This window comes from Mucilaginibacter gossypii, assembly GCF_900100945.1.
Lineage (GTDB): Bacteria > Bacteroidota > Bacteroidia > Sphingobacteriales > Sphingobacteriaceae > Mucilaginibacter > Mucilaginibacter gossypii.
Genome location: NZ_FNCG01000012.1, coordinates 57,672 through 115,342 on the forward strand (window position 1 = coordinate 57,672; position 57,671 = coordinate 115,342).

Sequence of the window (57,671 nt, forward strand, 5' to 3'; positions counted from 1 at the left end):
ATTTATAGTTACGCTTCCATACGAAAATTAAGATATGAACAAAGAAATTAAAATTGCGCTGGTTGAAGATGACGAGAACCTGCGTTTCCTGGTTTCAGAGCGTTTGCAATCAGAGGGGTACAAGGTACTGGAAGCCGGTAATGGCAATGAAGCCGAAACCATGATATTGGCTGAGCAGCCTGATATTGTACTGTTAGACTGGATGCTGCCCGGCAAACCGGGCTCGGAGGTTTGCGGTAATATCCGCGAAAAAGGGTTCGATAAACTCATCATCATGATGACCGCTAAAGCCCAGGATGTTGACAAGATAGAAGCCTATAACTTTGGGGTATCTGACTATATCACCAAACCATATAACATGGACGTATTGGTGGCGCTGATTGAGAACAAAATCAAGTTTTCTCTTAACAGCGAAAAACCCGAATCGTACCGTTTTGCCAACATGGAACACCTGCCTAACACGCACCTCCTCATCCGCGATGGCCGTAAGATAGAGCTAACTATCCTCGAAAACAGGATCCTGCTTTATTTCCTCAAAAACAAAAACAAGGTTATCAACCGCGAAGAATTAATGATGGAAGTTTGGGGCTACAACGCCGATGTAAATACCCGCACCCTTGATATGCACATCGTTCGCCTGCGTAAAAAGATTGAAACCAATGCCGATTCGCCGCAATACTTACAAACTGTAAGGGGGATAGGGTATAAGTTTGTTTATAATCAGTAGTTTCAATTAAAATATGTCATTGCGAGCGAAGCGTGGCAATCTCGTAGCTATACAGGTCGAACATGCATTGGCCACGGGATTGCCGCGTCGCCCCCGGCACTTTAGCCCATGCCGCTCCTCGCAATGACATGTTTAAGATAATTTTCTATACACCCTCGCCACAATAAAATCTCCAAAAAAGGTTTTATTATCAATTACGCTATACCCGGCAGTGCTAAAACGCTTTTCAATAGCCGGGAGCTTGCTGGCTTCTATCCCGCAAAGCAACCTGAAAAAAATGAACATGCTTCTGAGCATTACATTCTGCCACCATTGGCCGGTTAGTTGAAAGTCGACGTTAAGCCACAATCCTTCTGGTTTGAGCAGGTTATGTAAATGGTTAAAAACGTTGTCTACCGTTTTATCCACAAAGTTATCGAACAGGAAGGGCGTGATAACCACATCAAAGCCGGCAGTAAGTTCAACGTTTTCAACAGCATCGTTAACAAAGGCAACTGTGTTTTGGCCGGTTTGCCTTTTTTGCGAGAGCTCAGTCATATTAGCCGAAATTTCCACATAGGTAATATCTAAACCCGAAGGATGTATTTTGGTGAGTTCTTCCAATATCCAGCCTGTTCCGCCACCTGCGATGAGGATTTTACTTTTTGGTGGAATAAAGCCTAATAAATAAACCTGCGCGTTTATCAAAGCTTTGCCGTAAACTATTCTTGAAAGCCGATCATAAAACCATGCCGAGTTGTTATAATTGGCCGCCATGCTTTAACGAAAAAAGTATTTGAGGGCGTTAAAGGCTACTACAATAACATACTGTAAAATCAGCACCCCATCCATATAAAAAAAGTAATAGTACTCGTTTTTTTCCCAGGCCGATCTGAAGATGAGCCATCCGGTGAGGAACATGGTAAGTGTGAGTGCAAAGAAATCAAGGCTAAAGCCATTTTGCCTGAACAGGAACATAAGTACAATGTAGCCAGTGAGCAATACCTGGCAAAACAGATAAGCACTTTTTTCACCCCAAACTACCGGGATGGTCTTAAGGCCCACTTTACGGTCGTCGAAAAGGTCCCTGATATCGAAAGGTATTGTAAGCGCACCTATAAATAAAAAGCGTTTGGCTATGAGTATAGTAGTATCGCGCATGCTGATATCGGTTAGGTGATTATGCATTGATTCCAATACCGGGAACAGTACACAGCTCATTGTCCATACTAGGGTTATTAAAAACGGTTTTAAACCGGGGATATTTCTTAAACCAAATTTATGATCGCCTACACTAAACAAGGGTAAACCGTAGCCAAATGATAAAACACTGAGAAATATGAGCAGGATCTTTGATTCGGTAGTGATGATAAAGAAAAGCGGGACCAACGATAGTAGCGACACGATGGTAAATGTTACCATAAGCCGATAATGTGCAAAAAACCAGCGTACCCTTTTATAAGGCGACCGTTGTGGTTTAGTTGGACGGGTGATGAGGATACAAAAATTGTAAATGCCCAGGGTTGATGTAAATAACAGGCCTAACACAGGGAATACAGGTTTTGATCCTATTAAATGAAATGTAAGTAAAGCCTGTGCTACAGCACAAAGCGACATGAAAATATTACTGAAGAGCAGAAAATCTAATACAGATTGTAGTAATTTCTTCATCGGTAAAAGGATAGCAGCTTCTGCCTGGATCTTTTAGGAAATTGGTAATGAGGGATCGCGGCCTGCTTTTAATGTAAATATCGTAATCTCCGGCAATATTCCAACCCTGCCGGTTAAACCAACAAAACCAAAACCTACATTTACATATAATTGTTGTTTGTTTTCCTGGTAATGACCAGCCCATTCATTATAAACATATTTTATAGGGCTATATTGAAAATGCGGGGTACGTACGCCAAATTGCATGCCATGGGTATGCCCGGCAAACATAGCATCAATTTGTGGGTATTTAGGTAATACCTCGGCCCGCCAATGCGATGGATCATGCGAGAGCAGGAGCTTTACCGGCAGGTCATCGGTGTTTTTTACGGCCAGGTCCATGCGCCCGTATTTGGGGAAGCGGCTGTATTCGCTCCAGTTTTCAATACCTAAGATCCCTATTTCTTCTCCGTTGATTTTTAGACGACGATTTTCGTTCCTGAGCAGGTTCCAGCCCATGTTTTTATGGGTGGTTATCAGGTCATCATGATTTTTCTTTTTATCTGCCGGGGAGTTCCAGTCGCCATAGTCACCATAATCATGGTTACCCAGGGTTGAAAAAACACCAAGGGGGGCTTTTACTTTAGTGAAAATGTCCTGGTAGCTGGTCATTTCCGATGCTTCATCGTTAACCAGATCGCCGGTAAAAAATATCAGGTCAGGTTTTTCTTTCAGAAGCATTTCAACACCCCCGCGCACCGCTTTTTTATTATAAAAGCTGCCTGAATGAATATCCGAGATCTGCCCGATCCTTAAGCCATCAAAGGCCTTTGGCAGATTAGGCAGATACATAGTTTGATACAGTACATGATAATCATATGAACCTTTGGGCATGGCCTTTTTTATAGCGGCCAGGGGAACGGTTGCGGCAAGCAAGCCTGCTTTTAAAAGAAACTCGGAACGGGGAATGGCATCATTAATATTAGTAGCAGCGGCAGGCGCAGTTGGGAGAGTAATTGAGGTATCAGTTTTTTTCCTTTTCAACGCAATTTTTCGCCTGATATCATCGGCAAAAATGAATGGTATAAAGGTAAATTTACAGATGAGCAGGATAAATGTTACCAGCAAACAGGCTGCGCGTACACCCGTACCTGCTATGGTAATATAACCGGCAGTTAAAAGCGCGGCCACACACAAGGCCGAAAAGCCCCAATAAAAAATGGCGAATGCTTTTGATTGAAGCAATCGCCATTTTTTGAACGCGCCACGGATGCCATATAAAACATACCGGTCGGCCAGCAGCTCAATTATGATCCAGAACAATATGCTTAGCGCTTTAAAAATCATATAGCGCCATATATTTTAGTATCGGTCGTCGTCAATATCAAGGTCATCGTCATCGGGCTGCAAGTTAAATAAACTGTTAAACATATCCGAAAACGCGAAGCCATTATCCAGGAAACCTTTGTTCAATTGTGAAAATTCCGACAGGCCGTGAAGTACAAATTCCATCAGCAGCAATTGCTGGCTCTCGCCCAAACGCGGGTGGATCTTTTTTACAAGGTCTTTCAATCCGGCAACCTCTTCCAATGCTTTTTTGTATTCCTGCATGGGCATATCATCAACCAAAGCTACATTGTTGCCATCGCCAAACCAGTTAATGATAGCTGCATATGGGTTAGGGGCTTTGGCTTTCTTAGCCTTTTCCGGGTCAGGGAAAAACGATAGCAGTAAGCTTCTGATGGCTTTGCCTATCAGGATATTGGCCACTTTGCCTGGTCCCTCCAGTTCACCCTCATAAACCAGCTCAATTTTACCGGTGATGGCAGGGATCACACCTAAAAAGTCGGTAATACGTACAAAGGTAGTTTTTTCGTGGTTGATGATCATCCGGCGTTCGGCATTACTGATCAGGTTTTCATAGGCCGAAATGGTTAAACGCGCCGATACACCCGATTTTTTGTCGATATACTCAGAGTTACGGGCTTCAAAAGCAATCTGTTCCACCAGGTTTTTAACCAAACCATCAGCCTCAATAGCGATACGCTGATCATCGGTGAGGGACGCTTCCTGTTGCGTGATCTTGCGTGAAATCTCAACCGAACGCGGGTAATGTGTTAAAATCTGGCTCTCAATGCGGTCTTTAAGCGGTGTTACTATCGAACCACGGTTGGTATAATCTTCAGGGTTGGCGGTAAACACAAACTGGATATCCAGTGGCAAGCGTAATTTAAAACCACGGATCTGGATATCTTTTTCCTGCAGTATGTTGAACAGCGATACCTGGATCCGGGCCTGCAGGTCGGGCAGCTCATTGATCACGAAAATGCCGCGGTGTGCACGTGGGATCAAGCCGAAGTGGATTACACGCTCGTCCGAATAGGTTAATTTTAAGGTGGCAGCTTTGATTGGATCAACATCACCAATTAAATCGGCTACGGTAACGTCAGGGGTGGCCAACTTTTCGGTATAACGCTCAGAGCGGTGGATCCAGCCGATGGGGGTATCATCTCCTTTTTCGGTTATGATGCTATGACCAAACCACGATATGGGGTTGTAAGGGTCATCAAATAATTCTGACCCTTCAATATATGGTATATACTCATCAAGCAGGTTAACCAACAACCGGGCAATACGGGTTTTTGCCTGGCCGCGTAAGCCTAACAGTAAAATATTGTGACGTGACAGGATAGCAGTTTGCAGATCGGGGATAACAGTATCTTCAAATCCGATGATGCCCTCAAAGCCGCCTTCGCGCTTTTTAAGCTGTTCAATAAGGTTAGCACGTAATTCGTCTTTAACCGAACGGCTTTTGTAGCCTGTTTGCTTTAACTGGCCGAGGGTTTTTATATCTAATAATTTACTCATTCGTTTGTTATGATTTCACCGATGAAGATTGATTTCACCGATTTTTTGTTTTGGGGATTCCACAGATTATTTGTGATTTCACCGATTTAACTAACCTCTAATCTCCAACCACTAATCTCTACCTAACAGTCCTTCTTCTGTTTCTGATATAATCCTCAAAAATGTACTCACCAAGACCGTTCAGGGAACTGTAAAAGGCTTTGCCTCCGTTTGTTTCTGTGAATTTACGAACAAACTGCTGCAAATAAGGGTCTTTAGCTATCATAAATGTGGTAATAGGTATTTTTAAGCGCTTACATTGGGCAGCCATGTTAAGGGTTTTGTTAACCACTTTCCTGTCCAAACCAATGCTGTTTTTATAATACCTGGTGCCTTCCTTTAAGCAGGTTGGCTTACCATCCGTAATCATGAAAATCTGCTTATTGTGCGTTTTACGGCGTCGGAGCAGATCGGTAGCCAGTTCTAAACCTGCATAGGTATTGGTATGATATGGGCCAACCTGCAAGTAAGGTAAATCCTGCAAGGTTATTGGCCATGCATCGTTCCCAAAAACAACAATATCCAACGTGTCCTTAGGATATTTGGTGCGGATCAGTTCGGCAAGGGCCATAGCTACTTTTTTGGCCGGAGTGATCCTGTCTTCGCCATAAAGGATCATGGAGTGCGAAATATCGATCATGAGCACAGTTGAAGTAAGGGTTTTGTAGTCCATTTCCTCTACTTCAAGATCGCGTTCGGTCATCATGAAATCGCCTATACCGTGATTAACCTGGGCGTTGTGGATAGACTGGGTCATGTCTATCTGATCAAGGCTGTCGCCAAACTCAAACTCGCGGCGTTCGGCATTTTTTTCATCGCCCTGGCCTGATTGCGGCGAGCGGTGGTTGCCTTTGCCTGATTTTTTTAGCTTGCCGAAGATCTCTTCCAGAGCAGATTGCCTGATGCTTTGCTCAGTTTTTGCCGTAATTCGGAACTCGCCATTCTCATTATTTTCGTCGAGATAACCCTTTTGCTTTAGTTCATCGATGAAATCGCCCATGCCATAATCATCGTTGGTAAGGTTATATTGTTTATCGAGTTCGTTAAGCCAGGCTAAAGCTTCGCCTGCATCGCCCGATGTATAGTTGAGCAACTCGAGGAATAATTTTAACAATTCGTCAAATCCGCCTTTAGGGATTTGGTTGGGCTTAAATTTGGAAAATCCAAAACCGCGCATATTTTGTCCTTTCTGTACATAAAGGAACGGAATATTTTTAGGAAAAGTTTCGCTGCGGAAGTGATAAAATAAATTGTTAGTTAAGTATGACAATTAGATTTTTGATTTCGGAATTGGGATTTCGGATTAAAAAGTCATTTTCTATCTCCAAAAATAAATCCAAAATCGAACATTCGAAATCCGAATTCCTAAATGTAAGCCAAACTATTCAGGAGCTCAGGCGGGTATACCGGGTTAGCGCCTCGCTGGCTGGCTACGTATGAGCCAACGGAGCACGCTTTATCTACCACCTGCTGCATGGGTTTTCCCGAAAGGAGGCCGGATACAAATGTTGCCAGGAAGGCATCGCCGGCGCCTACCGTGTCGGCAACTTTTACAGGGCAGCCGGGACTATCATAAAATTCATGGTCGTGCCATACCAGTGCACCATGCTCACCGCGGGTTACGCAAATGGTTTGGCTATGATATTTGGAACGGAACTCGCCAATTTGATCGTGCAGGGAAGCACTACTTCCACCGATGAGCAGGTTGGCTTCTTCCTCGTTCATTTTTACTACGTCGGCCCGGGCTACCAATGTTTCAATAGTTGACAGGGTGTAATGCGGCGGGCGAAGATTTACATCAAATATTTTTAGCGCCGGGGTTTCATCAAGCAGGTTTAATAAGGTTTCGCGGGTAGTAGCGGTACGGCAAGCCAAACTGCCAAACACAATGGCCCTGGCTGCCTGGGCTGCTTTAGTGAGTGCAGCCGATGGTTGTATGTTATCCCATGAAACGGGTTGGGGAATAATATAAGTAGCGGTGTTGGTTTCATCAAGCTGTACGGTAACTTCACAGGTTGGAAATTCATCGTCCTGCTGAATCAGGTCCGAATACAGGTCATTGCTTTTTAAAAAGCCTATCAGTGCATCGCCCGAGTTATCCATACCCACAGAGCTCGCAAACGCTGTTTTTACACCTTGCTGTACCAGATGCCGGGCTACGTTCATGGGTGCGCCACCAGCCTTTTTTCCGTCGCCAAAAGCATCCCATAAAACTTCGCCGAAGCTTAATACCTGATTTTCCATAGTTAATTTGTTTTTTTGCTGCCGATGAAAACCAAATATACTGTATTAAGTTGGATTTTATTTTTCGTTTGAACCATGATTTTAGTCATTTTTAGGATTAAAGGATTTACTTTGCCGATATAACAACAGGTAATCGATTAATCAGACAAATCGTGAATCAGAAAATTGTATACCTTTATTATATGAAAATAATATTGCTGGGTTTTGTGTTTATGCTTGCTGCCACATGCTGCTTTGCGCAGAACAGGCAAGCTATTTTGAAAGTAATGCACACACAGGAGGAGGCCTGGAACCGGGGCGATATTGAAGCGTTTATGCAAACTTACTGGAAATCAGACTCGTTGGTTTTTGTAGGAAAAACGGCACCCGCTTACGGCTGGCAAACAACACTTGATCATTACAAACAAACCTATCCCGATAAGGCTGCCATGGGGCAGCTTAGCTTTAAGATCATACAGCTAAAGGTATTGGATGCAACCAATGCTTTTGTTTTGGGAGGATGGAAACTAACCCGTGAAAAAGATACACCAGGCGGCTATTTTACGCTATGGTTTAGGAAAATTAAGGGTGAGTGGAAGATAGTTTGTGACCACACCTCGTAAAAGAGATCAGGGTTGGAGATAAAAGGTTAAGTGGATAAATACGGGGATTTGGAAGCGTGGGAATTAGCGATTCCTCTCTTAAGAGCGGAATTTATAAAGATACCGGATCGCAAAAATACTACTGCATGAAAAGAGGTTTAGTAATTGGGAAGTTTTTGCCGCTCCATATTGGGCATATGGCTTTGATTGGTTACGCGCTTCACCATTGTGATGAGCTTGTAGTGGTTATTGGTGCCAGCGATGATGAGCCCATTGATGGAAATATCAGGCTTGACTGGCTCGAAAAAACTTACGCAGGTAATGACAAGGTTAAGCCTGTATTATTAAGCTACGATGAAGCTATGCTGCCGGGTGCGGGCGACTCGATAGAAAATATGTCGAGACTTTGGGCCAGCTATCTTAAAAAGAAGCTGCCGCCTATTAATGTGATATTTGCTTCCGAGGCCTATGGCGCTTATATGGGGCGGTTCCTGGATTGTGAAAGCGTTATTTATGAAGAACCCTGTAAAATTGTACCGGTACCAGCGGCAAACATCAGGGAAGAGCCTGACTTATACCTGCATCTTTTGCCTGATGCGGTTAAGGATTACTATAAAAAATCAGGCTGAATAATTCTGGTGGCAATATTTTACAGGCGTTATTCCCGATCAATCCTTAGCAAACCAGTTCCGCTTAAAATCGGAGGGATTCTTTCCAACTATCTTATTAAAGAGTTTATTAAAATATGATAAGCTTTCAAATCCCACAGCGTAACAGGTTTCAGTAACGTTTTTATCCTGCATGAGCAGGTTTTTGGCTACATCAACACGGTATTGGTTCACGAAATCGGTGAAAGTCATTTTAGTTTGTTTTTTAAAATAGCGGCAAAAAGCCGCTGTAGTAAAGTTCACTTTAGCCGCCACTACATTTACATCGGGTTTAAGATTGTAATTACTGCCGATATATTCATAAATAGCCCCCATCCTGATCTTATCTTTTAAAAAAAACTGCAGGTTCGGCTCGTCGTTGTTTAAAATCGTAAATTCTTTTGAACTAGCCAGTATGTTAAAGATCTCCATTAATCCCATTAATTGCTGAAAAGAATCCATCCCCGGTAAAAGTTTCAGTTTTCGCACTACCGTAGTCCTGGTATCTCCATAAAAAGCAATACCGTTGGCGGCCTTTTTAAAAAGCTGCCCGATGGTCGAAAATTCGGGAGCGGTGCCTATTGCCGTTCCCATGAAATCTTCTTTTAGCTGCACCACTATCTGATGGTATTCGCTCCGCAGCCGGTAATCAAAGTTAAGGTGGGGAAGGTTACTGCCAATAAGCACCAGGTCATGCTGGGTGTAACCGGAAATATGTGAACCGACGTGCCTGATCCCAGCATCGGCCTCAACATAAACCAATTCGTATTCGGGGTGATAATGCCACAGAAAAGTGTTGCGAAGCCGGGGCGAAAAGAGTTTGAACGATTTGCCAGGTTCAAAATTAATCTTCTCTAACTGTATCTTATCCATGCTATATTGAGCATAAGGTTTTAGTAAAGATAAATAAAATGATCAATGTAGAGCAAATTTTGGTCATTGTACAGGATAATCCATCTGTCATGCCAACCTAAATTTGAGTTATAAATCAAAAAGAAAATGAAGACCGAAAACGCAGCCATGACCGTGGCAACCACGCCGGCTAATGCACATAAAGAGATCCCCGGTAATCCGTCAACCGCTAAATCAAGCCAGATCCGCCTGAATGAACGTAAAAACAATGAACCGCTGAAAGTGCTTAGCGAGGCCGATTGGCAATTTTGGATAGAGAACGGTTACGTGATCATCAAAAATGCAGTGCCTAAAGTGCAAGTTGAAAAATTAGCTAATTATCTGTGGCAATATGAAGATAAGGATGCTAATGATATCAGCACCTGGTATAAAAAGCCCAACGCGCAAATGCAAATGAGCGAGCTGAATAATACGGGTATGGTTGAAATTTATAATCAGCAGTTTATGTGGGATAACCGGCAACATCCTAAAGTACATGCCGCTTTTTCAGATATCTGGGGCACCGAAAAGCTATGGGTAACTATTGACCGGGCCAATCTGAATTTTCCGCTAAGGCCGGGCTTTGAATATAAAGGTTTTATTCACTGGGATTATGACCCGGAAACCAAACCTCAAAATGTGCAGGGCGTACTGGCCCTTGCCGATCAGACTGATGAAAACATGGGTGGTTTTCAATGTATCCCGGAACTATACCGTACATACGATACCTGGAAATTAACCCAACCCGAAGATAGGGATCATTATAAACCTGATACCACCGGTTTTGAGACTGTGAAAGTGAAACTGGAAGCAGGTGATCTGCTGATATTTAACAGTTTGCAGCCGCATGGCATAAGACCTAATACCAGTGCAGATAAAGTGCGTATAGCGCAGTATATATCCATGATGCCCGCCCAGGAAGACAATGAAGAGCTAAGACAATGGCGCATTAACAGTTGGCAAAGCCGCGAAGCCATGCAGGGCTACGCTTTTCCGGGCGATCCGCTGGAACGGGAAAAGCAAAATCCGGTAGCTGAGCTTAGCGATCTGGGTAAAAAACTTTTGGGCTTGGAGCGTTGGTAGATTGTATCTCATATACACGTTTTCGGGAGCATTTGATAAACAAGCTGGTTGTGAAGACACGGTCGTGGGTATAAAACAAAATAGCGATGGACAAATCCATCGCTACTCAATATCATGCCTTAAGACTAAAAACGTAAGACTTTCGACTTTAAAAAGGTTTCCCTGCGGCAAGCTCTCTATTAGCCCATTTAACGGCCAGTCCTTCGCGGTATTTAGCATATTTGCCTTTGAACATCATTTTTAGAGCGCTATCAACACCACCTTTAACGGCCAGGTTGTATAGGCTTGCCGCTTTACGGCTTATGCTGGCATCCCATGCGCGAAGGCTGAGTGAGTATGAACCATCCACATATTTCATCCAGTGCCAGTAGCCGGTTGGCATAAACAGGGTATCGCCATGTTCAAGGAAAACTTCAATACCTTCTACACCGTCAAGCGCCGGGAATTTTTTGACATCAGGATTTAGTACATCATAATCCTCCAGTGCATACGTGGCATTGGGGATACAGTACAGGCGGCGCTTCCACTTGTTTTCAAATAGGATCACATGCTTACGCCCTCCAAAATGGGTATGGAAAATATGCGGAAGGTCAATATCGTAATGTAAAAAAGTAACCGAGTTTGAACCGCCGAAAAACATGGCGGGCATGCTTTCCAAAAAGCCCCCCATCAGGTCCTTAGGTAATATGATATCATCCAAAAGTTGTGGCGCTTGCTTAAATATGTTAAAGAAAAAAATCCTTAACTCGGTTGGTTTACTGCGGATAAGGTCGATATATTCATCAAAGGGCATTTCAGTTGCCGACGAATTGATGGGTTTTGAAGGATCGGCCTTTGAATTATCGTACAATGGCACTACTTTATTGCCAACAACCTGCTTTAAATATTCGGGTGTCCATTTTTCGCGGGCAGGCCAGCTTTTGGTAAGCCCTTTGATAACCAGCGGGCGACGAGGGTCTAAATAATTCTTCTTGAAGTCTTCGGGAGAAATATTTTCAACCGTATCGATCGGGTTAAGAATGAAGCACATAATAGTTTATTACTTTAGGGGGATTACGCTTATTTTAAAATAAAGTTACAATATTGTTTCTTACTCGTTTAAAAGCATTCAAAATAACGAAATAAACCCCAAAGTAGTATAAATATATCTTAATATTATGGCCTGCCTGATACAAGGGCATTGTTAGCGCGTTTGATAGCCAGGCTCTCCTTCCAGTCCATATAATCCTTTTTAAAGCGAGCTTTCATCAGGTTGTCAAACTTGCGCTGCACTGTTAAGTTATACAAGCTTTTGGCTTTAATGGCCCATGATTTATCCCAGGCGCGTAACGATATCGAAAATGAACCGGTGAGGTATTTCATCCAGTGCCAGTACCCGGTTGGCATAAACAGGGTATCGCCGTGCTCTAAAATGGCCTCTTGTCCTTCAATGCCGTCAAGTGCCGGAAATTTGGTGAAATCGGGGTTTTCAATATCATAATCTTCCAAAGCATAGGTAGCAAAGGGGATGCAGTACAGACGGTCGGTCCATTTCTGATCAAACAGCATTACATGTTTGCGGCCATTAAAATGTGTATGGAAAATGTGCGCAAGATCGATGTCGTAATGTAAAAATGTTACAGAACCGGCGCCGCCGAAAAACATATTGGGGTATTTATCCAGGAAACCACCCATTAAATCAGATGGCGAACGATAATCTTCCAGCAGTTTTGGGGCATGTTTAATTGGGTCGAAGAGGAAAATTCTTAAATCAGTGGGTTGTTTTTGAATGAGATCGATATAATCGCCAAACTTCATTTCAGTTGCAGATGCATTGATAGCTTTGGAAGGATCGGCCTTTGAGCTGTTATAAAGCGGAACGGTTTTATCTCCAACTACCTCTTTCAAGTATTCAAAAGTCCATTTTTGCAGTGCGGGCCAGCTTTCAGTGGCTTTGCGGATAATAAGCGGTTTACGCGGATTTAAGTAATTGTTAACAAAATCCTCCTTGCTTATATTGTCTACACTATCAATAGGTGTAAGCGTTATACTCATTTTCACAAATTAATTAACGAGCAAAATTAATTCTTTGTAAATAATATGTAAACGATTTGTGCCGATTTTGAAATTGTGTTGACAGTTGCAGTATAAAGTTGCAGTGGCAATACGTAACTGCAGTGGCAGTAGGAAGTTGCCGGTGCAGTTTCATGGAGTGTAATAAAAAGAGTATATTTTGCCTATCTTTCTCTAATCAGTGTACCGCTTGTACAACTGCCGCTGCCAACTGCTTCTGCCATTACAAACTGCAACTAACTTAATTAGGTTTCAAAACTGAATTAACTACCTGGATAACGCCGTTGCTTTGTGCAACATCGGCTATGGTGATGAATGATTTGCCCCCTTTTTCGTCAACAAGGTAAAGTTTTGCACCCTGCGACATCACAGTAAGCGTGCCGCCGCTCAGTGTGTTAAGCTCCAGTTTACCTTTGCCCTCTTTTACTTTGGTTAACAGCTCGGCCGAGGTTAATTTGCCGGGCACCACATGATAAGTAAGCAGTTTAATAAGATTGGCCTTGCTTGCGGGTTTCATCAGGTTGTCAACCGTGCCTGCAGGAAGCTGGGCAAAAGCTTCATTAGTAGGTGCAAAAACAGTATACGGCCCGGCCGCTGATAGGGTAGGCGCCAAACCAGCAGATTTAATGGCGTTTACCAGCGTGGTATGGTCTTTTGAGCCGGATGCGTTTTGTACGATATTTTTAGCGGGCGACATGACGGTACCGCCTACAGTTTTTTGGGCGAAAGCTTTTGGGGCTATGGTAATAGCTATAAACGATAGGGCGATAATGAGTACTTTTTTCATAATTGCAGGCATATAAAACATTGCGATTTGATAAATATAAACAGTTTTTAAAACCATTTTGCTTTGTAACAAAGTACTGACTGTAAAAAACCTCAAAGGTTTAGAAAAATAATCCGACTGCAATATGATCGGCATACAGTTTACCTGTTGCGCTAAGATAAATAACATTATCTTTTTGTATGATCCATTCCCTATCGAAATATTCGGCGGCAGCTTTGAGTAATTCGGCTGATGCGCCTTTGGCTATCTGGTTGAGCTTAACCAGTTCAAGGCCCCAGATTGTGCGTAATGAGGTCATGATATATTCGTTCAGGCGGTTCTCTTCGGTTAGCTCCTCGGTTTCGGCCTGTAGTTTTCCGGTTTCAAGCGCCTGCATATATTTCGCGTTGTTAGCGATGTTCCACTGCCGTGTATCGCCGTTATAAGAATGCGCCGAGGGGCCAATTCCTAAATATTTTACCCCTTTCCAGTAATTTGAATTATGACGGGAGTATTGACCGGGCTTGCAAAAGTTGGAGATTTCGTAATGTTCAAACCCATGTGCCTGCATGGCATCCATCAGCACTATAAATTGCTCTGCGCTTTGTTGCTCATTCATGGGGGGCTGTTTTTTTTTGCTGATAAAGGCTGCAAGTGCAGTTTGAGGTTCAACCGTCATCGAATAAGTAGACACATGCGGAACATTAAGCTCAAATACCTTATCAAGGTTTTGCTTCCATTTGGTATCGCTAAGCATAGGATAACCGTAAATGAGGTCGACCGTAATATTTTCAAATCCGGCGTCCTGGGCGCGTTTTACTGATGATTCTGCTTCCTGGCCGCGGTGTACACGGTTCATCCAAACCAGGTCCTCGTCAAAAAACGACTGGATCCCTATGCTGAAGCGGTTAACCGGTGTTTGTTTAAGGGCTTTGAGTTTGTCGGGTTTCAGATCATCGGGGTTGGCCTCCAGGGTTATTTCGGCCACGGAAGATACGGTGTGGAGTTCGGTTAGCGTGTTAATGATCCTGCTGATTTCGTCGCCATCCAAAACAGAAGGGGTGCCGCCACCGAAATAAATAGTTTCGATGGTTTCACCGTTGAGGTAACCTTTTTGCAGCTTGATCTCACTGATCAAAGCATGCAGCATTTCATCTTTGTACTTTAACGATGTGCTAAAATGGAAATCGCAATAATGGCAAGCCTGCTTGCAAAAAGGGATATGTATGTAAATGCCTGCCATGCTTTTAAGGGTAAATAATCGAGAGTAAAGTAAAATAAGATAAAGTAGTTATATAGTTCATTTTCAATATTTTATATTAATTTATTCTCTTTTACTTTTTTGCAATTGATCTTATTTTATGTTATTTTTGTTACTGAGATGTTACTTTTCGGCTATTGTGAGTAACAAAAGTAACAAATAAATTATGGTAACGGTCAGATATAAAAAGTTAAGCAGCGGCAAATTTAGTGCTTATCTCGATATTTATTCAAATACCGTAGAGGGCAAAGGTAAGCGCAATTATGAGTTCCTTAAGATTTATGTCGGTAAGGACTATTCTGTTCCGGGCACCCGGATCACTGAGTCAGACAAAGATAATCTTAAGATCATAAATGCACTTCGCAATAAAAGAGAGAACGAATTGAATTTTTCAGACCACGGTTATAAGCAGCCTGTCAAAGTAAATTATAACCTGTTAGACTACTTTGATCAATGTTTGGCCAAGAAATTTAATTATAAATTGGAGTGCCTTATTATTCACCTTAAGAGGTATTTCCCCAAAAGAGAGGTTTTAGTTCAGGACGTAGATGAAGATTTGTTAGACAACTTTCAAAGTTACCTGCTTAACCAGGTCAGTAGAAATACCACTAATGCGTATTTATCCGTTTTTCGGCAACATTTTAATAAGCTGGTAGTTAAAGGCGTGATTACAGCCTCGCCGTTCAGTACATTTAAGATCATTGAAGAAGGCGACACCGAACGCACTACCTTGACCATCGAAGAGGTCAGGACTTTAGCCAATTTTATTCCGAAAAGGGGAAATAGCCAAATTCGGCAGGCGTTTTTATTTTCATGCTTCACCGGTCTACGGTTTTCAGACGTAAAAAAATTAGTTTATAGTGAAATTGAAAATGACCAGATCACTTTCCGGCCAGCTAAAACCACAAAAAAAATTGTTATGGTGCCACTTACCGAGGATGCCAAGTCAATCTTAGAAAATCTCTCAAAGCACCCGATAAATAAAAAAGTTTTCTGGGATTTGCCATCAAGCCAGGTAGTTAATGTCTACCTAAAGTTTTGGGCACTCGAAGCGGGGCTAAAGAAAAATCTGCACTTCCACGCTGCACGACATACATTCGCCACCATCGGACTAACGTTCGGCATGGACATCTACACAGTCAAAGAAATACTTGGACACAGCAAAATTGAAATGACACAGATTTATGCCAAAATAGTCGATCAGAAGAAAAAGTTTGAAATGTTAAAATTTCCACCCCTCATACAAACAGATAATATTATAAACTATATTCTGTCAATAGGTTACCAAAAAAAACAACATCCCAATTTTCCCGATTCTTTTAAATTTGTAAAGTCAATTTCTGATGTATTAATAGCTGTAGTTGAGCTGTTCAATGATGGGAGTTTGCAGTTAATTGGACTGCCTATTGATGTTGAAGATAATGAAGTAACATACTGGAATGAAAGTAAGTCCGTTTTTGATACTGATGTAATTAACCCAACTTTGGATGAATTTAAGATCATAGAAAATACGTTTACTAAAAACAGATAATTCAAATTTGCTTAGTTAGATTTCCGGCTTTAAAAACCGAGATGATAAACGTTTATGCTAAAGTTTTTGATCAAAATAAATAAGTAGAAATGTCAAAGTTTCCGAGTTTGTCAGATGAAAAGGATATTCATTGAAATTATAACTGTCATTATATTTTGCATATTTTACAGTTTATTGCCAACGTTTCGCACGACAATAATAATCTGTAGTATTTTACTTGCGCTATGGATTGTGCCTGTACAATTGATTTTATCTGTTAGTTACAGAAATTGGCTCGATGAACTGGGTGACCGTTATGGAGGTCTTAGTTTTGAAGATAGGCTGGCGCAAATAAGAAATAGCTTTAAAGGCTTGACCGAGGCTGAATGCCAAAAGCTGCGATGGTTCTATATACAGGCCCTGGTGTTTCACTATATTCTATTAGTAGTATATTCTTTATCAATAATAGTCTGTATCTCTTATTTACTGTACTATGGAAATAATAAATCCAGTCCAATAATGGTTACGGAATCAGTTTTAGCAGCGCTGGTTGTTGCCATAGGAGGATATTTTTTCGGGAGTAATATGTTTTCTTTGAAACGAAAAAAGGTACGTGACGAGATTTATTTTCTTCTGATCAGCAAAGACTGGAAAAGGAAATTAAAAATGCCAGATCAATCCGAATTTACGAGTTCATTTGATGAAATTAATGGTATTTCTTTTTACAGTTTCTGGCTACAGGGTAGGACTTTAGAAGAAAGGAAGGAAGCCTTTAATCAGTTCCTGATCAGCCTGAACCTAGGCAGTAAAAATGGTGAACTTTTCCAATTTGATAGCGGAAAAGTTAAGATCGTTTCAGCAGTATATGCCAATGCGGCTAATAAGTCCATCGCAGGTTTTCTTCGGTTCTGTATTGAAGAACACAAGGTGCTTTCCTCAAATATTTTGCATCATAAAAATCGTGAACTTCTACGTGATATTTTTATACTTAATCCCGAAAATGATTTAGTGTTTCTGGAAGGTCAGCGCTATATTACCACCTCGGCAGAATACACAGATGTGTATAAACAAGCGCTCAAAAATTAGGTTAAAATACGAACCTTGATAATACTTAAAGACTTAATATAAATACGGTCATTCGATACCGATCAACCGTTCGTATAGGTTTATTTTATGCTATTTATTTGCTTCCGAAATCAATACGGAATGCAAATGAACATAAATGAAAACACCCGTGTAATAGATCTGAAGGTTTCCGATCTCATTACCATTCTAAAAGAGTCCACTCCAATTCCTGCCGCACCGGTACAGACGTCCGAGGATGACGACGAAATTGGTGGCTACGAAGTGGCAGAAAAAACTACCGGATACGCCCGGCAAACTATCTACCAACTAAAGTCGAAAGGCAAAATTCCCTATATCGCCATGCCCTCTGGCGGTGTCCGTTTTTCCAGAAAGGAAATTCTCAAGTGGCTGATGTCCCATAAAAAACTAACCTATGAGGAAATAACTGCAAAGGCGGATGATTTTGTGTTTAAACGGAGGGCGCGACGTAAATGACAGGTGCTCCATTAGTCGACCATCTCCCGTGCGAATTGCGTCCGGTCCGAATGGCGGCAGTAACCGGCCCGGTCTCCGACACAGGTTCGCTCGCGGTGCACCCGTCGTATTGCCGATGAAAAAAAGCTAATCAACAAATTTTTGAACAAATCTTTAATCCTATGCGCAAAATGAATTGCGACGAAGCAAGGCAAATTTCGATAGTCGATTATCTGGCACAATGCGGGTTCCGGCCACAATATATTAAAGGGGTTAACCATTGGTATCTCTCTCCGATCCGGGAGGAAAATACAGCCTCTTTTAAGGTTAATACCCAACTCAATGCATGGTTTGACCACGGCATGGGGGTCGGTGGGAATTTCATAGACTTGGGTATTCGGCTACATCAATGTACAGTAGAACAATTATTAAGCCGGTTAAGTGCCGGAGATCGCTCTCTTTGTTTTCACCAGCGGGTAAAGGAAACGGAGGCTGAACCAGAGCATAAAATAAAGATCATCCAGGCTGGGGAATTGCAAAACCTGACATTGGTAAAATACCTACATGAGCGTGCAATAGATTATTACACGGCTAAAGCATGGTGCAAGGAAGTACTGTTTACATTGAACGAGCAGCGTTACCTGGCTATCGGCTTTAAAAACAACTCGGGTGGCTACGAACTGCGTAATGCACAGCTTAAATTATCCTCGTCCCCCAAAGATCTGACCTACATCGATCAAGGAGCAGACACGGTTCACGTATTTGAAGGCTTTACAGATTTCCTGTCTTTGCTAACACTAAATGGCCGCGATATGCCTGGCGATTTCCTGGTGTTGAATTCACTCAGCTTTGTGGGCAAAAGTTTGGAGATTTTGCAACAACGTCCTGCTGCCAAATTGTACCTGGATCACGATAAGGCGGCAGCAAAAGAGATGGCTTTCATTAAGCAAACAATTCCGAATGTAGAGGATGCCAGCCGCTTTTATAGCGGCTATAAAGACCTTAATGCCTATCTCAAAATTCAGCAGCAGAGTAGGGGGTTGGGCTTATGAAAGGCATCGGCATGGCAGCATCGGCAATTTCGTTTTTTGCGGAGCCAGCTATGTTTCGGCCCTGCCGAAACTCGCTGGCCCCCCTTCATGCTATCGCATTTGGGGGGATTAGGAAAGAATTTATTAAGACAGATTTATGCTTTATCAGCTTGGATTTTAAAGTAAGTCAAATGGAGAAGGAGACACAGAAAGTAAGAGTAGTAAACAAGGGTGGCCGCCCGAAGGCGCAAATAAAAAGAGATTGCCAGTTGACGGTGATGTGTAATATCATAGAGAAAAAGATGATACAGGCCAATGCCAAACGCGCCAGGACAAACGTATCAATTTATCTCCGTCAAGTAGGATTAAATGGCCGGATAACCGTGAAGACTTTGCCGAAGGAAGTGTTGCAATTTACCGGCACCCTAAATCACATGGCGGCCAATTTAAATCAGATCGCCAGGAAGCGGAACAAGGGTGAAGACTTAAATACGCTCGACAGAGCATTGTTGAACCAGGAAGTCAGAGGCTTGCAGAGTATAGTAAAAGAGGTTAAAAATTATTTGGCATGATCGGGAAAATCACTACAGGTAAAAGTTTTCGCGGCTGCATGAGCTACCTGCATGAAGGCCGGTTGCAGGAGAATGAGAAACAGCAAAAGCTGGAAATGGAAAAGAAGCAGGCGGAGGTCATTTATTACAACCAGTGCTTTGGCAACAAGAAAGAATTGATCCGGCAATTTGTAGAGGTAGCGCAGTTGAACCCAAATGTCAGCAAGCCGGTGTTCCACGCCAGTATCAGTTTTGACCTGGCCGACAATGGTAAACTCAGCATACAGGATAAGATCGATATTGCCGAGGGACTGGCCAAAGAGTTTGATTTTGCAGATAGACAATACGTAGTGATTACCCATGCCGATACCGAGCATGAACACCTGCATATTGTTGCCAACCGGATCGGTTTAGAGGGGCCGACCGCGAGCGACAGTAACAGTTATCGGCGCATGGCTGAATATTGCAGGCGGATGGAACAAGCGTACAATTTGACCAAAGTGCTGAGCCCTAACAAATTCCTGAAACCAGAGCAGCGGGTAGCGCAAAGCCAGCGGGTGGATCAACGCAAGGAACATTTAAAAGCACATTTGGCGAAGGCCGTTAAGCAATGCAAAAGCGTAAAGGAAGTCAAAAGCTACATGGAGCAGAAAGGCTATCAGGTGGAACTTGGGCGAGGTATTGCTTTTACCGATCAGCAGCATGTCAGGTTCAAAGGCAGCCAGGTTGGTTACAGCCTGGCCGACATCGAAAAGAAAATTCGGCAGGAGCAGACACAGCGGCAGGTACAGCAAATGCAGCCTAAAAACCAGGCCCGCGATCAACGTCAAGCTTATGGGCAGGAACAACCCAAAAGTTTGGCCGATCAGTTACGGGAAGTGATTAGCGAGAATGAGCAAAAAGAGCAGAAAACCTATTTGAAGCGGGAACCGGAAACGCATTATTTAAGGGCAGCCCTGGCAGCTGGCGGCGAATTGTTTGCTGGCCTGCTTCAAAATATGCCGGAAGAAGAACCGGAAACGCCAAGCAAAAAGAAGAAGAAAAAGTTAGGCCAGGATCAAAGCTACCACATAAGCAGGTAGGAAAATTGAATTGTAAAACCATTAATTAATGATAATATGAAGAATGAAGCAACAGCAATCGATGAAGTGACTATGACGGATATGCTCAAAAATATTTTCGAGCATGAAGAAAAAATGCAGAAATACATGGAAACCCGGGCAGTAGAGATTAAGGAAAAAGACACCATGATCGAACGATTGTTCACTGAAAGCAAGAAGCAAAAAGAAGAATTTGCAACCAAGCTGGCCAATATGAAAGTGACTGCGCCAGCACCTGATCTGTCCGTGGTAAAGGAAGCCATTACTGCCGGGCTTGCAGGCATCACTAAAAGCATGTCTACAGACTTTGTTGCGATCAGAGAGACGATCAACAGAGGCCCGGCCCCGATCACACGGAAACTTCAGCTATTCTCAGATGCAAAAACGCCTGAGCAATACAAAGCGGTGCTTTCATGGATCGTCTTTGGATTGATTGGGCTGGTAACATCGGTCGGCACCATTATGCTGATCTGGCACTATATGAATTTAACCCACGTCCGTTAATTCAATTCTGCTATGAACCCATTAAATATAGGGCAGCGGTTTTGGCGGCTGCCCTATCAAACAACCAAAAAAATTAGTAAATTTGATTAACGATGGATAAGAGTATGGAAACACAAATTTTGACAGACGAAAGCGGTGAACCGACAAGAGTGGTGATGGATTACCAAACCTACGTTGAAATGTACCGGCAATTAAACCTGCCATTACCCCCTGCTAAAACCGTACAGGCGCGCAATCCGCTCGATTGGTATACCAGAACTGAAAGCGCTAACTCTATATTAAACGGATTGGTAGCACTGGCCTCGCGGGAAAAAATGAAAGAATCTGAAAAGGCCAATCCCGATCAGCAGCGCATCGAGGAATTGCTGGCTTTACGCAAAGAGGCTATTGAGGCGGTAAACAACAATGATAATTTTTCCAGCCTGGAGCGGATGGATCAGGTCATTGAAAAATACGGTCCTATTTTATTAGCGGAGAAAAAAAAAATCCCGATTTAAGTTCAGAGTATGGAGTAGACCGAACCGAGTCCTTAAAGAACTTGTACGCGCGCTCTGAACAACGGTTTGACAAAATTCAACAGATCATTATTGAAGATAACACGGCTATTGCTAAACCATCCGATAGCCCTGTGGTCATTGTCTTAGGTGCCCAGCCTGGTGCGGGCAAAACAGAGTTAGAAAGAATCGCCAGGGCCGAATTGGGCGGTAATATTATTAATTGTAATGCAGACTTGTTCAGAGATTATCACCCTGACGCCCATGAGATCAAATCCCGCTTTGAATCCTACTATCCTTCACTTACTGCCAAATACGCCCAGGATTGGAATAATGGTTTGAGGGCTTACTGCGAAGACAACCGGCTTAACTATATACTGGAAACAACGTTTTCGTCTGGCCCAGAGATGAATAAGACCATCGATGAACTTCAACAAAAGGGCTACCGTGTAGAGATTAAGCTGCTGGCTATCCATCCCCGGCTGAGTTTGTTGGGCACCCACCTGCGCTTTGAGGACATGAAGTCCCAGGAGAAAGGTGACAGAATGGTCGGCAAGGAAGTGCATGACCAAAAATATGAGATGGTTGCGCCCACCCTTTATACTGTACAATCTGCCGCATTGTACAACAGGCTGCAAATGTATGGCCGTAGCGTTGAACCCGTTGAAGGTTCCTTTAAGTTAGGGGTTTATCTGATCGCTACCAATCCGCCCAATCCCTTGCAGCTGTTCCAGGATGAAATTGACCGGAAATGGTCGCCGGAGCTTTCAGCAAGTTTTAACCAGGGTGTTCAACAGGCGGTTCATTTAATGCAGGCCAGGAACGCCGCTGAGCAGGAGATTAAAGGTTTCCTGAAAGACATGCAGAGTGAATATCCCACCCAAAAACAATTGCAGTTGCAAATGGAGCAACAAATAAAGGAGCAGGAATTTGCTGAGCAGCTTAATAAGCGCTTGGCGGGTGAGTTGCCACATATTAATATTAATGGAACAGATTTTACCATAGACCTGCGGTTGGGCGAGTTACGTGAAACAAAAGCACCGGGAAACAGCATCCAATTGCACCAGATGCAGGCCGGGCGTGCAGGCGAAGCCTATCTCTTTTTCTATCATACGCAAAAACATACCGTTTACGATCCCCCGGCCAATATCAAATCACTGCCGAAAAATGTTGTTGTAGTCGAAATTCCCGTTGAAGCAAAGCTCGATCCGGTAGGTACGGCAGAAATACTTGAGGTTGATATTAAAGAATTTGTCAAAGCCCACCCTATTCAAAACGAGTTGACTGCTGTGGTTAAACAGCTTTTTCAATCTGCCTTACCAGAACTGATCCAGCAAAATTTGAGGAAGGAGGAACCAAAAAGGCAAGAACAAGATCAAAAAAAAGGCAGGAACCCCGACGAAGATTTAGACCAGGGACTTGACTGGGCTCCTAAAATAGGCCGTTGAAATAAGATGTGTGATTCATAGAGATCCTTTCCATAACTTTATGTTGAAATGATGGAAAAACCGTTGGTTTTACCACATTTCAACATAAATAACAACAATGAACAATGAAGTAAAAAAACGCCTTGAGTGGGTTAAGCTTTACGAATCTATTGGCGTGGCAGGTGTTGTTTGCATGCGTTGCGGTATCAGCCGTCCAACACTTCGAAAATGGATTAAAAGATATAAGGAATTTAGTATTGATGGCCTTAATGAACACAGCAGAAGACCACATAAAATATACACTCAGATAACCTTAGAAGATGAGCAGCGAGTTCTTGATTTAAGAGATAAGCGAAAGCTCGGTCACCGTAGCATTGCCAACGAAATGAAGCGTTTATACGACCGATCTTTGTCTACAGCTACCATTCATAAGATACTTATCAAGAATAATAAACAGTACTTAAAACTAAGACGGAACTACCGCAAACGCTTACATCGGTATAACAGGCCAATACCCGGCGACCGAGTCCAAATGGATGTTTGCAAGATAGCGGGCAAGCTTTATCAATACACTGCTATTGATGATTGCAGCCGTTTTAAGGTTGTTGAACTATTCCCCAGACGAACAGCAACAAATACATTGAAGTTCCTTGAAACAGTAATTGAACAGATGCCTTTCCCTGTACAACGTATTCAAACGGATAGAGGTAACGAGTTTTTCGCCTATTCATTTCAGGAAAGGCTTATGGAGTACGGCATTAAGTTTCGGCCGATAAAACCACGATCTCCCCACCTCAATGGAAAAGTTGAAAGAACCCAAAGAACCGATCTTGATGAATTTTATTCTACCGTTGATATTAAGAATCCAGACCTGCCTAATCTGCTTTCACAATGGCAATTTCACTATAATTGGTTTAGGGCACACAGCTCTTTAAAAGGAAAATCCCCAATACAAGTGATTAATGAACTAGCTGATAAAACACCTGTATGGGATGAGGTTAGTAGCATGTATGATCCTTTGAAAGAAAGAATTAAAGTCCAAAATTATTGGCTTGATTCTAAGCTATATAAGTGAAACGATGTCTGTAAATCTCACAAATAAGATCACTATAACACGAAAGGGTTAATGGCTATTTCAATGAAAGCAAATCACAACGCGCGAAGCGCGTTGTGATTTGCTTTCATTCTTTGAACAACTGATATTTGCAACAACCGGATGGCTTTACAGGCTGCTGTGATGTTAGTTGTGATTTGCTTTCATTCTTTGAACAACTGATATTTGCAACAACCGAATTATCACCCCACCCTGTACCCCTGCTGTTGTGATTTGCTTTCATTCTTTGAACAACTGATATTTGCAACAACCGGATGGCTTTACAGGCTGCTGTGATGTTAGTTGTGATTTGCTTTCATTCTTTGAACAACTGATATTTGCAACAACCAAGGCCATCACCATCATTCATGCTGGTTAGTTGTGATTTGCTTTCATTCTTTGAACAACTAAGGTGCAATAATTGCGCTTAATCGAACGATAGGTTGACAAGTTTTTCTGTACTACCGATAAATAAAGTCCGACAAATAGCCATTAACATAAATGTTCATTTCCCCGCTTAACAACTGGATGCAGCAAGCTAAAAAAGGGTCAAGGGTGGTGTCTGCCAAAAAACTAAACACGACACCATTTACAAGCCCTTGACGCTTTTTTAGTGGCGCTAACTTTGTGGCTTGCGGTGAGATGAAAAGCTAAAACCCAGGTATTGTTTGAAAGTTATAAATCTGGTTTATCCCGCTTTCGCCAAAGAGATTTGATATGCCGGATTAGCTTTGCGATTTGCCTATCTAACCAAAAGTATTGAGTGCTATACATTTTGTAAGCAACAATTAAAATGACTATAAATATTGCCCAATCAGAGATTCCCATACGGCATTAATAGGTAATGCAATATAAGCTGACCAGTAATCTCCTTAAAACATCGGACCTGCTTGGCCGCGCTATCCGACTGTACGGCCTCGGAAAGAGGCCTTTTTCCAAACTTTACACTCACAAAAATAGCTTGCTGAAGAGAGCCCGATCAGCCCGAATAGGAAAACGGAAAATAGCAATTAAGGACATATATTTCTTGATTTTAATTTAAAAGGCTGGTAATATTACATATTGATTTAAATTAAAATAGCTGTAATAATTATTAAATAGATCATGTTGTGTGCATTTAAATAGTAATTGGCATGTTAATTTATTGTATAATAATTAACATAATACACTTGCAAATAAATTTATTATACCTATATTAGAACAAGTAAACTGTAAAGTAATCATATTTGAATACCATCTAAATAAATAAGACCTGAACCGCCATTCTCTTAAACAAATATTATATGGACAATTCTGCTTTTCTATAGTTATATATTTATCAACAAAAATGCTATCATTTAGCATCACTATTATGATAGTAATTGTGAAAGTGGAATTTGCTTCCCACGGCTATTTGCATTATCACGAACTTAAATGGTGAATACCGGTAAGCCCGTATTCTCACATTTTTGTCAAAGTAAATATTCATCCGATCGCTAAAAAAACAGCCATTTGATGACTAATATTTACCCAAATACTTAAACCACCTTATCGACTGCATGAAAAAGGACAATATCACCTTCATAATTTCAAAATTTGCTAACTTATTAAATGTTAAGATAAATACCCAGACCATTTACGAAGAATTGCTAACCCATCCTGATTATCCAAGTTTATTAGCTGTAAGCGACGTTTTGCAAGCTTTGCAGGTTAACAACGCCGCTTATCGTGTGGCTCCCGATCAGCTGTCCTTAGTCCCCTTGCCTTTTATCGCCCATACGAACGGAGATGGCCAGGGCAGTTTTTTAATTGTTCATCAAGTAGATAAAGAAAAAGTAACTATTTCAAACGAAAAATGGAATAAACGTACATTATTGTCAGATGATTTTAAGAAAATGTACGATGGTGTGGTTTTAACGGCTGAGCCGTCTGTAAATAAAATTTCGCCAGGTATTTTCACAAACTTAAACTCATTTAAAACCGTCGCGATTGTCGCCGGTTTGCTGGTTTTATTAGGCGCCTTCCTTAGCTTACATACCGCTTATTTTAGTAATTTAAGCTGGCAATCAGGTTCTCTTACACTTTTTAAAAGCGCCGGCCTTTTTACGTCCGTTCTATTGCTCATTCAGTCCATAGATAGCAGTAATCCGCTGATACAAAAACTTTGCCAGGGAAGCGGTAAAACAAATTGCAATGCCATTCTCTCGTCGAACGCAGCGCAGGTATTTACAGGGCTCACCTGGAGTGAAGTAGGCTTTTTCTATTTCACGGGTACCTGGCTGTTATTCATATTCGGAAACGGATCGGTTGCCATATCGCAGATGCTCTTAGCCTTAAACGTTGTTAGTTTACCTTATACATTTTATTCTATTTATTACCAGTCCTCTGTTGCTAAGCAATGGTGTTTATTGTGTTGCACCATACAGGCTTTGTTATGGCTGGAATTTATACCGCTAATTGCATCTTTTCATAGGCCTGCAGTTATACCATCTTATACAGAATGGATCGACTTGTTCTGCGCGTTATTATTGCCTTTTTTGTTATGGAAACTTTTGAAACCACTATTGCTGCAGGCACAACAGGTACATTCTTTGAAACTTCAGCTACAAAAATTCAAATATAATCCTTCCTTATTTAAAAATCTGCTCACCGATCAACCCAAATATGTGCAGCCTGCCGAAGATTGGAGTATTGTATTAGGAAATGTAGAGGCGGGCAATATCATTACCCTAATCACAAATCCCTATTGTTCACCATGCGGCAAGGCGCATAATCAATTACATGACCTTCTTGAACAGAATCAGAATCTCCAGGCCCGGATTGTCTTTACCGCCAGCAATCATGAAAGTGATATCCGAACACCGGTAAGTCGTCACCTGATGGCGCTTAGCAGCCTGGCAAATAAGGAAATTGTCAAAAGGGCCTTGTTCGATTGGTACCGGCAAAAGCAGAAGAATTATGAAGCATGGGCTAAGAAATACCCTGTAGAACTAAATGAACTCGAATACAATAAAATAAGTAAACAAAAGGCCTGGTGCCGGATGGCGGAGGTTACTGCGACGCCGACAATATTACTGAATGGTTACCGCCTGCCGGATATGTACCAGCTTCCGAATTTGAAATACATGCTTGATTAAGCGTTGCGATACTTTGGCCAAGTAAAGGAACATGCACTTTAAAATACATGTTGCCCAATCGCCGGGGCATGGTTTCGGCACAGTTATTCAATATTACCTCATTACATTTATGTCACAATTCAGTAGATTAACAAGAGCTGAGATGAAAAACGTTTTAGGCGGTACTGCTCCACCGCCGACAGGACAAGGAAGCTGTTCTTATTTCGGATCCTGCGCCACTTGGCCTACCTCAAGTTATGACCCGGACAACACTATTTCTGCTACTATACAACAAACCGTAGCCGACGAATGGTGCGAAGGCCATGACTGCTGCACCAACGTGGATTGCCCAGGTGCTGTAGGGTAAAATTTATAATTAAACTAAGCAGGCTTGGCGATCAGTAAATTGGTCGTCAAGCCTCTTTTTTCTGGTACTGTGAATTAATGTCGTCCTATGAGAATAAATACTGCCCGATACCTGTTTCTAAACCTCTTTCTGCTGCTGTTTTTTTCCAAAGCCTATTCTGCGGATATTATCATCAAGTATATTGTTGAAAAAGACAGCAGCATTCGTTCCACTCACAGCGTAAGTGACTATTTGCTGGGAATCGTAGAAAACAACTATGATAATATTGAACAAAACGCGCAAAAGAATGTGCCATCGGTCAAAAAGATCCTGTTTAATTCAGCTAATGAGGAAATCGTTCTGATTAAATATAAAATCAATAGGTACGGTACGTTTTTTATCACTGACTTTTATGGTCACGAAGTCTTGTTGGATCCTTCAATTACTCATGACACCATTGTACTCAATGTGAACTTAAACAGATTTAAAAAGCAATCGGGTGCAAAAAAAAATCTTCTTTATTTAAACGATTCGGTAAGCAGCACCAAATTCTATATTATCAAATACCCCCCAAAGTATAAGTACATGGGCTTCTTTGACACTTTAGCTTATTTGCATGGGGACCTGCACAGTGGAGGAGGCCACTATTCTTTTAAGGAAATGAATCATCAGCTTGATAAATACCTTTCAAAGGTTAATGCAGTTTACTTTGACCGGGTTAAGTTTTATAAAAGTTTTATCTCCCAAACCCGAATGCCCGCCAAGCTTAAGTACTATGCTTTGAAAGAAATTCAATATAGCTATTATAATGATTTGCTGGACCCGCTTCTGAACTGGGATGCTTCCCTGCTTGGATCATATCCTGATGCGTTACGGGATACGATAAAAAAAATAGGCCGGGGCCTGAATAATAAAGATTTGTTTGAAAATATAGCCGCTTATCGTGGCGTGGTGTTCAGTTATGTTTATTCGGGCCTAATAACACCTCCGTCAAGATCATTTAGGGAGAAGCCGGATAGCGCCTACTTGCTTAACAGGTCCGACTACGCTGTCAGAAACCTCAGAGGCTATTCGCAAGGATATTTATTAGCTTCACTGATGCGGCTTGCTACTCAAATTAATTCAGTAAATACCTTCGAGCTCCTGTACAGGGAATACGACCATGGAAGCTCCTTAGCCGGGGTCAACAGATACACGGACTCATTAAGGACTTTAATTTTAAAGTCCGGAAACTTAGCCCCCACCGAAGTCCTCAATTTGAATTTTGAAACCGCGCAAGGCGAAAACCTTAAACTTCAGACGCTTCTAAATAAAGATCTGATTGTGGTGGATTGCTGGGCAACATGGTGTATTCCATGCAGAAAGCAGGAACCTTTTTTATGGGAGATCGCTACGAAATACAAGGACAGGGTACAATTTATCTCTATTTCAGCCGATCAATTAAAATCAAAATGGGATCACTGGCTGCTCGGTAATAATAGTAATGGCCTATTACAACTCCACGCGGCAGGTGGCTTCGAAAATGTATTTTTTAAAAGGCTAATGATCAATGCGATCCCCAGGTATATATTACTATCCAGGTCGGGGCAACTGCTAAATCTGGCGATGCCGTACCCGCAAGATAAGGATGCTTTTGAAAAGGAGCTCCAACAACACCTAAACTAATATGCGTTTTCAATTTTATAAACAACCGGACCAGATGGACTGCGGGCCGACCTGCCTGCGCATGATTGCCAGGCACTATGGCCGGAATTTTACCGTCCAAACGCTCAGGCGGCTTTGTGAGATCAATAAAGAAGGTGTTTCTTTATTGGGCATCAGCGACGCCGCTGAAAAAATCGGCTTCCGTTCCATGGGGGTTAAACTCAATGCCGCCCAGCTGAAAGATGCAGAGCTGCCCTGTATCCTGCACTGGCGGCAGAATCATTTTGTGGTATTGTACAATATAAAGAAGCATAAGTATTACCTGGCCGATCCCGCTGATGGTATGGTCGTGCTTAATGAAGCCGACTTTAACAGGAACTGGCAAAGTGATGCCGGGAGTGGCATTGTGCTTTTATTATCCCCTACGCCTGATTTTTATGAACAGGAAAATGAAAAAGGTAACGAAGTACGATGGTCGTTCCTATTGCGTTATCTGATCACCTACCGAAAACTGGTCATCCAGTTATTTTTTGGGCTCGGTATAGGAAGTATGTTACAGCTAATCGCTCCATTTCTAACCCAGTCTATTGTCGATATCGGCATCAATACACGCAATCTTAATTTTATATACATCGTTCTTTTCGCGCAAATTGCGCTGATTATTGGCCGCGTCAGTGTGGACTTTATCCGCTCATGGATATTACTGCATATCAGTACCCGTGTCAATATCTCCATCCTTACTGATTTTCTGATCAAATTGATGAAACTGCCCATTGGTTATTTCGATACCAAAATGACCGGTGACATCATGCAGCGGATGAGCGACCAAAAAAAAATAGAGGGGTTTTTAACCGGCTCTACCTTGAGTACACTATTCTCCATGTTTAACCTGCTTGTTTTTTCGGTCGTGCTGGCATATTACAACGCAACCATATTTTTCGTTTTCGCAGTCAGCAGTACGTTATATACAATATGGATAACCCTATTTTTAAAACGGCGCAGGGCTCTTAATTATAAGAGCTTCGAGGTATCGGCCAAAAATCAGGGCAGTATAGTGCAACTGATCGGTGGTATGCAGGAAATTAAACTAAACAACTGTGAACAACAGAAGCGCTGGGAATGGGAACATATCCAGGCCCGGTTATTTAAGTTCAGTGTAAAATCCCTTGCACTCAGCCAATATCAGCAAGGCGGAGCAACATTCATCAACGAAGGGAAGAACATTTTGATCACTTTTCTAAGTGCGCAGGCAGTGATCAGCGGTAACCTGACCTTAGGGGCTATGGTTGCTGTACAAAGCATTGTAGGCCAGCTCAGCAGCCCTATAGAGCAGTTGTTGGGATTTATACAGGGCTTCCAGGATGCCAAGATCAGCCTGGAGCGCTTGAACGAAATTCACCAGATGGACGATGAGGAGCCTGTAGGTAAAGAATGGAGCCACACTTTGCCGGAAAACAAAAGCTTAACGCTTAATAATCTTACATTCAGCTATCCCGGTGCCGGGAATGAACCGGTACTGGAAAATATTGAATTAGTTATTCCTCATGGTAAAACTACAGCCATTGTAGGTATGAGCGGCAGCGGCAAGACGACTATAATAAAACTGCTCCTGCGCTTCTACGAACCTCAAAAAGGTGATATCAAGGTTGGCGGACAGCAGATTGGTAATATCGCGTTTAAGACCTGGCGTGGTCAATGTGGCGTAGTCATGCAGGATGGTTTTATTTTTTCAGATACCATAGAACGCAATATTGCCGTTGGTGATGACTACCCGGATAAAGCTAAACTAAGGCATGCCGTAAAAGTGGCCAACATACAGGATTTTATAGATGGCCTGCCTTTAGGCCTGAACACCATGATAGGTGCCGAAGGTAATGGTATCAGCCAGGGGCAACGACAACGGATGCTGATCGCCCGTGCCGTTTATAAAGATCCGCACTATATATTTTTCGACGAAGCCACCAATGCACTGGATGCTAACAATGAGCGCGTGATCATGGATAACCTGACCCGTTTTTTTGAAGGGCGCACGGTAGTCATCGTTGCGCATCGCCTAAGCACGGTAAGTAATGCCGATAACATCATTGTTTTGGATAAAGGACGCATTATTGAACAAGGTACCCATAACCAGTTAACTGCCCTGAAAGGCGATTATTATAAATTGGTCCGGAACCAATTGGAACTGGGAACATAACCGTAGGGGGACACAGACAAAAAAACTTTAATTACCGGAATAAAAGCTAAAAGCATGCCAACTACTTACAGCAATAGCAATGGACAAGCCAGGCATACCGATGCCATGCAGGATATTATTACTACCGTACCATCATGGATATTGCGCTGGGGCATTATGCTGTTTGGCGGTGTCCTGATCCTGGTGATTTCTTTGTCGGCTATAATAAAATACCCGGATATCGTCAAAACACAGCTTAAAATAGAATCGCCCAACTCCCCCAAACCGGTTGTCGCTAAAATATCCGGCAAACTGATAAAGTTGTTGGTTAAAGAAAACACGGCTGTTGTAAGCGGACAAGCTTTGGCATACATTGAAAGTACAGCTGATCATGACAAAATATGGAGCCTGGCATTAAATTTAAAAGAACTGCAAAGCCAGGTGCTCCAGGGAGAGCCTGTCAACCAGGTACTTTTTTCACAGTCTGATAATATCCGGTTAGGTGAATTACAGTCTTCGTACCAGGTTTTTTACCAGGAATATTTAAATTATAAATCCGCTATTAATGATGGATTTTATTTAAAAAAGAAAGCTTTCCTGCGAAATGATTTATCAAACCTGGCCGGACAAATACAACAATTAAATCAGCAAAAACAAATTCAGCAACGCAATTTGGTAATTGCGGATGATGATTACCAAATGCATAAAAAACTGGCGCAGGAAAGAGTAGAAACCCCTGCAGAACTAAGGCAACAGGAAAGCAAATACCTGGCCCAGAAATCGCCGCTGGTGCAAACCGGATCGTCCCTGATCGCTGCTAACACCAATTATTCAGCTAAACAAAAAGAGATCCTTGAGCTGGATAACCAGATCAGGGAAGAAAAGGCTAAATTTTTACAGGCGCTCAATAGTTTAATTAGTCAGGCTGAAGACTGGAAAAGTAAATACATTCTAACCGCATCACAGGCCGGGAGGCTCTCCTATGCCGGAATTGTACAGGAAAATCAAGTAGTTAATACAGGGCAGGAAATTTTTAATATTAATCCAGGGAATGAAGCCTTCTTTGGTCAAATGGCCATTCCCCAGGATAACATGGGTAAGGTCAGGGAGGGGCAGGAAGTATTGATCAAGCTTAAAAGCTATCACTTTGAGGAATACGGGATGATCCGGGGAAAGATAAGCTACATTGCAGATGTTCCTTTTAAAGACAGCGTGTTTGTTTCAAGGGTAGATTTCAAAATTAAAAATGGCTCGGATATGAAAAAAACAGTCCATCTTAAGCAGGGGATGGTTGCGGATGCGGAGGTCATTACACAGGACGCAACGATCCTGCAAAGGATCATCTGGAATGTTTTTAAAGTAATGAATAGTAAATAGTGATAAAATTGATCGATTGGGGCATGGCATAATGCAGCAACGCTTTAAGAAAAAGATAAGCTTAATCTTTCCGCATAGATAAAAAGCAGGACTTTTATTCCCTATTAAAAGACCTGCCAATATCAGCCAGGTAAAAGGGGTAGGCAGATCAGAAGGACAGCCTTTGACCCTGCCATTGTGTTGTGCGCAGGAACTGTTCCCAATTGAGCGCGTCCGGGTTAATTTGCCTGCTCCAGGTCAGGTCCCGGTCTTTTTGGAAATATCCATATTCGACGGCATAGGCTACCATCCCTAAAATCTCCCGTACAAGCCCTTCATTTGAACTGAACTCCGGGAAATGCTGTAGCAGCCCCTCCCGTGTAAAAGCAGTTTCATATATAGCCTTTTTGCCCGTTACCCTTGTAAAGGTATCTACCATCTCCCCGGGTGTGATCATTTCGCCGACAACAGGTAATGATTTTCTTGCATATAGATCAGGGTGAGAAAAAATCTCTAGGATCGCAGGGCCTGTAGCCGTGAGGGGATCAACAAAAGGGGCCCGAAAATCTTTGGGTGAGTAAATCGGGAATACCAGCGTATCGTTTTTAATAACGGGTGTATAAAATTCAATGAGGTTGGTGTAAAAGAAAGCCATATAAATAAATGAGCTTTTAACCGGTAACGTACGAATATATTCTTCGATCCTGGCTTTATCTGTAAAGTGCGGAGCAAACATTTTACCACCTTGTAATCTTATCTACATTTTCAAGGCTGCTGAAGATAATATGCGGTACCCCGGCTTCAACGGCAGCATCGGCTAATTGCTTGCCTAACGCTAACTCATGAGTGGCCAGTGGAATAATGCCCGGTGTCATCAGAACCACACCTTCTGAACCACGAAATGCTTCAATAAATTCTTTCTTGTATTAAGCACTTTTTAAGACATTATACAATCCAGCGCGGTCAAATCAACGAAGAAGATAAAGAGTACAAAGAATTGAAGAAAAAATACGATAAGTTCATTAAAACCGAACAATTCATCGATCTGACGTTAACCTACGATTTTGAGTAACCTCCTCAATTTTTTGTTATACATGAAGTTAACGAACTTAGTGAACGGATGATAACAGTGCCTTTTGAAGCACGCAAGGCAAAGTTTTAATTTAAGGCGATAAAATTTTAAAATTCTTGTAATAGTTTTTGTTCACTTAACTATTGGCCATATACTGGAACGATACCCTGTCGAGCCGTCTTCTGGCAACGGAGTTCGGCCATTAAAATCATACTCCGGTATAAATACAGCTTCCCGCTGTAAAATATAGTTAACTAAATCGTAGGACAATTGCAACTTCATAGCCCGTCTAATGGCAATAATCAAGTATCCGATGTCAATCATATCAGTAAACCAGCCAGTCAATTCCTCGAGAGTAACAGTGAGAGAAGGCGGATCGAAATGCATTAGATGATTACGTAAACTGCGCAACCTGTTACAGGCTGGTAGATACAATTCTGCACTTAATGTATTTCCTGAAATCTGATAAATCCATTTTAGCTTATCCTGGAACCGACGGCCGTGGCGCACTCCTAAACGCCCTGGGTCAAATTTCCAACCGGGTAAAGGATCATACTCCGCTTTAATATAGACTTGGTTTAACGTGATTTCAACAGCAGAAATTACATCGCTGACGAGCGCTCTAAAGTCGAGAAAGTAATCAGGCGTCAATGATAGATTGGAGTTGTTGATCAAACTTTTTCGGGTGCGAATGATCCTTTTCAACATGATTGGCAGCATCGTACTAAACGAACGACCTTCTCTATCTAGCCTTGGCTTGATCGGATAATTTGGCCCATAAAATTGCTGCGGTGTGCCATCCACAATCTGAAGCACGCGGTCCTCTTTTTTTGCACCACGAAATTGCACGTTAAAAGACATATCCAATGTAAAATCCATCCATTGGCACTCCATGGCAAGCAAACCGAAACGATAAGGGTCAAAATCACCATGTTCGCGTATCGACGCCGCTACTTTGAGATAATTGAATTGTCCCGAAATGTGTAATGCGTTTTTATCATCTACCTGAGAAACTGTAAAAAGTCGTTGTTCTTTTCTCCACTTATTTCTGGGTTGATAATCCTTGAAAAAATGTTCTATAATCATAAAGGCGGCTTCAGTAACAGCTCCCGGACGAGAATTCTCGGAAAATTGTATATAATGGTGTTGATTATCATCAGGAATTTCGGAATCGTAATGCCTAAGTCGGTCTTCTACCGTGAATTTTAGTTTTTTCCCTTCAGAATCAATACTTGTTGTCGCCGAGCCTTTCATTACCATAAATTTTTAATTACGTACCCTAACCCGCCACCTCAATCGTTATCTCAATAATACCCATTATTAACTTAAAGAAAGCTATATAGGCTTAGGTTTCTTTTGCTACTTTTCTTTGAAAAGAAAAGTAGTCCGGGAAACTCGGTTCAAGCCCAATGTTAGTAAGCAAGAGCAGTTGTATATAAAAAGTTCAAAGGTCGACGACATTAATGTCGTTGACCTTTTTCTTAGCTGGAGAGTCGTTTCAAATCATCCAAAAAAGCTTTTCGGTATTTGTCCTTTACGGGCTAAATTTTGCTTCGAAAACATGTATTGGCTCAGCGAAGAAAGGAATCGAACCTCTACAGTTTTTAAGAACCGTGAAAATAAAAAGTCGTTTGCCTAACTGGCAAACGACTTTTCGGGAATAGTGTAATAAGATTCATAAGAATTGTCCAGTGGCTGTCTTTGCCAATCCTGTTATCATACCAGAAGTTCTGCCAGCTGTAGAAACAGCAGAGCTGATGCCAGAGGTTGAGATAATCCAAGTAGAGATGCTCGGAACTGTGAACATACATATTGCACCTATAAGAAAAGTAATAATTACTGTACCAAAGGAAAGAATACCATTGCCTGCAAATACGGCTAATTCAGCCATCTTGTTAGCCGTACCGCTACCGTGCAAAACAAGCTGATATCTGCTAATTTCGGCAGTCATGGCGTATTGCTGTATATAAGCACATAGCCACATTATAAGATAAGCGATTGCACTATATAAATTAACGGAAACGAACCGGGCTATCCAAGTAGTAAAACTATCTCTAAATGCCGGTAAAATACTTACTGCGACCGAAAAAGGGCCCAGGATAATCAATATTGAAGAATATATTGCCTGTATTAAGAATACAAAGTATGTACCGATACAAAAAGTAATCAGATGTTGATTATCAGTAAGTTATGAAATTTTAGTACCAAATTAAAAGCAAACTTTTTGACCTAAATTTAGGCCATTTTTAATACTGTCCTGTTACCCTAAGGTGTGGATAACTTGGCAATAATAGGAGTTATTTTTCAATGTTAGCAGCAAATCAGTAATAATGGCAATGGACTTTTAATCTTAATTCCATCAAACACTCCGGACATCGATAGGCAGATATTCTTAACATAGATTAAGATAATTTCTTACCACACGTCAAGTGTTTCCCAATTACGATACCGCAACTTTGTATTGTAATTAAATACTTATAAAATGAAAAATTTCACAAAAATAGCCATCGCGCTTTTGGCCTTTATCGGCACCAGTACCTTATCTACAAAAGCACAAACCAAACAAGAGGTTGCTAAAATGCAGGCTCAATTAAAACAATTGACAGCAGCCGATGCCCTGGTACAGAAACACCTGAAAACTTTTGACACCTTAGACTATACAGTATTCAGCGGCCAACAATGGGCCCGCTTTCATGAAAGCCACGGTAAATACATCAAAGTATTCTGGCCCGATGGGCACATCACTACGGGTTTGGCCAAACATATCGAAGACATGAAAGCCTTATTTGTTTATGCGCCTGATACCCGTATCAAACAGCATCCCATCCGTTTCGGATCTGGTAACTTTACAGCTGTTACAGGTGTATTCCAGGGCACATTTACTAAGCCAATGCCAATTGGCAATGGTAAATTTATCCAGCCAACCGGCAAAAAATTCGATTTCCCAATGGCTACTATTGGAATCTGGAAAGATGGTGTTATGATTGAAGAACACTTGTTTTGGGATAACAAGACCTTTATGGACCAAATCGGTTTAGGTAAATAATATTAACAATTGCAGGCATACATCAGGTATGCCTGCTTAAAAGAATACAATGAAACTGCAGGAATTGGCGAATATCGCCGGAACTTTCCCGCTAAGGGAGAAAACGATGCCGATGCTGTTTATTGGCCACGGCCACCCCATGAATGCATTATGGGATAATGATTTTACCCAAACGTTGACCAAATTAGGCAGGACAATCGATAAACCGAGCGCAGTATTGGTCATATCGGCGCATTGGGAAACCATAGGCACCTATGTTAGTGTGAACCCAATGCCTCGTACGATCCATGACTTTGGCGGATTTGCCAAAGAATTGTTTGAGGTAAGATATGAACCAAAGGGACATCCAGAACTGGCGCGTGAATTGAAATCGATGGTTTCCATTACCGATGTAATAGAAGATCACGAAATGGGCCTCGATCATGGCGCCTGGACGGTGTTGAAATTTATCTGGCCGGATGCCGATGTGCCGGTTTTTGAAATGAGCATGGACTATTCCAAGCCAGCGGCATTTCATTATCAATTGGGAGAACAGTTAAAAGAACTGCGCCGCAAAGGCGTACTGATCCTCTGCAGCGGCAATATTGTCCACAACCTGCGGATGATCGACTGGCGCGAGATTAACGCCAAACCGTACGACTGGAATGTAGAATTTGACCAGTTTGTTAAAAATCAGTTAGAAAACAGGAATTTCGAAGCGCTGATCAATTACGAAAAAGCCGGAACTGCAGCAAGGCTCTCTGTTCCGACGAATGACCACTACCTGCCGCTCATGTATGCGTTGGGATTGATCGGCAAGAAGGATGAGATCAAACCGATTTATGAAGGCTACCAGTTTGGCAGTTTAAGTATGCGCTGTTTTCAGGCCGGATAACAATTATTAAAGAAAAACACAATGGAAAATAAAACAAACGCTCTTAAGGGTGAAGAGCTCATGCTCATTTATAAAGCACATCAACCGGTAAAATCAGCAAAAAAACCGGGTTTGATCCTGTTGCTGCATGGCATTGGCAGTAATGAAGATGATCTTTTTAGGTTGGCTGGTGAATTTCCGGCTGGTTTTGTTATTGTTTCGGCCAGAGCGCCTTACACGGTTTCGCCCGGCAAATACACTTGGTTTGAGTTAGGTTTTAGCAATGGAGAGCGGGTAATTAACCCTGAGCAGGCAGAAAAAAGCCGCCTGGTAATTAACACCTTTATCAGCCAGCTAATTGACAAATATGAACTTGACGCTGATAAAGTATTCCTGGGTGGTTTTAGCCAGGGCGGCATCATGTCTTACAGTGTCGGCCTCACCTTCCCTAAGAAGGTAAACGGCATATTCATTTTAAGCAGCAGGCTGTTGCCCGAGGTAAAGCCATTGATCCGATCAAAAGAAGAATTAGAAAGTTTGCAGATATTTATTGCACACGGAACAAACGACCAGGTTTTGCCTATCCAATATGCCCATGACGCGCTATCTTACCTGCGCCCATTGTCTGATCATATTACTTATCATGAGTATGCGATGCCGCATACGGTTGGTAACCAGGAACTGGAAGACGTTAGTAATTGGATACTGGCTAAATCTCACTAACTTTCGGAAATTATTCCGAAAATGTTATCTGTTCAATTGTTTCATAATTTCAATAAATACGCCAGGATCACGGAAGCTGATTTTGGACTGATAGAACAGGTCCTCAGCAAGAAATTCGTTAAGAAGAGAAGGACACTCTTATCCGAAGGGGATAAAAGCCGGTATATTTATTTTGTTGAAAAAGGAGCACTGCGTTCTTTTACTGTTGACAAGGACGGTGTGGAACATGTGATCCAATTGGCTATAGAGGAACACTGGATAGCGGATCTTTATAGTTTTGTCACAAAGGCGGCGGGTAATATTAACATAGAAGCAATTGAAGATAGCGAAGTCTGGTTATTGCCACATCACGAACTCGAACTACTCTACGAGCAGATCCCTGCCCTGGAACGGTATTTTCGCCAATTGTTTCAACGGGCTTATGTGAGCCTGCAGCAGAGACTAAATCTGACCGTGAGTTCCAATGCAGAAGACCGTTATCGGCAGCTTCTGCAGGATTTTCCGCAAATCGCTGCAAGGATACCCCTTATTTATATCGCGTCCTTTTTGGGGATAACACCGGAAAGCTTAAGCCGGATCAGAAAACAACTTTTTCAATAATGCCCTACCAGGCAACAACCTCAATAACTTAACTGGTACATTTTTAATTACCAAAAGAAAATCGGCTACATACACATCTTAAAGCCCATATCCACTTTGTGGGTATGGGTTTGTCCATGTAATACAATCGTGTCATCTGATCTCTCGTATTACAGATCATAATCAATCATCGTTGCGTTAAATTCCGGATTCAGTTTTTTGTTCAGTAATGTTGGTTCAACCGTTACTATCACTTCTACAGTTGGCCCGACATTCATAGTCAATAAATGCCCTCCTTTTACCAAACCACCTCGTTCTGAAGCTGTGGCATGTGCATGTACTACCGGTTTGTCCTGATACCAAGTAATGTTTCCGTTTAAGGATGTTACTTCTGCAATGCCAACCTTAATTACTTCATATTCAAGGCGATCAAAGTCGAACCAACCCAGTTCAACGCTGAATGCACTACCGATACCTTGAAAGTGGGCGCTTTTTACGCCATATTCCAAAGCGAACCCTGCTAAACCGGATACCACTTCGTCGCCCTTAAAAAAACTGATTATATAAGTTGTAGCATTTGCCGCAGCGCTTAACAATTTTACTTTCATAGCTGGAGCGTTTCCCGCTTCGGCATGTGAAGCTGCCGATCTATATTCTAATTTTTCCATCTTTTAAATATTTTTTTGTTAAACCATTCCACGTACGCATTTACTGCCTTCTGCAAAAAGTCTTTGGTGCTTCCTTCTTTTAAATTACCACTTTCATCAAACAGCTCGTTTACTTTCGGCAAATAAACCTCGGGCTGTTGCATGGTTGGAACATTCAAAAATACCAGGCTTTGCCTTAAATGGTGATTAGCCCCAAAAGCAGATAGGTTGCTGGGCGAGTTGCTAAAAACGGCTGCAGGCTTGGCGTTCCATACACTTTTGCCATAAGGTCTTGAGCCTACATCCAAAGCATTTTTTAAGACGGCAGGCACTGACCGGTTATATTCGGGCGTAATAAAAATAATCCCATCCACCTGTTCCATTTCTTTTCTAAAAGCCGTTACAGCTTTGGGAACCCCAGGATGATCGTCAAAATCCTGATTATAGATGGGAATATCAGCCAGTGATATGATTCGAAACTCTAGTTCGTCAGGCGCCATGCTCAATAAAGCATTCGCTAATTTTTTAGAGTAAGACTCTCTACGCAGGCTGCCTGCGAGAATGCCGATTACATTTTTCATTTGTTATAATGTTAATTTGATGAATTGATCTGATAACCAAGAAAACCGAGCCAGTCGGAAAACCGGTCCATCCAGTAGTCTACCGGAAGGTGTTGTATTTTTGTACCGAATCCATGACTGCCTTTGGCATAAATATGAAGTTCAGCACTGTTTGATTTGTTTTTCCAATCTTTATAGAACAAAAGGCAGTCCTGGTCAAGTTTGAACGTATCGTCTTGGGCCACCGCAATAAATAATGGTGCCGCGCCGGAGGGCGCTTCCATGCCGGTGAAAGGATGGAGATAAGGATAAAGCGTAGCGACGAAGGCCGCATGGTCATTTTCATTTTTCGAGTAGGCAACCCTGCGGCAACTGTTCCACCGGCCGAGAACCCAATGATGCCGACTTTAGACGGATCAATGTTATAATTCTATGCATGATCTTTAACAAATGCCATAGCCGCCTTGCCGTCACCGATAGCAAGTGGCACATCCGCATCCATGACCGATACAAACTTTTTGAAATCTTTCATCTTTTCTTCCATTCCGGCAAATGGATCCTTGGGATCCAGCTGTAATATCCTATACTTAAGCACAAAGGCGGTAAAGCCTTTTTCTGCTAAAATTTTTGCAACCCGGTATCCTTCATTATCCATATCCAGCACATGGAACGCGCCGCCTGGGCAAATGATGACCGCACTCCCGTTATTATGCGCCGGATTCGGACGATAAACCGTTAACGTTGGATCACTCACGTTGATAACGGTGCGATTCCCGGTTGAAGGATCCGTTAAGGTTTTTTCCTCCCACTTCCATTGCTCGGAACCGGGAGCTTTCCCATTATAAAGTTTAATTACTTCCTGGGCGTATCCTTTTACGGTATTCATCATTGACAACACCATTATAATTCTTAACACTTTCATTTATCGTTTACTTTTTATCAAGCTAAGAATATATCCAACCAAAAAGTATATATTCTTAGCTTGTTCAATTAGTACTCTTGATTGCCGATGATCAGGACAGATTTAATCGTTCTGCCTTTTTCCGAATCCTCAACTGCCTCATTAATATCCTGGAAAGCGTATTTCTTGATGAGTTTGTCAAAAGGAAACTGGCCAAGCTGATACATGTGGATCAGTTTTGGAATGAATTCCTGCGGAACACTGTCTCCCTGGTTGATCCATCTGATTTTATAACCTTTCGTCAGAAAGATATTGGTTTCTAACTCTAATGGCTTACGCGCAACACCGATGCAAACCATCTCGCCAACAGGAGCCAGGCTCGACAACACATTATTGATCACTTCGTTTCTTCCGGTTGTATCAATTCCATATTGTACACCGTTAGGCAGGATCTCCCGAATGCGTTTTTGCACATCTTCGGTCAAACTGTTGATGGTATGCGTTGCACCCAGTTCCCTGGAAAAGTTCAAACGTTCTTCGTTGATGTCAACCGCAATAATTACGGTGGCTGAAGAAGCCTTTGCTGCCATTAAAGCAGCTAAACCTACTGCACCGGTACCGGTAATGACGATAGAACTACCGATCTTTACCTTCAAGGAATTGATCACAGCCCCTGCACCGGTTTGTATACCACAGCCTAAAGGACCTAAAATTTCCAGCGGCGCGTCTTTAGGTACTGCGATCACATTATTCTTATGGGCAATTGCATAGGTAGCAAAGGATGATTGTGAAAAGAAGTTATCATTGATCACTTTGCCATCAGGGTAATGGTGGTTATGCGTTCCGTCTATACGGGCACCTGAGAAGTTCCGGGGAAAGAATTCATAACAGTATGCCGGGGTGCCCGAGCGACAGATCTCGCATTCCCCGCAATAACCGTAAGTAAGTACCACGTGGTCACCCACATTTAGGTGATGCACATCATCGCCAATACTTTCAATAACGCCTGAGCCTTCGTGGCCCAGGATCACAGGAAAGTTGGGTGAACCCATTACAAAATCTCGCGCGACCATATCGGTATGGCAAATGCCGGTCGCTATAATTCTGACCAATACTTCGTCGGACTTTGGCTGGTCTAAAATTACTTTAGTTAGTTCAAAATTGCTGCCTTGTGCTTTAACGACAGCTGCTGTGATTTTCATAATGATTAAATTTAAATAATGTGATTAATTGATTTCCTGTAAATATCTAAATGTGCTATAGATTACCAGATGGCACCACCATGCGCCGATTCCAGTGTAAGAAAGTTTTATTAATGGCCGGTATCATTAGGATGAGCATCGCCACACCAAAAAGCAGTAAGGCAATGGTTAGGAATACAGCCCGATTAGTGAGCAACTGCGTTTGCTGGGCAAGGCTCTGACCGAGCGCGCCATTAGCCAGCGCCGAAGCCTGATCTGCTGAAAATCCTTTAGCTATATATAACGCTTTGTAATCTTTGATTCGGTCCGCGGTAATTACATTATCAGCGGTCAGGTAGCCAATAAAGCCTTCCTTAAAGTGCTGGTTGAAATATAACTGCAGATTATAATAGCCAGCAACTGAATTAGAGGATGCTGTAAAGCGGGCGTAAGCGGCGACCACCAGCCCGGTCGTACCTGTTTCCGCAGGTAAAGAAGATACCGTGAAAATGATAATGGGTACAAACAAAAATCCGGAAGCGGCTCCTTGTAGCGTAACCGGAAACAGCAGGTCTGTAAAGGACAGGTCAGGGGTCATTATAAAACACATCCAAAGATTGTATCCAACCATCAGCAGAAAGCCAATCACCAGAAAGCCCTTGGTAGAATGGCGTTTGGCCAAAGTGAGTTGTGTGGAGACGATCAGTGAAATTACTATCGCGCCTACATTACACAACCCTAAAGTGATCACTTGTAAGGCGCTCCATTTCAGGATACCTCCGGCATAATTATAAACCAGATTAATACTGTCTTTACTCCCGTAGTAAATGGCCAGCAGGCATAGTCCAATCAAAAAATTGGGGTATTTAAAGGCTTTTATATGAATCAACGGCCTTTTAATAATTGCCTGGCGGTAGAAAAATAGTACTGCACCGCACACAGCAATCAAGGTGCTCAGCCCTATTCGCGGGTCTGCGAACCAATAATATTTTGAACCGTAAACGATGGTATAGACAAAAGCTACGGCTGTGCAGGAGAATATCGTAAATCCGGCCCAATCAATCTGGTATAAGGGATAGGGTTTATGCCCTGACGTAGCGCGTAGGGCGAATAGACAGATCAGGAGTGTGAGGATCTGAAAACCAATCAAGTAATAATAACTAACTTTCCAATCGGCTGAGATCACTACTGCGGCCGCAACTAATCCTATCAATACAGTATTAGCGAGGATAGTGCCGTAAAACACCGCCGACCCTACGGCCTGTGCGCGTTCGCTTTCCAAACGGGTAAAAATCAGAATGAGGGCACAAGCAGCTGTATTACCAACTAAAATACCCTGCAAAAACCGAATGATAAAAAAGATATGGATGTCCTGACAATTCAAACATAAGCAGTTCAGCAGGATGGCCAGCAAGATATTAGTGATCAAATAGCTCCTTGTTTCAAAATACTTCAAGAACCGAAATTGAACCGGCAGTATCGAGATGATACCCGCGTAGCACAATAGGAGCGCAAATGAAATATCTTCAGGCTGTGCACCCAGGTAAGCGACCATATAATTCTGGGTAAGCGAAAACATCCCGAACTGCATGAGCGAAACCAGCAAAATGAGGAATAAGGCGATCCGAACGCCCCATTGCCAGTCATTGATCCAATCCTTGAAATACATGGGCTTCCTCATCACGCTTTCTTTTTAACTGATACGGTCACATTCATTCCTGATATAAACTGATTGGTGTCCTTAATATCAAAGACAATCTTTACAGGCACCCGTTGAATGATCTTAACAAAATTCCCGGTCGAATTATCAGCCGGTAAAAGGGAGAACCGGGAGCCTGTCGAACCGGCTATCGCCTCGATCCTTCCTTTAAATACTTTGCCGCCTATGGCGTCAACCCTGATGTCGACCGGCTGACCGACATACATGCCCTCGACCTGCGTTTCCTTATAATTTGCGGTAATCCATTTGTGATCTTCGTTGATAATGCTGACTAGGGGTTGTCCGGGTTGGATCTGCTGGCCTTCCAAAATATTTTTCCGGCCCAACCTTCCTGAGTAAGGAGCCCTGATGATCGTGTAGGATAAATTTAACCTTGCCAGATCCAGCGCAGCCTGTTTGCGTTTGATGTCCGCTTTAACCAGAGCAAAATGTGTTTTTAATTCGGCCACCCGTGCCTGATTTGTCCTCAAGCTGTTTTGTGCAGCGCTGTAATCACTGGCCGCAACGTCGTAACGAGCCTGAACCTGTTCCAGGTCAGAACCCGTAGCAGCTTCTTCTTTGACCAGGTTTTTATATCGCCTGATATCCTGCTTTTGCTGCACGTACCTGGCCTGAGCGCCTTTGATCTGGTCCTTATTGACGTCAGTGCTCAATTCAGATGAATGAATGCCGGCTGATAAAACCGTAAGCTGCGCTTGTGCATCTTCCATTGCGGCCTCAGCTGCATCCAGTTGCGCTTTGTATTCCCGGTCATCCAGAATGACCAGGGTGTCGCCCCGCTTAACCAGTTGATGCTCCTCGAACTTAACATGTTCTATGTAGCCACCTGCCCGAGCGGATACAGGGTTGATGTAAGAATCTACTTGGGCATCGTTGGTTTCTTCGTAATGCTGGCTAAACCCCCGATATTGAACGAAATAAAATATGCCGGTGAGAACGACGAAGATGGCAATGATCGTGATAACGATATTTCCCGGATGGATCTTTTGATTTTCTTTTTTCATGTCAAAGGCGTTAATTACAAATTGCCGCTGGTATATAAAAGGTGATAGTAAATGGTGAGTGCGTCTGTTTGGGCCTTGATAAGATTGAACCTTGATTCCTGAAGCAGGTTATCGGCATCGAGGAGATCTGTGAGCAAAGCAAGTTGATTGAAATATTTAGCGGTAACGATGCGGTAATTGACCTGTGATTGTTCCACAGAACGCTGATTGACCGAAATGCGGTTGAGCGCCTCTATATATTTGATGTAGTACGATTTGACATCGGTGGTAATATTATCCGCGGTTGCCTGCTGCTGCAGCTCCAGTTCTCTAACCCTTAGTTTGCCAGCAGCGATTTTGCTCTTATTGTGGTAAAGTGAGGAAATACTATATTGTGCTTTAAGCCCGACAAAACCCACTGCATACGCCTGATTGACAGAAGGAAAAAACAAGTAATTTGGGTAATTCAAGCCATAAGCGGTGTAGAAAGCCAGAGATGGCATATTGGCACTCTGAATGCCGCTAACCCTTGCACGCTGTATTTCCACATTCTCGGCCGCCTTACGTACACTGAAAGAAGATATACCGGCCCGTTCGATCAATTGCAGCAAAGATTCAGGTCTGGGCTTCGGCATGGCGGCAGAATCGGTGGGATTTAAACGAACGCTGTCCGGCACATTCATCATTACGTCCAGCCGTTGATTGGCGATGCTGATATTATTTTCGGTTTGTTGGAGGGAAAGTTCAACGTTGGAAAGCATAACCTCGGCCCGTAATACATCGCTTTTTGTAACCTTTTGATTTTTGTAAAGTGTATTGATATTCTTTAGTCGTGTTTGTGCCCTTTTTAACTGATCCTGGATATATTTCCTCAGGTCAGCCAGCCGGACCAGATCAAGGTATTGACCTGCAGTTTGCAGCGCGATATTTCCGGACTGGTCATCGGCATTCAGTTTAGCCAGATCCAGCCGCGAAGACTGTTCTTTTTGGAAAGCGCGCTGACGTCCGCCACTATAAATATTAAATAAGGCATCTACCCCCAATGCAGCAGCATTTGGCGTCGGTTTTCGCGGACCGGTTGTGGAATGACTGAGACCTTCGGTAAATAAGGTAAGATCAGAGAAACGCTGGTAAGAACCGCTCACATTAACTGTTGGCAGCGCCGCACGGTAAGCGTCCTTTCTGTCTTCGCCAGTCGCACTTTCTTCGATCCGGGCCGCCTGTACATTTTTATTCTGACTTTTCGCAAACTGAACCGCTTCGGACAACGACAAGTTGAAACCCGACCCCCCGGTTACCTGTGCAAATAGTTGCTGTGTGTGTGCTGTCAATATAATGAACACCACGAAAACAGCGGTCAGAAAAGTATTTTTAGAGTAATAGCGGCACTTAAGCATGGCATGAATTATTTAAAGCAAATTTTTCAGGTATGACCATTAATAGGATGTGATCGATCATTCGCCCGGTGATGTCATTCCTGACCGGCTCATTCAAATGCATTAATGAAGACAGGTTGCCCGTATAGACAGGAGGGATGAATGAAAGGATGTTGAGCGCAAAGATTTCCGCATCTATACTTTTAAATTGGCCTGTTTGAATGCCACTACTGATAATTTTGAGCAGGAACTGGTAGATATGGACGCGGGCTTCCGTTACCATGGCAATAACGGCCGGATGACGATGTGTAGCCAGTTGATTATACAGCAGGCGATGAAAATTTTCGTTTGAAGAGATCCTTTTGATGTAGATGAGCAAATAACCTCTTAATTTTTCTTCGGCATCCAATTCAAACCGATCAAACTCGCTGATCTCTGCCGTAATTTGAATTAGCCTGTTCTTAAATATTTCAAGATACAGGGCCTCCTTCGATCCGAAGTAGTAACTGATCATGCCGGAATTAATATCCAGTTTCTTTGCAATCAGCCTGATGGAAGTTCCGTCAAAGCCATATCTTGCAAATAGCTCTTCAGCGCCTTCTAATAAGAGTTGCTTGCTAACTTGGGATGAATGGTCTGTTTGCTGGGTCATGTCCTGTTCAATGATTTATTGATAGGACAAATTTCCGCTTAAAACAGGCTATAAGATTGCCAAAACAACCTCAATATTTGTCGAAATGGCTTATTGGAATAAGTTTATCCGTATAATGGTGACTTTTTAAATTGTAACACTTTATAGGAGCTTTTTACGATAAGCCACAGGTGACATGCCAGTATTAGCACTGAAAAACTTGCTGAACACGGATTGATTTGAAAAATTAAGAATTCCACTGATCTGAGAGACCGTAAGCGTTTGGTTTTGTAGCAGCACTTTAGCTTCAAGGGCAATCGTTTCGTCGATCCATTTGCCGGCAGATCTGCCAGTATGTTTTTTAATCGCGGCAGAAAGTGACTTTGGCATCACATGAAGATGGTCGGCATAAAATTCCAGTTTACGCTCATGCATAAAATTGCGATTGAGCAATTGTTTAAATCTCGAAAAAAGCGTATAACCGGTTAGTGAAGAGGGAAGAATTGTGCTATGTTGCCGATGATGCGCGTCAATTTCGTATATAACGGCGAAAACAAGGTTACGGATAATTTGGGCTTGGTGGTAGTTAGCCGTCGACTGGGTTAAAAGAATGAGCTCAAAAAAACTACGGAATTTAACGTGATATACATCATTTAAGCTAAGTGTATGCAAATCTGCGTTTTCGAAAAAAATGTAGTTATTAAAAAAAAGAATATCGGCATGTTTTTCCAGCAAAAAGGTGTCTTTGAAAAATATGATATCCATTTTTAAAAGTTCGCTCCTTTTACGAAAACTGCGAATGACGGAAGGCCCGAGCGTAATGATACAAGGCGCATTAATTTCGTAGTTGTTAAGGCCTGCTTGTAAAAAAATATTTCCTTCTTTCAGGTAAGCTATGGCATAGCTCTCAGCCCGGTAGGGTTCTTCCAGATAGGGATGCCCGGCAGCTTGGATAAACAAATATTCCTTGCTCGTATCCGGTACTGCGAAAAGGCGACTATGTCTTGAAAGCGAAAAGGTCTTAATTTCCTTCATTAATGTGAAATTACAATATAGAATCTAAAAGTTTTTGTATTTGAACTTCTTAAAGCAAGCTTTTTACCACACGCTATATAAACAAATTATCAAGCCATAACGACAAAAGAGGTATTTAGCTGAGCTGTAATATTGCATTAATAAAAATCGGCAATGGTTTGATCCGATTTCTACAGCAAAAACGATAAGAATGTCAGTTCAATTAACAAGTACCAAAATTACCAGTAAAGTTCTTCAGGACATGAAAAATGCTGGAGAAAAGATTAGTATGCTGACCGCGTATGATTTTTCCATGGCCCGGATCTTTGATGAGGCAGGAATTGATGCTCTGCTGGTCGGCGATTCGGCTGCCAACGTTATGGCCGGCTACGATACGACCTTGCCAATTACGCTTGATCACATGATCTATCATACGCAAAGCGTAGCCAGAGCGGTTAAAAGAGCTATGGTCATTACAGACCTTCCGTTCGGTACTTACCAGGGCGACAGCAAACAAGCGCTTAGTTCAGGCATACGACTCATGAAGGAAGCCGGTGCTCATGCGCTTAAATTAGAGGGTGGAGAGGAAATTATTGAATCGGTCACCCGGCTTATTCAAGCGGGTATACCGGTGATGGGGCATCTTGGGCTCACCCCTCAGTCTATTTACAAATTTGGCAGTTATACGGTTCGTGCTAAAGAAGAGAGCGAGGCAAAAACACTATTACGCAATGCGCAGGTCTTGCAGGATGCCGGCTGTTTTAGTATCGTGCTGGAAAAGATCCCGGCGACTTTAGGAAAAAAAGTAGCGGAAACTTTATCCATACCCATTATCGGTATAGGCGCAGGAAAACATGTTGACGGACAGGTGCTTGTGATGCATGACCTGTTAGGCATCTCCAAGGATTTTTCCCCGCGGTTCCTGCGCAGGTATTTAGACCTGTATAGCCAGATTTCCAACGCAACCAATGCCTATGTTTCAGACGTTAAATCCCGAAAAATTCCCAGTGATAAGGAACAATACTAAATATTTATATCATGGATCTTTCGTCATCTATCCTCAAATCTGAAATACAACATATCCGTATCAGCAAGGTATATCCTAACGGCGAAGATTACCTGTTGCTTGACGAAGAAATTTTAGAGGCTGCAAAAATATCGGAGAATGAAAAGGTATTGATCTTTAATCATAATAACGGGGCAAGTTTTGAAACTTATGTGCTTAAGGCGGGCAAAGGCAGCCATGCTTGTTTTCTCTGCGGCCCGGCAACGAGACTTGTCCATGCCGGCGACCACATCAATATTTTGAGTTATGCCAGATGGCTTACCGGTCATGTTCCTGCTGTTTACCCGATCATCATTGTTCCATTCATAGATTTTCCACAACCACACCATTAATTTAAATTATCATGACACCATATGGAAATAATATCGTCATTATCGGCGGCGGATTTGCCGGCATTAATGTCGCTCAAACTCTTTTGAAAAACGATAAGAACCTGCACGTTACCTTAGTCGACCGGAATAATTACAACTTCTTCCCCCCGTTATTGTACCAGATTGCTACCGGCTTTTTAGACGTATCCAATATCAGTTACCCATACCGGAGGTTGTTCAGAGATCATCCCAATTTCACTTTCCGCATGGGCGAACTACTGGAGATCAAACCAGATGAGAACTTGGTCTTGTTAACGTCGGGAGCATTGCGCTACACCAAATTGGTATTAGCTACAGGTACAGAGAGTAATTTCTTTGGAAACGAAAACGTCCGGAAATATGCCTTGCCTATGAAAACAGTGGCTGATGCGCTATTGTTAAAAAACACTTTACTAACCCGTTTCGAGCAGGCTGCCTATTCCAATGATCCGTTGGAACAAAAGAGGCTAACCAGTGTGGTTATAGCGGGTGGCGGACCTACAGGTGTTGAGATCGCGGGTATGCTCTCTGAATTAAAACAGAATGTTTTCAAAAAAGACTATCCTGAACTGGCAACCCTCCCGTTTGATATTTATGTATTGGACGGTTTACCTACCCTGCTGGCACCGATGACGAAAAAATCCCAGGACTACGCGTTGAAATCGCTGAAATCATTAGGTGCGATTGTTAGCTTAAATCAATTGGTAAAAGACTATGACGGAGAAAGCGTATTGCTTGGCGATGGTTCAAGTATAGAAACTAAAAACCTCATCTGGACTGCCGGGGTGACTGGCCAGATCTTTGCCGGCCTGCCAACTGAGTTTTACGGACGCGGTAAACGGCTGCTGGTGGATGCCTGTAATAAAGTAAAAGGCTCAGCTAATATATTTGCGATAGGTGACGGATGCCTGCAGACGCTGGATAAAAGTTTCCCAAACGGGCACCCGCAATTGGCTCAGGTCGCCATACAGCAGGGAGTAAATCTTGCTAATAATATTCACGCAGAACAAAAAGGTCGGCCGCTTAAACCTTTCCGATATCATGATAAAGGATCAATGGCCATCATCGGCAGGAATAAAGCTGTCACAGATCTACCAAAACCGGTTCTTCATTTTCAGGGCTTTTTTGCATGGTTAATGTGGTTATTCGTCCACTTATTATCGTTGGTCAACTTTAGAAACAAGTTAAAAACGCTGACAAACTGGAGCGCAGCTTATATTTCAAAGGATCAATATTTACGGATGATCATCAGACCTGCCAAAAAGGATACGGACTATTAAGTTTGAGGTCCCTTTAATGTATTACGACTAGACAAGGCGATCACTGATTAATTTCCCTGAATGGTGTCCGGATAAGAGATTTAACAATTCTTACTAATTCATCTATGTCAAATGGTTTGGCGATAAAAGCATCTGCACGGCATTTCGCTGCAACGGCTGGCAGTTGGAATACAGCAGATATCAGCACGATAGGGAGTGTATGGCAAGGATCGATGTTTCTTAAATCTTGACAGATCTGACTTCCTTTTACTCCATTCAGCCACTCATCAAGTAAGATAAGATTGGGCTTTAATGAGATAATCTCAAGTGGTTATAACGACGACGAAAATGTTATCACATCAATATTTTCTTCTTGAAAAATGAACTTGACCAAAGAAAGCAATTCCTCATCAATAAAAAGAATTTTTTTTCTTTGCATAAATATTAATAGCGTAAAAATTTAGAATAAGGTTTTCTTTAATGAAATAGCTGGATTAAACCATTTTTTAAGAGATTACTACTTGATATGCAAAATGGCGGTCATTCCAAATGCCCGCCATTTTGCGATAATATGTTAAACGTTTAGCTCGATCTTGAAAAGGTTGCGTTATTAAACCAGTGCAGTTAATAATCTTCGAGCGTATCCAGTTCAATATTCCAGAATTTACCAGTTTCAGTATTTTCTGTAATCGCTTTAAAAATCCCGTTTACTGATCTCTCGACTGTAACAGGTGCAGTATCACCACCCATCCTGGTTTGTACCCAGCCCGGATGAAGTGGAGTTACCCTGATTTTTCTTTCAGCAAGCCTTTGGCTTAGCATAACTGCGTACATATTCAAAGCCGCCTTTGACATGCGGTATGCCGGCGCATTCGGCGCAGCATTGCGTAGCAAAGCCATTGCAGTAGATAAAAATACGATCTGACCGCCGTCATTTAAGCTGTTTAACAAAGCTTCCGTAAACAAAACTGTACCTGTAGTATTGGTGGCAAAGGTGGCATTCAAAAGATCCGCAGTCGGAACTTCGTCACCAAGATCAAGCCCGACGCCTGCATTGTTAACCAGTACATCCAGCTTAATGCCCGCTTCTTCTAATTGTTGAGCAACTTTTTCAATGCTTTCTGCATTACTGATATCTCCCTGATAAACTTTGAGATTAGGGTGGCTGTATTCACCAACTTTTCCTGTACGTGTAACCGCTATTACTTCAGCACCTTCGGCCAATAATTTTTTTGTAAGATCGAAACCGATCCCATTGCTTGCACCGGTAACCAGCACTTTTTTAATTGAATTAGTCATTTTATTTATTTTATATAGTTTATTTCAACTCCAAATGGGTTGAAATCGTTGTATGATTTTTATACTACTTCCCAGCAAACATCCGCAAACCAGCCTTTTGAATCTATCCAGTACCCACCAGCCCGAAAACCGCAGCGTTGAGCTATAACAGCAATTTCTTCAATACTGTATTTCTGCGATACTTCCATGTAAATCGTTTCATTTATGGCGAAAGCAACAATTTGCCCCTTAATGCTAATATGCTGTTCTTGCAGACTCACGAGATAACTTTTACTGGCCCCGGTTTCCGGATCATATGTCTGGTAGTGTTCAAAACGTTCCAAATCAAAATCGCTGTCAAGTTCGCGATTGATCCTGGCCAGTAAATTAAGATTGAATTTTGACGTTATTTTCCCCTGGTCATCATAAGCGTTCAAAATGATGCGGGGATGTTTCTTCAGGTCAAACCCGATCAGTAGCAAGTCGCCTGGAGATAAGTTACTGCGAAGCGTGTGACAAAAGTCAATAGCTTGGTCCTTATCCATATTTCCAATGTTTGCACCTAAAAAAAAGATGACTTTCCGGTTTGCACTTTCCTGAGTTGCAACCTTAAGCATTTCAAAATATTCTCCGGCCAATGGTTGTACAACTAATTGGGGTAAAGATTTGTTAAACCTTGCCTTTAATTCCTGCAATATATTATCTGATATATCGATGGGCAGATACTTAAAATCTACATTTGATCGTACCAGAAAATCCAGCAAGTATTCCGATTTTGTCGCGTCGCCCGCACCAAGTTCTATCAGGTCAAAGGATTGACCCGGCCGGCAGATCCTCTCTGCTAATGCTGATGACTGTTTGCTGAAAACTTCCAATTCACAATTCGTCAGGTAATATTCCGGGCAGGCCATGATCTGCTGGAAAAGAATATCGCCTGTTTCATCATAAAAATATTTGGATTGCAGCCTTTTGGGCATTTGCATCAGGCCATCTAAAACATCTTGTTCAAACAGGCTTGACACACCTATTTCAGGTAAATCAGATAAGTTCGTCTTCATATTTATTTGTCTGCTGGTAATACTCTTAAGTCACGAAAAAATCCTTCCGTACCCACGTCTACCCATAATCCGATCCCACCTGGTTGATCACTTCTCAGCTTTAGATCATTGACTACAAATGCCGGAAATTTGCTGTCATTAATATAAAGTCGGGCTTTATTTCCAACTACACTTATTTTTAACTTTATCCATTCATTTAAACCCATATCTGCATAGGTTTCGTATTGTTCAGGACTTTCTTTTCTTAATCTCGAGTATGGAAAGTCAGGATAGGAGAAGTATTGTACCGTATGATTTCTGCGGATCTGATCATCAGCACGGCCGTTAGTAGGCCTGATATATATTGCTTCGAAGCGGGAATTGTCATCTTTGATGTGGAATGCCAAACCAATAAATCCCCGATTGTCTTTTTGAGCCGTGGGCAGTAACCGACTCAACACCTTGACTTCTATTACACCATTCTTGAAATTAACACTGTCCAATTTCACAAAAGTTGGTTGATCGACCGTTTTTACAGAAGAGTCTTTAGTAACCCTCATAACTTTCCTCCCGTCGATGATCTGAAATGACATGGATACCTGCACAGGTTTGTGACTTTTCGCGTCGAGGCGAATGTTTTGCGCCTGCATTGTTGAAGAAAGTGACAAATAGCCATATATGATCAGTAAAAAAATATAATTCTTCATTTAGTTTTCAGAGCTTAAATAAGAACTACGATTTTACCTCCTGCGGCATTACTATCCATCATCTGATGTGCCAACGCTATTTCATTCAGTTTAAATATACGCCCTATAGGGAGTTTAACTTTCCCTGCTTCCACATCACTTATGAAATTTTGAAAATTATGTGCGTCAACCCTAATCTGCCCGCTGTCATAAACGGTCAGGCTAACTGTTGCCGGGATATAATCCATAGGTGCGAATTCTTTAAATGACCATTGCTCTGCCAGCATACCCGCCATACAAACGATGCCACCCGGAGCTGCGCAGCTGAGGGAGTCTCTAAGTGTAGATGTGCCAACCAATTCTAAAACTTTATTTACGCCAGCAGGAAAAATATCATTAATCTGGGCCGTTAAATTACCGTCTTCAATCAAAACATGATCCGCCCGGTTTTTTAGCAGCATTTCTTTTTTGTCCGGGTTTCTCGTTGTCGCTATCACCGTTAGGCCACTGTTTTTTGCAAGTTGGGTGGCCAGCATACCTATGGAAGATGTACCGCCGCGGATCAAAATGGTTTCTCCCGGCTGGACTTTCAGAGAAAGATGCAATGACCCGTATACCGTTTGAAACATTTCAGGCATGGCACCCAACTGTTCCCAGGGAAGCTCACTTTCAAATGATCTGAGTACGGACTTGGGCAATAAAGCATATTCCGCATAACTGCCGTTGAAAAGCCTACCCATACCACCCATAAAGGCGGATACTTTTTGTCCCGGTTTAAATTCCGCTGAAGGATCATCTGCCACTTCGCCAACACATTCAATACCCAGCACCCGCGGAAAAACAACGTCAGGTGAATAGCCTTTCCGGGTCATTAGTTCTGACCTGTTAAGGCCGAAAGCCTTGACTTTAACCAATACCCAACCTTCTTTCGGCCTTGGTACATTGATATCCTCCAAAACGAAATTTTCCGGGCCACCCGGGTGGTAAATTAATGCTGCTTTCATGATTTTGGCTGGTTATAGAATATTAATCCCGTAATTTATTGAACAGGTACCTATAGATCTTCCAAGCTGTACCATCTTTCCTTAACACGAAAAAGTCCCTGCTGTTCTTGCTTATCTCTTTGCCGCCACTGCTGGTGGTTATAGACCTGGCGGTGGCATCAATAAATGCAAATTCATTTCCTACGGTCACATTTTGTATATTGTAGTTAATCTTAAAATTTCTACCCTTCAGAAACTTGCCGCCTGCCGCATCCAGATCCTTTTTCGTCAATGTCTTAAAACCATCCGGCATAAATAAGCCATCAAAAGCGTAGAAAGAAGAAATCGATGGGCTATCTGCCTCGTTTAATACTTCGGCATAGCAATGAAGCAATTGCACTGCGGCTTGTTGTTCGTTTGTTGTGTTCATATGTCCTTAAAATTTAAATGTTATACCAATTTATAATTTAACACACCTATTATTGCTGCAGGAAAGGAACTATATCAGCCCATACTGATGGAAAATTCACTTGAAAGGCAGGATGAGGGGCGTTCGGTATGATGGCCAGTTGTACTTGCGGAAACATATAATATGCTGCAATCACCGTTTTTAGCGTTGCATTCTGATCGAGTTCACCTGCCATCAGCAACACCGGGCAATGGACTTTGGCAAATACTTCTTTACTGATATTGACATTATTATAATATTTATTGATCGATACCAGCCATTCGTCGAATTTCTCCGGATGAGGATTTAAGGCCAGCTGCTGTTTCCAGTACAGGCTATCCAGTCCAAAAGCATCTTTACGGGTGATGTTAAATGGTCGTGCTCCTTTCAGCCATTCTCCTGCGCCGATAGTGATCAACTTCTTCACCTTATCCGGGAAGAGGCCAGCAAGATAATAGCCGGTATAACCACCATCACTGAATCCTAAAACAATAGCGCTGTCTTTTGTAACGGCGCTCACAATGGCATTCACATCATTGGCCTTCTGCTCATAGGTGGGTTCAGTGGTTCCCATTTCCGATTTTCCATGACCACGCGTCGAAATGGCAATCACCTGGTAGTTTTTAGAAAGACTATCTATGAACCTTCCCATTTCATAGGTAGAGCCAAAAACTCCGCCGTGCAAAATCACAAAGGGCTTGCCCTTACCGTAAAGTTCGTAATAGACACGGGCATTACCTGTGTTCAGATAGTGGCCCGCTTTAAGATTATTTCCATAAGGAATTGCACCGGCAGGTGTCGGAGCGGATTGCATAAAACTTCTCAGGTGTTTCAGATCCTGAGCATTTGTTACCAGCGAACATATCAGCGAAATAATGACAACCATCATCCCTGATCTTTTAATGAATAATTTCATTTTATAATTTATTTAAGATATCCCATTTAGCATTACTATTTTTCGAGATCTGGATCTACGACCAATGCATTAAACTCCGGACTGATTTTTTTATAAACTGCGGTAGGTTCAACAGTGATGTAGAATTCAAATGTTGGCCCTACATTTAATTCCAGCAAATGGCCTCCGTGACAAATGCCGTCACTTGTTGCTACACTGGCGTGGGAATGGGCGAAAGGTTTACCATTATATAGTGAGATGTCGCCCACTAAACCAGTCACTTCTGAAGGTTCACTGACATTTGCCAGTTTAAACATTTTGCGATCTTTATCAAACCAGCCAAATTTGGCCGAGGTGGCATCGCCAAATGCGGTATAGTGCGCATTCTTTACCTGATATTTTTGAGCGAACTCTTCTATACCCGAAGTTACTTCATCACCTGTCGCCAGCACCAATAGATAAGTCCTGGTTTCCCCGTTCATACTTAAAAGCTTTACTTTTGCACCAGGAGCTCTGCCGGGTTTTGCCGGGTTGGTTAATGATACATATTCCTGCGCACTTGCTGCAAAAGCTGCGCCTAAAACAAAGACTACCGTTAAGGCTCCGTTTCTGATCTTTTTGGAAATTGTTATGATTTCTGATCCTTTCATCGTTCTCGTTGTTTAACGATGCAAAGGTGAGCAGGATAGCGTTCACCGGCCAATAAACTTAGTTAAGAAATAATCTTAAACAAGTTTAAGAATCAGGCCGGGCGAACAATCTTCTTCCGCACTTTGCTCAGGAATTCCGGTGTAATACCCAGGTAAGATGCTATTTGAATATTAGGTAAACGGTAGGCCAGATTGGGATACCGGGTCATAAAATTTGAATACCTGTTTTCTGCGGTGACACTAATGTTCTGCATTACCCGGTTCTGGAGATCAATATATTTCTTTTCTACGATAATTCGAAAATTGCGGTCGAACTTATGATAATGCGTATATAGATATAATAAGTCTTCATGTTTGATCTGCAATATCACGGATGGTTCCAGCGCCTCGACGTAAGTATTACTTGCCGTTTCCGAATAAAAACTGCACAGATCGGTGATCCAGTCATTCTCGATAGCAAATTGTAAGTTATATTCCTTACCAGTTTCATCGATCACGTATTGCCTGAAACAACCGGACACCACAAAGGTAAAATATTTAGCTACATCGCCTTGCTGCAAGATAAAACCTCGTCGTTTGACACTACGTTCGGTAAACCTGGCCGCCACCTCTTTACGTTCTGCCATATTAAGCGGAAAGTATTGTTCGAAGAATTTTATTAATGCCGCAACGGGTAAGTTTTGGGTATTCACGTTCAGTAGTTTACGGTTAAATTAGTGTATTAGCTTTTAATTTCAAATGTTTTCGAGCTTGTTTCTGAAATTCATCAGGCGTTTGCGCTGTTTGTTTCTTAAAAAACCTGCTGAAATAGGGACGGTCAGAAAATCCAAGTTCAAAAGATATTTCTTTGATCGTATGCGCGCTGTGTATGATCAGCCTTTTGGCTTCCAGTATGATACGGTCATGAATGATCTGTGTTCCGGTTTTGTTCAATTTTTCTTTAAGGATCTGGTTTAACCGCTTGGAGCTGATATCCAGTTTGCCGGCATAAAAGTCAATATTTCTGACCTGCAGATAATTCCCTTCCAGCAACATCAGAAACTCATAAACCCTTTTCTGGTGAATATCGTGTGTAGTGAACT

General features: G+C 42.2%; 61 protein-coding genes and 1 pseudogene (2 of these 62 cut by a window edge). 27 read left to right on the forward strand and 35 right to left on the reverse strand.

Annotated elements, in window-relative coordinates; genetic code table 11:
* Positions 1 to 31, forward strand: partial view of a sensor histidine kinase gene (locus BLS28_RS20030; RefSeq protein ID WP_091171688.1) — the end only. 1,616 nt of this gene lie to the left of the window's left edge; the window shows 31 of its 1,647 coding nt (coding positions 1,617–1,647); its start codon lies beyond the left edge, outside the window; its stop codon occupies positions 29 to 31.
* A 3-nt stretch (positions 32 to 34) separates the two neighbouring features.
* Positions 35 to 727 carry a response regulator transcription factor gene (locus BLS28_RS20035; RefSeq protein WP_090530416.1) on the forward strand — a complete coding sequence of 231 codons (693 nt, stop codon included), beginning with the start codon at positions 35 to 37 and terminating at the stop codon, positions 725 to 727.
* A 132-nt stretch (positions 728 to 859) separates the two neighbouring features.
* On the opposite strand, the gene BLS28_RS20040 is transcribed toward BLS28_RS20035, so the two are convergent.
* The 6 genes from BLS28_RS20040 to BLS28_RS20065 all read right to left on the reverse strand — a co-directional run bounded on the left by BLS28_RS20040 (position 860) and on the right by BLS28_RS20065 (position 7,507).
* Positions 860 to 1,483, reverse strand: coding sequence for a class I SAM-dependent methyltransferase (locus BLS28_RS20040; protein ID WP_091171690.1), 624 nt, complete (start codon positions 1,481 to 1,483; stop codon positions 860 to 862).
* Positions 1,484 to 1,486: 3 nt separating this feature from the next.
* A complete protein-coding gene (locus tag BLS28_RS20045; protein WP_256337491.1) occupies positions 1,487 to 2,377 on the reverse strand; it encodes a UbiA prenyltransferase family protein in 891 nt (296 codons plus the stop codon).
* A 33-nt stretch (positions 2,378 to 2,410) separates the two neighbouring features.
* Positions 2,411 to 3,703, reverse strand: coding sequence for a metallophosphoesterase (locus BLS28_RS20050; RefSeq protein WP_091171694.1), 1,293 nt, complete (start codon positions 3,701 to 3,703; stop codon positions 2,411 to 2,413).
* A 15-nt stretch (positions 3,704 to 3,718) separates the two neighbouring features.
* Positions 3,719 to 5,224: a sigma 54-interacting transcriptional regulator gene (locus tag BLS28_RS20055; protein ID WP_091171696.1), complete on the reverse strand. Its 1,506-nt coding sequence runs from the start codon at positions 5,222 to 5,224 to the stop codon at positions 3,719 to 3,721.
* Between the two features lie 118 nt (positions 5,225 to 5,342).
* Positions 5,343 to 6,440 (reverse strand): vWA domain-containing protein, encoded by a 1,098-nt coding sequence (locus BLS28_RS20060; protein WP_090531322.1) that lies wholly within the window; start codon positions 6,438 to 6,440, stop codon positions 5,343 to 5,345.
* A 188-nt stretch (positions 6,441 to 6,628) separates the two neighbouring features.
* A complete protein-coding gene (locus BLS28_RS20065; protein WP_091171699.1) occupies positions 6,629 to 7,507 on the reverse strand; it encodes a carbohydrate kinase family protein in 879 nt (292 codons plus the stop codon).
* Between the two features lie 182 nt (positions 7,508 to 7,689).
* On the opposite strand from BLS28_RS20065, the gene BLS28_RS20070 reads away from it, so the two are divergent.
* Positions 7,690 to 8,109, forward strand: coding sequence for a YybH family protein (locus BLS28_RS20070; RefSeq protein ID WP_091171701.1), 420 nt, complete (start codon positions 7,690 to 7,692; stop codon positions 8,107 to 8,109).
* Between the two features lie 125 nt (positions 8,110 to 8,234).
* Positions 8,235 to 8,717 carry an adenylyltransferase/cytidyltransferase family protein gene (locus BLS28_RS20075; protein ID WP_091171703.1) on the forward strand — a complete coding sequence of 161 codons (483 nt, stop codon included), beginning with the start codon at positions 8,235 to 8,237 and terminating at the stop codon, positions 8,715 to 8,717.
* A 39-nt stretch (positions 8,718 to 8,756) separates the two neighbouring features.
* Here BLS28_RS20075 and BLS28_RS20080 read toward each other — a convergent pair whose 3' ends face one another.
* Positions 8,757 to 9,608, reverse strand: a complete 852-nt coding sequence (locus tag BLS28_RS20080) for a helix-turn-helix domain-containing protein (RefSeq protein ID WP_091171705.1) — start codon at positions 9,606 to 9,608, stop codon at positions 8,757 to 8,759.
* Between the two features lie 126 nt (positions 9,609 to 9,734).
* On the opposite strand from BLS28_RS20080, the gene BLS28_RS20085 reads away from it, so the two are divergent.
* Positions 9,735 to 10,709: a phytanoyl-CoA dioxygenase family protein gene (locus BLS28_RS20085; RefSeq protein WP_091171707.1), complete on the forward strand. Its 975-nt coding sequence runs from the start codon at positions 9,735 to 9,737 to the stop codon at positions 10,707 to 10,709.
* Between the two features lie 148 nt (positions 10,710 to 10,857).
* On the opposite strand, the gene BLS28_RS20090 is transcribed toward BLS28_RS20085, so the two are convergent.
* The 4 genes from BLS28_RS20090 to hemW form a co-directional block, all read right to left on the reverse strand.
* Entirely contained in the window at positions 10,858 to 11,739 is an 882-nt protein-coding gene (locus BLS28_RS20090) for a cupin-like domain-containing protein (protein WP_090530386.1), read from the reverse strand.
* A 125-nt stretch (positions 11,740 to 11,864) separates the two neighbouring features.
* Positions 11,865 to 12,743 carry a cupin-like domain-containing protein gene (locus BLS28_RS20095; RefSeq protein WP_091171709.1) on the reverse strand — a complete coding sequence of 293 codons (879 nt, stop codon included), beginning with the start codon at positions 12,741 to 12,743 and terminating at the stop codon, positions 11,865 to 11,867.
* Positions 12,744 to 13,002: 259 nt separating this feature from the next.
* A complete protein-coding gene (locus tag BLS28_RS20100) occupies positions 13,003 to 13,548 on the reverse strand; it encodes a fasciclin domain-containing protein (protein WP_091171993.1) in 546 nt (181 codons plus the stop codon).
* A gap of 100 nt (positions 13,549 to 13,648) precedes the next feature.
* Entirely contained in the window at positions 13,649 to 14,770 is a 1,122-nt protein-coding gene (gene hemW, locus BLS28_RS20105; protein WP_091171711.1) for a radical SAM family heme chaperone HemW, read from the reverse strand.
* 184 nt (positions 14,771 to 14,954) lie between these two features.
* Here hemW and BLS28_RS20110 point away from each other — a divergent pair, with 184 nt between their 5' ends.
* From BLS28_RS20110 to BLS28_RS20175, 15 genes and pseudogenes are all read left to right on the forward strand, one after another.
* Positions 14,955 to 16,319 carry a site-specific integrase gene (locus BLS28_RS20110; protein WP_091171713.1) on the forward strand — a complete coding sequence of 455 codons (1,365 nt, stop codon included), beginning with the start codon at positions 14,955 to 14,957 and terminating at the stop codon, positions 16,317 to 16,319.
* A 114-nt stretch (positions 16,320 to 16,433) separates the two neighbouring features.
* A complete protein-coding gene (locus tag BLS28_RS20115; RefSeq protein ID WP_091171714.1) occupies positions 16,434 to 17,384 on the forward strand; it encodes a hypothetical protein in 951 nt (316 codons plus the stop codon).
* Between the two features lie 126 nt (positions 17,385 to 17,510).
* Complete coding sequence (locus tag BLS28_RS20120; protein ID WP_143020826.1) at positions 17,511 to 17,858, forward strand: helix-turn-helix transcriptional regulator; 348 nt, start codon at positions 17,511 to 17,513, stop codon at positions 17,856 to 17,858.
* Positions 17,859 to 18,019: 161 nt separating this feature from the next.
* Positions 18,020 to 18,889 (forward strand): DUF8464 domain-containing protein, encoded by an 870-nt coding sequence (locus BLS28_RS20125; protein WP_091171718.1) that lies wholly within the window; start codon positions 18,020 to 18,022, stop codon positions 18,887 to 18,889.
* Complete coding sequence (locus BLS28_RS20130) at positions 18,886 to 19,440, forward strand: plasmid mobilization protein (protein WP_256337492.1); 555 nt, start codon at positions 18,886 to 18,888, stop codon at positions 19,438 to 19,440. The genes BLS28_RS20125 and BLS28_RS20130 overlap by 4 nt, the downstream gene beginning before the upstream one ends.
* Complete coding sequence (locus BLS28_RS20135) at positions 19,437 to 20,501, forward strand: relaxase/mobilization nuclease domain-containing protein (RefSeq protein ID WP_091171720.1); 1,065 nt, start codon at positions 19,437 to 19,439, stop codon at positions 20,499 to 20,501. The genes BLS28_RS20130 and BLS28_RS20135 overlap by 4 nt, the downstream gene beginning before the upstream one ends.
* Before the next feature lie 36 nt (positions 20,502 to 20,537).
* Positions 20,538 to 21,023 carry a hypothetical protein gene (locus BLS28_RS20140; protein ID WP_091171722.1) on the forward strand — a complete coding sequence of 162 codons (486 nt, stop codon included), beginning with the start codon at positions 20,538 to 20,540 and terminating at the stop codon, positions 21,021 to 21,023.
* A gap of 104 nt (positions 21,024 to 21,127) precedes the next feature.
* Positions 21,128 to 21,520 (forward strand): hypothetical protein, encoded by a 393-nt coding sequence (locus BLS28_RS20145; protein WP_091171724.1) that lies wholly within the window; start codon positions 21,128 to 21,130, stop codon positions 21,518 to 21,520.
* 41 nt (positions 21,521 to 21,561) lie between these two features.
* Positions 21,562 to 22,965: a zeta toxin family protein gene (locus tag BLS28_RS20150; protein ID WP_176844525.1), complete on the forward strand. Its 1,404-nt coding sequence runs from the start codon at positions 21,562 to 21,564 to the stop codon at positions 22,963 to 22,965.
* Positions 22,966 to 23,062: 97 nt separating this feature from the next.
* Positions 23,063 to 24,033, forward strand: a pseudogene (locus BLS28_RS20155) (IS481 family transposase).
* A gap of 1,542 nt (positions 24,034 to 25,575) precedes the next feature.
* The gene (locus BLS28_RS20160; RefSeq protein ID WP_091171730.1) at positions 25,576 to 27,153 is read left to right on the forward strand and encodes a cysteine peptidase family C39 domain-containing protein; all 1,578 of its coding nucleotides are present in this window, start codon (positions 25,576 to 25,578) and stop codon (positions 27,151 to 27,153) included.
* A 142-nt stretch (positions 27,154 to 27,295) separates the two neighbouring features.
* Complete coding sequence (locus BLS28_RS30580; protein ID WP_143020827.1) at positions 27,296 to 27,499, forward strand: hypothetical protein; 204 nt, start codon at positions 27,296 to 27,298, stop codon at positions 27,497 to 27,499.
* Positions 27,500 to 27,586: 87 nt separating this feature from the next.
* Positions 27,587 to 29,143: a TlpA family protein disulfide reductase gene (locus tag BLS28_RS20165; RefSeq protein WP_091171732.1), complete on the forward strand. Its 1,557-nt coding sequence runs from the start codon at positions 27,587 to 27,589 to the stop codon at positions 29,141 to 29,143.
* A gap of 1 nt (position 29,144) precedes the next feature.
* Positions 29,145 to 31,316: a peptidase domain-containing ABC transporter gene (locus tag BLS28_RS20170; RefSeq protein ID WP_091171734.1), complete on the forward strand. Its 2,172-nt coding sequence runs from the start codon at positions 29,145 to 29,147 to the stop codon at positions 31,314 to 31,316.
* Between the two features lie 54 nt (positions 31,317 to 31,370).
* A complete protein-coding gene (locus BLS28_RS20175) occupies positions 31,371 to 32,672 on the forward strand; it encodes an HlyD family secretion protein (protein WP_091171737.1) in 1,302 nt (433 codons plus the stop codon).
* 148 nt (positions 32,673 to 32,820) lie between these two features.
* Here the strand turns inward: BLS28_RS20175 and BLS28_RS20180 are convergent, their stop codons facing one another.
* From BLS28_RS20180 to BLS28_RS31710, 4 genes are all read right to left on the reverse strand, one after another.
* Complete coding sequence (locus BLS28_RS20180) at positions 32,821 to 33,387, reverse strand: NmrA family NAD(P)-binding protein (protein ID WP_218134480.1); 567 nt, start codon at positions 33,385 to 33,387, stop codon at positions 32,821 to 32,823.
* 1 nt (position 33,388) lies between these two features.
* A complete protein-coding gene (locus BLS28_RS31610) occupies positions 33,389 to 33,562 on the reverse strand; it encodes an NmrA family NAD(P)-binding protein (RefSeq protein WP_369596635.1) in 174 nt (57 codons plus the stop codon).
* Between the two features lie 293 nt (positions 33,563 to 33,855).
* Positions 33,856 to 34,977, reverse strand: coding sequence for a hypothetical protein (locus BLS28_RS20185; RefSeq protein WP_091171739.1), 1,122 nt, complete (start codon positions 34,975 to 34,977; stop codon positions 33,856 to 33,858).
* 421 nt (positions 34,978 to 35,398) lie between these two features.
* On the reverse strand, positions 35,399 to 35,893 hold the full coding sequence (locus BLS28_RS31710) for a TraJ family protein (protein WP_501037391.1): 495 nt from the start codon (positions 35,891 to 35,893) through the stop codon (positions 35,399 to 35,401).
* A gap of 312 nt (positions 35,894 to 36,205) precedes the next feature.
* Between BLS28_RS31710 and BLS28_RS20200 the strand changes: the two genes are divergently transcribed.
* Genes BLS28_RS20200 through BLS28_RS20215 form a run of 4 tightly spaced genes read left to right on the forward strand, consistent with a single transcriptional unit; the run spans position 36,206 to position 38,945 of the window.
* Positions 36,206 to 36,769 carry an ester cyclase gene (locus BLS28_RS20200; RefSeq protein ID WP_091171743.1) on the forward strand — a complete coding sequence of 188 codons (564 nt, stop codon included), beginning with the start codon at positions 36,206 to 36,208 and terminating at the stop codon, positions 36,767 to 36,769.
* A gap of 49 nt (positions 36,770 to 36,818) precedes the next feature.
* A complete protein-coding gene (gene ygiD / locus BLS28_RS20205) occupies positions 36,819 to 37,643 on the forward strand; it encodes a 4,5-DOPA-extradiol-dioxygenase (RefSeq protein ID WP_091171746.1) in 825 nt (274 codons plus the stop codon).
* A gap of 21 nt (positions 37,644 to 37,664) precedes the next feature.
* Entirely contained in the window at positions 37,665 to 38,345 is a 681-nt protein-coding gene (locus tag BLS28_RS20210; protein WP_091171748.1) for an alpha/beta hydrolase, read from the forward strand.
* Between the two features lie 21 nt (positions 38,346 to 38,366).
* The gene (locus BLS28_RS20215; RefSeq protein WP_091171749.1) at positions 38,367 to 38,945 is read left to right on the forward strand and encodes a Crp/Fnr family transcriptional regulator; all 579 of its coding nucleotides are present in this window, start codon (positions 38,367 to 38,369) and stop codon (positions 38,943 to 38,945) included.
* A 149-nt stretch (positions 38,946 to 39,094) separates the two neighbouring features.
* Here the strand turns inward: BLS28_RS20215 and BLS28_RS20220 are convergent, their stop codons facing one another.
* The 10 genes from BLS28_RS20220 to BLS28_RS20265 form a co-directional block, all read right to left on the reverse strand.
* Positions 39,095 to 39,592 (reverse strand): PPC domain-containing DNA-binding protein, encoded by a 498-nt coding sequence (locus tag BLS28_RS20220; RefSeq protein WP_091171751.1) that lies wholly within the window; start codon positions 39,590 to 39,592, stop codon positions 39,095 to 39,097.
* A complete protein-coding gene (locus BLS28_RS20225) occupies positions 39,580 to 40,152 on the reverse strand; it encodes an NADPH-dependent FMN reductase (protein WP_091171753.1) in 573 nt (190 codons plus the stop codon). Before BLS28_RS20225 ends, BLS28_RS20220 begins: the two co-directional genes overlap by 13 nt.
* 11 nt (positions 40,153 to 40,163) lie before the next feature.
* On the reverse strand, positions 40,164 to 40,415 hold the full coding sequence (locus BLS28_RS20230; RefSeq protein WP_091171755.1) for an alpha/beta hydrolase family protein: 252 nt from the start codon (positions 40,413 to 40,415) through the stop codon (positions 40,164 to 40,166).
* 146 nt (positions 40,416 to 40,561) lie between these two features.
* Positions 40,562 to 41,053 (reverse strand): alpha/beta hydrolase, encoded by a 492-nt coding sequence (locus tag BLS28_RS20235; RefSeq protein ID WP_176844526.1) that lies wholly within the window; start codon positions 41,051 to 41,053, stop codon positions 40,562 to 40,564.
* A gap of 68 nt (positions 41,054 to 41,121) precedes the next feature.
* On the reverse strand, positions 41,122 to 42,234 hold the full coding sequence (locus BLS28_RS20240) for an NAD(P)-dependent alcohol dehydrogenase (protein ID WP_091171759.1): 1,113 nt from the start codon (positions 42,232 to 42,234) through the stop codon (positions 41,122 to 41,124).
* A 55-nt stretch (positions 42,235 to 42,289) separates the two neighbouring features.
* Positions 42,290 to 43,894, reverse strand: a complete 1,605-nt coding sequence (locus BLS28_RS20245; RefSeq protein ID WP_091171761.1) for an MFS transporter — start codon at positions 43,892 to 43,894, stop codon at positions 42,290 to 42,292.
* Positions 43,894 to 44,937, reverse strand: coding sequence for an HlyD family secretion protein (locus tag BLS28_RS20250; RefSeq protein WP_091171763.1), 1,044 nt, complete (start codon positions 44,935 to 44,937; stop codon positions 43,894 to 43,896). The genes BLS28_RS20245 and BLS28_RS20250 overlap by 1 nt, the downstream gene beginning before the upstream one ends.
* Before the next feature lie 14 nt (positions 44,938 to 44,951).
* Positions 44,952 to 46,313, reverse strand: a complete 1,362-nt coding sequence (locus tag BLS28_RS20255) for a TolC family protein (RefSeq protein WP_091171765.1) — start codon at positions 46,311 to 46,313, stop codon at positions 44,952 to 44,954.
* The gene (locus BLS28_RS20260) at positions 46,306 to 46,944 is read right to left on the reverse strand and encodes a TetR/AcrR family transcriptional regulator (RefSeq protein ID WP_091171766.1); all 639 of its coding nucleotides are present in this window, start codon (positions 46,942 to 46,944) and stop codon (positions 46,306 to 46,308) included. Before BLS28_RS20260 ends, BLS28_RS20255 begins: the two co-directional genes overlap by 8 nt.
* A gap of 141 nt (positions 46,945 to 47,085) precedes the next feature.
* Positions 47,086 to 47,958, reverse strand: coding sequence for a helix-turn-helix domain-containing protein (locus tag BLS28_RS20265; protein ID WP_091171768.1), 873 nt, complete (start codon positions 47,956 to 47,958; stop codon positions 47,086 to 47,088).
* 190 nt (positions 47,959 to 48,148) lie between these two features.
* Between BLS28_RS20265 and panB the strand changes: the two genes are divergently transcribed.
* From panB to BLS28_RS20280, 3 genes are read left to right on the forward strand one after another with little or no spacing between them, the layout of a single operon-like run.
* Positions 48,149 to 48,964: a 3-methyl-2-oxobutanoate hydroxymethyltransferase gene (gene panB, locus BLS28_RS20270; RefSeq protein WP_091171770.1), complete on the forward strand. Its 816-nt coding sequence runs from the start codon at positions 48,149 to 48,151 to the stop codon at positions 48,962 to 48,964.
* A gap of 11 nt (positions 48,965 to 48,975) precedes the next feature.
* The gene (locus BLS28_RS20275; protein WP_091171772.1) at positions 48,976 to 49,335 is read left to right on the forward strand and encodes an aspartate 1-decarboxylase; all 360 of its coding nucleotides are present in this window, start codon (positions 48,976 to 48,978) and stop codon (positions 49,333 to 49,335) included.
* Positions 49,336 to 49,346: 11 nt separating this feature from the next.
* Positions 49,347 to 50,633 carry an NAD(P)/FAD-dependent oxidoreductase gene (locus BLS28_RS20280; protein ID WP_091171774.1) on the forward strand — a complete coding sequence of 429 codons (1,287 nt, stop codon included), beginning with the start codon at positions 49,347 to 49,349 and terminating at the stop codon, positions 50,631 to 50,633.
* A gap of 40 nt (positions 50,634 to 50,673) precedes the next feature.
* On the opposite strand, the gene BLS28_RS31620 is transcribed toward BLS28_RS20280, so the two are convergent.
* The 10 genes from BLS28_RS31620 to BLS28_RS20330 form a co-directional block, all read right to left on the reverse strand.
* The gene (locus BLS28_RS31620; RefSeq protein ID WP_091171776.1) at positions 50,674 to 50,934 is read right to left on the reverse strand and encodes a response regulator; all 261 of its coding nucleotides are present in this window, start codon (positions 50,932 to 50,934) and stop codon (positions 50,674 to 50,676) included.
* A 302-nt stretch (positions 50,935 to 51,236) separates the two neighbouring features.
* Complete coding sequence (locus BLS28_RS20290; protein WP_091171778.1) at positions 51,237 to 51,911, reverse strand: SDR family NAD(P)-dependent oxidoreductase; 675 nt, start codon at positions 51,909 to 51,911, stop codon at positions 51,237 to 51,239.
* A gap of 59 nt (positions 51,912 to 51,970) precedes the next feature.
* Positions 51,971 to 52,948 (reverse strand): L-histidine N(alpha)-methyltransferase, encoded by a 978-nt coding sequence (gene egtD / locus BLS28_RS20295; RefSeq protein WP_091171780.1) that lies wholly within the window; start codon positions 52,946 to 52,948, stop codon positions 51,971 to 51,973.
* A gap of 2 nt (positions 52,949 to 52,950) precedes the next feature.
* Positions 52,951 to 53,634: a hypothetical protein gene (locus BLS28_RS20300; RefSeq protein ID WP_218134482.1), complete on the reverse strand. Its 684-nt coding sequence runs from the start codon at positions 53,632 to 53,634 to the stop codon at positions 52,951 to 52,953.
* 14 nt (positions 53,635 to 53,648) lie between these two features.
* Positions 53,649 to 54,617, reverse strand: a complete 969-nt coding sequence (locus BLS28_RS20305; RefSeq protein ID WP_091171784.1) for a zinc-binding alcohol dehydrogenase family protein — start codon at positions 54,615 to 54,617, stop codon at positions 53,649 to 53,651.
* A gap of 22 nt (positions 54,618 to 54,639) precedes the next feature.
* Complete coding sequence (locus BLS28_RS20310) at positions 54,640 to 55,026, reverse strand: nuclear transport factor 2 family protein (RefSeq protein WP_091171785.1); 387 nt, start codon at positions 55,024 to 55,026, stop codon at positions 54,640 to 54,642.
* Positions 55,027 to 55,075: 49 nt separating this feature from the next.
* On the reverse strand, positions 55,076 to 55,933 hold the full coding sequence (locus tag BLS28_RS20315; protein WP_218134483.1) for an alpha/beta fold hydrolase: 858 nt from the start codon (positions 55,931 to 55,933) through the stop codon (positions 55,076 to 55,078).
* A gap of 62 nt (positions 55,934 to 55,995) precedes the next feature.
* A complete protein-coding gene (locus BLS28_RS20320; protein WP_091171789.1) occupies positions 55,996 to 56,589 on the reverse strand; it encodes a PPC domain-containing DNA-binding protein in 594 nt (197 codons plus the stop codon).
* Positions 56,590 to 56,681: 92 nt separating this feature from the next.
* Positions 56,682 to 57,281, reverse strand: a complete 600-nt coding sequence (locus BLS28_RS20325; RefSeq protein WP_256337493.1) for a Crp/Fnr family transcriptional regulator — start codon at positions 57,279 to 57,281, stop codon at positions 56,682 to 56,684.
* Between the two features lie 16 nt (positions 57,282 to 57,297).
* Positions 57,298 to 57,671, reverse strand: the final stretch of a protein-coding gene (locus BLS28_RS20330) for an AraC family transcriptional regulator (protein WP_091171792.1). It continues 490 nt past the right edge of the window; only the last 374 of its 864 coding nucleotides appear in the window; its start codon lies off the right edge, out of view — the gene reads right to left on this strand; the stop codon is at positions 57,298 to 57,300.

Coding starts and splice junctions, on each gene's coding strand:
- BLS28_RS20035 (WP_090530416.1), top strand. CDS start 35: ATGAACAAAGAAATTAAAATTGCGCTGGTTGAAGATGACGAGAACCTG.
- BLS28_RS20040 (WP_091171690.1), bottom strand. CDS start 1,483: ATGGCGGCCAATTATAACAACTCGGCATGGTTTTATGATCGGCTTTCA.
- BLS28_RS20045 (WP_256337491.1), bottom strand. CDS start 2,377: ATGAAGAAATTACTACAATCTGTATTAGATTTTCTGCTCTTCAGTAAT.
- BLS28_RS20050 (WP_091171694.1), bottom strand. CDS start 3,703: ATGATTTTTAAAGCGCTAAGCATATTGTTCTGGATCATAATTGAGCTG.
- BLS28_RS20055 (WP_091171696.1), bottom strand. CDS start 5,224: ATGAGTAAATTATTAGATATAAAAACCCTCGGCCAGTTAAAGCAAACA.
- BLS28_RS20060 (WP_090531322.1), bottom strand. CDS start 6,440: ATGCGCGGTTTTGGATTTTCCAAATTTAAGCCCAACCAAATCCCTAAA.
- BLS28_RS20065 (WP_091171699.1), bottom strand. CDS start 7,507: ATGGAAAATCAGGTATTAAGCTTCGGCGAAGTTTTATGGGATGCTTTT.
- BLS28_RS20070 (WP_091171701.1), top strand. CDS start 7,690: ATGAAAATAATATTGCTGGGTTTTGTGTTTATGCTTGCTGCCACATGC.
- BLS28_RS20075 (WP_091171703.1), top strand. CDS start 8,235: ATGAAAAGAGGTTTAGTAATTGGGAAGTTTTTGCCGCTCCATATTGGG.
- BLS28_RS20080 (WP_091171705.1), bottom strand. CDS start 9,608: ATGGATAAGATACAGTTAGAGAAGATTAATTTTGAACCTGGCAAATCG.
- BLS28_RS20085 (WP_091171707.1), top strand. CDS start 9,735: ATGAAGACCGAAAACGCAGCCATGACCGTGGCAACCACGCCGGCTAAT.
- BLS28_RS20090 (WP_090530386.1), bottom strand. CDS start 11,739: ATGTGCTTCATTCTTAACCCGATCGATACGGTTGAAAATATTTCTCCC.
- BLS28_RS20095 (WP_091171709.1), bottom strand. CDS start 12,743: ATGAGTATAACGCTTACACCTATTGATAGTGTAGACAATATAAGCAAG.
- BLS28_RS20100 (WP_091171993.1), bottom strand. CDS start 13,548: ATGAAAAAAGTACTCATTATCGCCCTATCGTTTATAGCTATTACCATA.
- hemW (WP_091171711.1), bottom strand. CDS start 14,770: ATGGCAGGCATTTACATACATATCCCTTTTTGCAAGCAGGCTTGCCAT.
- BLS28_RS20110 (WP_091171713.1), top strand. CDS start 14,955: ATGGTAACGGTCAGATATAAAAAGTTAAGCAGCGGCAAATTTAGTGCT.
- BLS28_RS20115 (WP_091171714.1), top strand. CDS start 16,434: ATGAAAAGGATATTCATTGAAATTATAACTGTCATTATATTTTGCATA.
- BLS28_RS20120 (WP_143020826.1), top strand. CDS start 17,511: ATGAACATAAATGAAAACACCCGTGTAATAGATCTGAAGGTTTCCGAT.
- BLS28_RS20125 (WP_091171718.1), top strand. CDS start 18,020: ATGCGCAAAATGAATTGCGACGAAGCAAGGCAAATTTCGATAGTCGAT.
- BLS28_RS20130 (WP_256337492.1), top strand. CDS start 18,886: ATGAAAGGCATCGGCATGGCAGCATCGGCAATTTCGTTTTTTGCGGAG.
- BLS28_RS20135 (WP_091171720.1), top strand. CDS start 19,437: ATGATCGGGAAAATCACTACAGGTAAAAGTTTTCGCGGCTGCATGAGC.
- BLS28_RS20140 (WP_091171722.1), top strand. CDS start 20,538: ATGAAGAATGAAGCAACAGCAATCGATGAAGTGACTATGACGGATATG.
- BLS28_RS20145 (WP_091171724.1), top strand. CDS start 21,128: ATGGAAACACAAATTTTGACAGACGAAAGCGGTGAACCGACAAGAGTG.
- BLS28_RS20160 (WP_091171730.1), top strand. CDS start 25,576: ATGAAAAAGGACAATATCACCTTCATAATTTCAAAATTTGCTAACTTA.
- BLS28_RS30580 (WP_143020827.1), top strand. CDS start 27,296: ATGAAAAACGTTTTAGGCGGTACTGCTCCACCGCCGACAGGACAAGGA.
- BLS28_RS20165 (WP_091171732.1), top strand. CDS start 27,587: ATGAGAATAAATACTGCCCGATACCTGTTTCTAAACCTCTTTCTGCTG.
- BLS28_RS20170 (WP_091171734.1), top strand. CDS start 29,145: ATGCGTTTTCAATTTTATAAACAACCGGACCAGATGGACTGCGGGCCG.
- BLS28_RS20175 (WP_091171737.1), top strand. CDS start 31,371: ATGCCAACTACTTACAGCAATAGCAATGGACAAGCCAGGCATACCGAT.
- BLS28_RS20180 (WP_218134480.1), bottom strand. CDS start 33,387: ATGTTTGCTCCGCACTTTACAGATAAAGCCAGGATCGAAGAATATATT.
- BLS28_RS20185 (WP_091171739.1), bottom strand. CDS start 34,977: ATGAAAGGCTCGGCGACAACAAGTATTGATTCTGAAGGGAAAAAACTA.
- BLS28_RS20200 (WP_091171743.1), top strand. CDS start 36,206: ATGAAAAATTTCACAAAAATAGCCATCGCGCTTTTGGCCTTTATCGGC.
- ygiD (WP_091171746.1), top strand. CDS start 36,819: ATGAAACTGCAGGAATTGGCGAATATCGCCGGAACTTTCCCGCTAAGG.
- BLS28_RS20210 (WP_091171748.1), top strand. CDS start 37,665: ATGGAAAATAAAACAAACGCTCTTAAGGGTGAAGAGCTCATGCTCATT.
- BLS28_RS20215 (WP_091171749.1), top strand. CDS start 38,367: ATGTTATCTGTTCAATTGTTTCATAATTTCAATAAATACGCCAGGATC.
- BLS28_RS20220 (WP_091171751.1), bottom strand. CDS start 39,592: ATGGAAAAATTAGAATATAGATCGGCAGCTTCACATGCCGAAGCGGGA.
- BLS28_RS20225 (WP_091171753.1), bottom strand. CDS start 40,152: ATGAAAAATGTAATCGGCATTCTCGCAGGCAGCCTGCGTAGAGAGTCT.
- BLS28_RS20230 (WP_091171755.1), bottom strand. CDS start 40,415: ATGGAAGCGCCCTCCGGCGCGGCACCATTATTTATTGCGGTGGCCCAA.
- BLS28_RS20235 (WP_176844526.1), bottom strand. CDS start 41,053: ATGAAAGTGTTAAGAATTATAATGGTGTTGTCAATGATGAATACCGTA.
- BLS28_RS20240 (WP_091171759.1), bottom strand. CDS start 42,234: ATGAAAATCACAGCAGCTGTCGTTAAAGCACAAGGCAGCAATTTTGAA.
- BLS28_RS20245 (WP_091171761.1), bottom strand. CDS start 43,894: ATGAGGAAGCCCATGTATTTCAAGGATTGGATCAATGACTGGCAATGG.
- BLS28_RS20250 (WP_091171763.1), bottom strand. CDS start 44,937: ATGAAAAAAGAAAATCAAAAGATCCATCCGGGAAATATCGTTATCACG.
- BLS28_RS20255 (WP_091171765.1), bottom strand. CDS start 46,313: ATGCTTAAGTGCCGCTATTACTCTAAAAATACTTTTCTGACCGCTGTT.
- BLS28_RS20260 (WP_091171766.1), bottom strand. CDS start 46,944: ATGACCCAGCAAACAGACCATTCATCCCAAGTTAGCAAGCAACTCTTA.
- BLS28_RS20265 (WP_091171768.1), bottom strand. CDS start 47,958: ATGAAGGAAATTAAGACCTTTTCGCTTTCAAGACATAGTCGCCTTTTC.
- panB (WP_091171770.1), top strand. CDS start 48,149: ATGTCAGTTCAATTAACAAGTACCAAAATTACCAGTAAAGTTCTTCAG.
- BLS28_RS20275 (WP_091171772.1), top strand. CDS start 48,976: ATGGATCTTTCGTCATCTATCCTCAAATCTGAAATACAACATATCCGT.
- BLS28_RS20280 (WP_091171774.1), top strand. CDS start 49,347: ATGACACCATATGGAAATAATATCGTCATTATCGGCGGCGGATTTGCC.
- BLS28_RS20290 (WP_091171778.1), bottom strand. CDS start 51,911: ATGACTAATTCAATTAAAAAAGTGCTGGTTACCGGTGCAAGCAATGGG.
- egtD (WP_091171780.1), bottom strand. CDS start 52,948: ATGAAGACGAACTTATCTGATTTACCTGAAATAGGTGTGTCAAGCCTG.
- BLS28_RS20300 (WP_218134482.1), bottom strand. CDS start 53,634: ATGAAGAATTATATTTTTTTACTGATCATATATGGCTATTTGTCACTT.
- BLS28_RS20305 (WP_091171784.1), bottom strand. CDS start 54,617: ATGAAAGCAGCATTAATTTACCACCCGGGTGGCCCGGAAAATTTCGTT.
- BLS28_RS20310 (WP_091171785.1), bottom strand. CDS start 55,026: ATGAACACAACAAACGAACAACAAGCCGCAGTGCAATTGCTTCATTGC.
- BLS28_RS20315 (WP_218134483.1), bottom strand. CDS start 55,933: ATGATGGTTGTCATTATTTCGCTGATATGTTCGCTGGTAACAAATGCT.
- BLS28_RS20320 (WP_091171789.1), bottom strand. CDS start 56,589: ATGAAAGGATCAGAAATCATAACAATTTCCAAAAAGATCAGAAACGGA.